General features: G+C 68.5%; 45 protein-coding genes and 1 pseudogene (2 of these 46 cut by a window edge). 21 read left to right on the forward strand and 25 right to left on the reverse strand.

The window, feature by feature from the left end; translation table 11 throughout:
- The 6 genes from cobS to CCO03_RS14285 form a co-directional block, all read right to left on the reverse strand.
- A protein-coding gene (gene cobS, locus CCO03_RS14260) for an adenosylcobinamide-GDP ribazoletransferase (protein WP_205690308.1) crosses the window boundary here: on the reverse strand, positions 1 to 237 show its 5' portion. It extends 552 nt beyond the left edge of the window; 237 of the gene's 789 nt are visible here — the first part of the coding sequence; its start codon is at positions 235 to 237; its stop codon lies beyond the left edge, outside the window.
- Between the two features lie 88 nt (positions 238 to 325).
- A complete protein-coding gene (cobT, locus tag CCO03_RS14265) occupies positions 326 to 1,444 on the reverse strand; it encodes a nicotinate-nucleotide--dimethylbenzimidazole phosphoribosyltransferase (protein WP_087282107.1) in 1,119 nt (372 codons plus the stop codon).
- A gap of 332 nt (positions 1,445 to 1,776) precedes the next feature.
- The gene (locus CCO03_RS14270) at positions 1,777 to 3,615 is read right to left on the reverse strand and encodes an ABC transporter ATP-binding protein (protein ID WP_087282109.1); all 1,839 of its coding nucleotides are present in this window, start codon (positions 3,613 to 3,615) and stop codon (positions 1,777 to 1,779) included.
- Positions 3,616 to 3,995: 380 nt separating this feature from the next.
- Positions 3,996 to 4,793, reverse strand: a complete 798-nt coding sequence (locus CCO03_RS14275; RefSeq protein ID WP_087284726.1) for an aminoglycoside adenylyltransferase family protein — start codon at positions 4,791 to 4,793, stop codon at positions 3,996 to 3,998.
- The gene (locus CCO03_RS14280) at positions 4,793 to 5,905 is read right to left on the reverse strand and encodes an S-(hydroxymethyl)glutathione dehydrogenase/class III alcohol dehydrogenase (RefSeq protein WP_087282111.1); all 1,113 of its coding nucleotides are present in this window, start codon (positions 5,903 to 5,905) and stop codon (positions 4,793 to 4,795) included. Before CCO03_RS14280 ends, CCO03_RS14275 begins: the two co-directional genes overlap by 1 nt.
- Before the next feature lie 173 nt (positions 5,906 to 6,078).
- Positions 6,079 to 6,342 carry a metal/formaldehyde-sensitive transcriptional repressor gene (locus tag CCO03_RS14285; protein ID WP_087282113.1) on the reverse strand — a complete coding sequence of 88 codons (264 nt, stop codon included), beginning with the start codon at positions 6,340 to 6,342 and terminating at the stop codon, positions 6,079 to 6,081.
- Between the two features lie 636 nt (positions 6,343 to 6,978).
- On the opposite strand from CCO03_RS14285, the gene asd reads away from it, so the two are divergent.
- The 12 genes from asd to CCO03_RS20495 all read left to right on the forward strand — a co-directional run bounded on the left by asd (position 6,979) and on the right by CCO03_RS20495 (position 23,056).
- Positions 6,979 to 8,115 carry an aspartate-semialdehyde dehydrogenase gene (asd, locus tag CCO03_RS14290; protein ID WP_087282115.1) on the forward strand — a complete coding sequence of 379 codons (1,137 nt, stop codon included), beginning with the start codon at positions 6,979 to 6,981 and terminating at the stop codon, positions 8,113 to 8,115.
- 208 nt (positions 8,116 to 8,323) lie between these two features.
- Positions 8,324 to 9,061 (forward strand): type IV pilus assembly protein FimV, encoded by a 738-nt coding sequence (locus CCO03_RS19845; protein WP_157667693.1) that lies wholly within the window; start codon positions 8,324 to 8,326, stop codon positions 9,059 to 9,061.
- Entirely contained in the window at positions 9,058 to 10,689 is a 1,632-nt protein-coding gene (locus tag CCO03_RS14295; protein ID WP_157667694.1) for a type IV pilus assembly protein FimV, read from the forward strand. The genes CCO03_RS19845 and CCO03_RS14295 overlap by 4 nt, the downstream gene beginning before the upstream one ends.
- A gap of 38 nt (positions 10,690 to 10,727) precedes the next feature.
- The gene (locus CCO03_RS14300; RefSeq protein ID WP_087282120.1) at positions 10,728 to 11,051 is read left to right on the forward strand and encodes a FimV/HubP family polar landmark protein; all 324 of its coding nucleotides are present in this window, start codon (positions 10,728 to 10,730) and stop codon (positions 11,049 to 11,051) included.
- A gap of 82 nt (positions 11,052 to 11,133) precedes the next feature.
- Positions 11,134 to 11,916 (forward strand): tRNA pseudouridine(38-40) synthase TruA, encoded by a 783-nt coding sequence (gene truA, locus CCO03_RS14305; RefSeq protein ID WP_087282122.1) that lies wholly within the window; start codon positions 11,134 to 11,136, stop codon positions 11,914 to 11,916.
- Between the two features lie 102 nt (positions 11,917 to 12,018).
- The gene (locus CCO03_RS14310; RefSeq protein ID WP_087282124.1) at positions 12,019 to 12,717 is read left to right on the forward strand and encodes a phosphoribosylanthranilate isomerase; all 699 of its coding nucleotides are present in this window, start codon (positions 12,019 to 12,021) and stop codon (positions 12,715 to 12,717) included.
- Positions 12,718 to 12,798: 81 nt separating this feature from the next.
- Positions 12,799 to 14,082: a tryptophan synthase subunit beta gene (gene trpB, locus CCO03_RS14315; protein ID WP_087282126.1), complete on the forward strand. Its 1,284-nt coding sequence runs from the start codon at positions 12,799 to 12,801 to the stop codon at positions 14,080 to 14,082.
- Positions 14,079 to 14,912: a tryptophan synthase subunit alpha gene (trpA, locus tag CCO03_RS14320; protein ID WP_087282128.1), complete on the forward strand. Its 834-nt coding sequence runs from the start codon at positions 14,079 to 14,081 to the stop codon at positions 14,910 to 14,912. The genes trpB and trpA overlap by 4 nt, the downstream gene beginning before the upstream one ends.
- 223 nt (positions 14,913 to 15,135) lie before the next feature.
- A complete protein-coding gene (gene accD, locus CCO03_RS14325) occupies positions 15,136 to 16,059 on the forward strand; it encodes an acetyl-CoA carboxylase, carboxyltransferase subunit beta (protein WP_087282130.1) in 924 nt (307 codons plus the stop codon).
- A 217-nt stretch (positions 16,060 to 16,276) separates the two neighbouring features.
- Positions 16,277 to 17,530 carry a hypothetical protein gene (locus CCO03_RS14330; protein ID WP_087282132.1) on the forward strand — a complete coding sequence of 418 codons (1,254 nt, stop codon included), beginning with the start codon at positions 16,277 to 16,279 and terminating at the stop codon, positions 17,528 to 17,530.
- A gap of 3 nt (positions 17,531 to 17,533) precedes the next feature.
- Positions 17,534 to 19,177, forward strand: a complete 1,644-nt coding sequence (locus CCO03_RS14335; RefSeq protein ID WP_236903849.1) for a Y-family DNA polymerase — start codon at positions 17,534 to 17,536, stop codon at positions 19,175 to 19,177.
- 180 nt (positions 19,178 to 19,357) lie between these two features.
- Positions 19,358 to 23,056, forward strand: coding sequence for an error-prone DNA polymerase (locus CCO03_RS20495; protein WP_236903850.1), 3,699 nt, complete (start codon positions 19,358 to 19,360; stop codon positions 23,054 to 23,056).
- Between the two features lie 346 nt (positions 23,057 to 23,402).
- Here CCO03_RS20495 and CCO03_RS14345 read toward each other — a convergent pair.
- Positions 23,403 to 23,513 (reverse strand): annotated as a pseudogene (locus tag CCO03_RS14345) (pseudouridine synthase); the annotation flags it as partial.
- A 182-nt stretch (positions 23,514 to 23,695) separates the two neighbouring features.
- On the reverse strand, positions 23,696 to 24,451 hold the full coding sequence (gene ispD / locus CCO03_RS14350; RefSeq protein ID WP_087282137.1) for a 2-C-methyl-D-erythritol 4-phosphate cytidylyltransferase: 756 nt from the start codon (positions 24,449 to 24,451) through the stop codon (positions 23,696 to 23,698).
- Positions 24,452 to 24,583: 132 nt separating this feature from the next.
- Between ispD and CCO03_RS14355 the strand changes: the two genes are divergently transcribed.
- From CCO03_RS14355 to CCO03_RS14380, 6 genes are all read left to right on the forward strand, one after another.
- Positions 24,584 to 24,931, forward strand: a complete 348-nt coding sequence (locus CCO03_RS14355; RefSeq protein ID WP_087282139.1) for a hypothetical protein — start codon at positions 24,584 to 24,586, stop codon at positions 24,929 to 24,931.
- Positions 24,932 to 25,113: 182 nt separating this feature from the next.
- Positions 25,114 to 28,665, forward strand: coding sequence for a transcription-repair coupling factor (gene mfd / locus CCO03_RS14360; protein WP_087282140.1), 3,552 nt, complete (start codon positions 25,114 to 25,116; stop codon positions 28,663 to 28,665).
- A gap of 37 nt (positions 28,666 to 28,702) precedes the next feature.
- Entirely contained in the window at positions 28,703 to 29,290 is a 588-nt protein-coding gene (locus CCO03_RS14365; protein WP_087282142.1) for a flavin reductase family protein, read from the forward strand.
- A gap of 683 nt (positions 29,291 to 29,973) precedes the next feature.
- Positions 29,974 to 30,669 carry a gluconate 2-dehydrogenase subunit 3 family protein gene (locus CCO03_RS14370; RefSeq protein ID WP_087282143.1) on the forward strand — a complete coding sequence of 232 codons (696 nt, stop codon included), beginning with the start codon at positions 29,974 to 29,976 and terminating at the stop codon, positions 30,667 to 30,669.
- A 3-nt stretch (positions 30,670 to 30,672) separates the two neighbouring features.
- Complete coding sequence (locus tag CCO03_RS14375) at positions 30,673 to 32,442, forward strand: GMC family oxidoreductase (RefSeq protein WP_087282145.1); 1,770 nt, start codon at positions 30,673 to 30,675, stop codon at positions 32,440 to 32,442.
- Between the two features lie 10 nt (positions 32,443 to 32,452).
- Complete coding sequence (locus CCO03_RS14380; protein WP_087282148.1) at positions 32,453 to 33,811, forward strand: cytochrome c; 1,359 nt, start codon at positions 32,453 to 32,455, stop codon at positions 33,809 to 33,811.
- A 336-nt stretch (positions 33,812 to 34,147) separates the two neighbouring features.
- Here CCO03_RS14380 and CCO03_RS14385 read toward each other — a convergent pair whose 3' ends face one another.
- The 13 genes from CCO03_RS14385 to CCO03_RS14440 all read right to left on the reverse strand — a co-directional run bounded on the left by CCO03_RS14385 (position 34,148) and on the right by CCO03_RS14440 (position 48,541).
- On the reverse strand, positions 34,148 to 35,887 hold the full coding sequence (locus CCO03_RS14385) for a cation acetate symporter (RefSeq protein ID WP_087282150.1): 1,740 nt from the start codon (positions 35,885 to 35,887) through the stop codon (positions 34,148 to 34,150).
- The gene (locus tag CCO03_RS14390; RefSeq protein ID WP_087282151.1) at positions 35,884 to 36,195 is read right to left on the reverse strand and encodes a DUF485 domain-containing protein; all 312 of its coding nucleotides are present in this window, start codon (positions 36,193 to 36,195) and stop codon (positions 35,884 to 35,886) included. Before CCO03_RS14390 ends, CCO03_RS14385 begins: the two co-directional genes overlap by 4 nt.
- Positions 36,196 to 36,444: 249 nt before the next feature.
- Positions 36,445 to 37,605, reverse strand: a complete 1,161-nt coding sequence (gene ada / locus CCO03_RS14395) for a bifunctional DNA-binding transcriptional regulator/O6-methylguanine-DNA methyltransferase Ada (RefSeq protein WP_087284730.1) — start codon at positions 37,603 to 37,605, stop codon at positions 36,445 to 36,447.
- Positions 37,606 to 38,220: 615 nt separating this feature from the next.
- Complete coding sequence (locus CCO03_RS14400; protein WP_087282153.1) at positions 38,221 to 39,612, reverse strand: amidase; 1,392 nt, start codon at positions 39,610 to 39,612, stop codon at positions 38,221 to 38,223.
- Positions 39,613 to 39,813: 201 nt separating this feature from the next.
- The gene (locus CCO03_RS19865; RefSeq protein ID WP_157667695.1) at positions 39,814 to 40,044 is read right to left on the reverse strand and encodes a hypothetical protein; all 231 of its coding nucleotides are present in this window, start codon (positions 40,042 to 40,044) and stop codon (positions 39,814 to 39,816) included.
- A gap of 276 nt (positions 40,045 to 40,320) precedes the next feature.
- A complete protein-coding gene (locus CCO03_RS14405; protein ID WP_087282155.1) occupies positions 40,321 to 41,310 on the reverse strand; it encodes a tripartite tricarboxylate transporter substrate binding protein BugD in 990 nt (329 codons plus the stop codon).
- 157 nt (positions 41,311 to 41,467) lie between these two features.
- Complete coding sequence (locus CCO03_RS14410) at positions 41,468 to 42,352, reverse strand: HpcH/HpaI aldolase/citrate lyase family protein (RefSeq protein ID WP_087282157.1); 885 nt, start codon at positions 42,350 to 42,352, stop codon at positions 41,468 to 41,470.
- On the reverse strand, positions 42,352 to 43,710 hold the full coding sequence (locus tag CCO03_RS14415) for an MmgE/PrpD family protein (RefSeq protein ID WP_087284732.1): 1,359 nt from the start codon (positions 43,708 to 43,710) through the stop codon (positions 42,352 to 42,354). The genes CCO03_RS14410 and CCO03_RS14415 overlap by 1 nt, the downstream gene beginning before the upstream one ends.
- A gap of 111 nt (positions 43,711 to 43,821) precedes the next feature.
- A complete protein-coding gene (locus tag CCO03_RS14420; RefSeq protein ID WP_087282159.1) occupies positions 43,822 to 44,592 on the reverse strand; it encodes an alpha/beta fold hydrolase in 771 nt (256 codons plus the stop codon).
- Positions 44,589 to 44,966, reverse strand: coding sequence for a hypothetical protein (locus tag CCO03_RS14425; protein WP_157667696.1), 378 nt, complete (start codon positions 44,964 to 44,966; stop codon positions 44,589 to 44,591). The genes CCO03_RS14420 and CCO03_RS14425 overlap by 4 nt, the downstream gene beginning before the upstream one ends.
- A 30-nt stretch (positions 44,967 to 44,996) precedes the next feature.
- A complete protein-coding gene (locus CCO03_RS14430; RefSeq protein ID WP_087282163.1) occupies positions 44,997 to 46,184 on the reverse strand; it encodes a CaiB/BaiF CoA transferase family protein in 1,188 nt (395 codons plus the stop codon).
- A 198-nt stretch (positions 46,185 to 46,382) separates the two neighbouring features.
- Positions 46,383 to 47,546, reverse strand: a complete 1,164-nt coding sequence (locus tag CCO03_RS14435; RefSeq protein ID WP_087282165.1) for an acyl-CoA dehydrogenase family protein — start codon at positions 47,544 to 47,546, stop codon at positions 46,383 to 46,385.
- A 110-nt stretch (positions 47,547 to 47,656) separates the two neighbouring features.
- Positions 47,657 to 48,541, reverse strand: coding sequence for an HTD2 family dehydratase (locus CCO03_RS14440; RefSeq protein ID WP_087282167.1), 885 nt, complete (start codon positions 48,539 to 48,541; stop codon positions 47,657 to 47,659).
- A 118-nt stretch (positions 48,542 to 48,659) separates the two neighbouring features.
- Here CCO03_RS14440 and CCO03_RS14445 point away from each other — a divergent pair, with 118 nt between their 5' ends.
- Together CCO03_RS14445 and CCO03_RS14455 are read left to right on the forward strand one after the other, a co-directional pair.
- Entirely contained in the window at positions 48,660 to 49,559 is a 900-nt protein-coding gene (locus CCO03_RS14445) for a LysR family transcriptional regulator (protein WP_087282169.1), read from the forward strand.
- Between the two features lie 375 nt (positions 49,560 to 49,934).
- On the forward strand, positions 49,935 to 50,801 hold the full coding sequence (locus CCO03_RS14455) for an inositol monophosphatase family protein (protein ID WP_087282173.1): 867 nt from the start codon (positions 49,935 to 49,937) through the stop codon (positions 50,799 to 50,801).
- A 526-nt stretch (positions 50,802 to 51,327) separates the two neighbouring features.
- Here the strand turns inward: CCO03_RS14455 and CCO03_RS14460 are convergent.
- Entirely contained in the window at positions 51,328 to 52,221 is an 894-nt protein-coding gene (locus CCO03_RS14460) for an amino acid ABC transporter substrate-binding protein (protein WP_087282175.1), read from the reverse strand.
- A gap of 623 nt (positions 52,222 to 52,844) precedes the next feature.
- On the opposite strand from CCO03_RS14460, the gene CCO03_RS14465 reads away from it, so the two are divergent.
- On the forward strand, positions 52,845 to 53,594 hold the full coding sequence (locus CCO03_RS14465) for a lipocalin family protein (protein WP_087282177.1): 750 nt from the start codon (positions 52,845 to 52,847) through the stop codon (positions 53,592 to 53,594).
- 141 nt (positions 53,595 to 53,735) lie between these two features.
- Here the strand turns inward: CCO03_RS14465 and CCO03_RS14470 are convergent, their stop codons facing one another.
- From CCO03_RS14470 to CCO03_RS14480, 3 genes are all read right to left on the reverse strand, one after another.
- Positions 53,736 to 55,022: an acyl-CoA dehydrogenase family protein gene (locus tag CCO03_RS14470; RefSeq protein WP_087282179.1), complete on the reverse strand. Its 1,287-nt coding sequence runs from the start codon at positions 55,020 to 55,022 to the stop codon at positions 53,736 to 53,738.
- A gap of 143 nt (positions 55,023 to 55,165) precedes the next feature.
- Positions 55,166 to 56,566 (reverse strand): phosphotransferase family protein, encoded by a 1,401-nt coding sequence (locus CCO03_RS14475; RefSeq protein ID WP_205690310.1) that lies wholly within the window; start codon positions 56,564 to 56,566, stop codon positions 55,166 to 55,168.
- Between the two features lie 361 nt (positions 56,567 to 56,927).
- Positions 56,928 to 57,671: the 3' portion of a multidrug effflux MFS transporter gene (locus tag CCO03_RS14480; protein WP_087282180.1), read on the reverse strand. It continues 441 nt past the right edge of the window; 744 of the gene's 1,185 nt are visible here — the last part of the coding sequence; the start codon falls outside the window, past its right edge; the stop codon is at positions 56,928 to 56,930.

A 57,671-nucleotide genomic window follows, 5' to 3' on the forward strand; every position in this document is an offset into this window, starting at 1 on the left:
CAGCCAGGCCGTGGCCCCCACGGCCAGCGTGGCCGCCACCCAGGCCGGCCAGAAGGCCGCCGCCAGCGCCAGCACCGCGGCGCCGAACGCGCCCACGAGCGCGCCCACGAGCGGAAAGTGGCGCACGCAGGTCGTCAGCCACGCGGCGTCGAAACCCACCCAGCGCGGGATGGGCACGCGCGTGAGGAACTGCAGCGCGATGCAGCACAGGGCCAGCTCGTGACGCAGCCAGCCCATCACACCCACCTGTGGCAGTACGCCATGCTGCCGTTGATGTTCACATCGGCAACGAATCCATACTGCATCAATCGATCACCTGGCACCGTCATGCGGGCGCACCCGCGGCGGCGCTCTGGGTCGACACGCCGGCCGAGGCAAAGCTCGCCATGTCGGCCAGCATGACCACGGCGGCGCGCAGCAGCGGCCAGGCCAGGGTCGCGCCCGAGCCCTCGCCCAGGCGCAGGTCCAGCTGCAGCAACGGGCGGGCGCCCAGGCGCTGCAGCCAGCGCGCGTGGCCGCTTTCGGCACTGCAGTGGGCGAACACGCAATAGCCCAGCACCTGGGGTGCCAGCGCCGCCGCCACCGCCACGGCGGCCGTGGTGATGAAGCCATCGACCACGACCACGCGGCGCTCGTGCGCGGCCTGCAGCACGGCGCCCACCAGGCTCGCCACCTCCAGCCCGCCCAGGGCCGCCAGCACGGCCAAGGCATCGCCCGAGGCCGCCGCTGCCGCATTGGCGGCCACGGCCCGCGCCAGCGTGGCCTGCTTGCGCGCCAGGCCGGCGGCATCCAGGCCCGTGCCCGCGCCCACGCAATCGGCCAGCGGTGTGCCGGTCAAGGCATGCATGAGCAGGGCCGCGGGCGAGGTGTTGCCGATGCCCATTTCGCCCAGCAGCACGGCATTGCCGGGGCTGGCCTGCACCACGGCGCGGCCCTTGGCGATGGCCTGCAGGGCCTGCGCCAGCGTCAGCGCCGGGCCCTGGGTGCTGTCGGCCGAGCCATGCGCCACGCCGGCCACCTTGGCGATGGTGAGTTCGGGGTGCGGCTCAAAGTCGGCGGCCACGCCGCAATCGACCACGCGCTGCGCCACGCCGTTGGCGCGGGCCAGCACCGACACGGCCGCACCGTGGGCCAGGAAGTTGCGCACCATCTGCGGCGTGACTTCGACCGGGTAGGCCGACACGCCCTGGCGCGCGATGCCGTGGTCGGCGGCAAACACCATGACCTGGGGCGCGTGCAGCTGCGGGCTGGACGTGCCCTGGATCAGGCCGATCTGCAGCGCCAGCCGCTCCAGCTGGCCGAGGGCGCCCAGGGGCTTGGTTTTTTCATCGAGGCGGGCCTGCAGGGCCGCGGCCAATTCGGGCTGGGCCTGGGCGTCGGCAGCAGGCAGGCTGCTGGCCCAGGTCTGCAAGTCCTGCGGACTGGCAAGGTTCAAGGGAGACATGCGGTACAGGTGCGGCGCGCCTCACGGTCGACATTGGCCAGCGCGCGCACCGCCGAATTATCGCGGTCGCCGCCCGCGCGCCGGGCCGGCCCGCATGCCGTGACGGCCGCAGGCCTTGGCAGGCCAGGGGTCAAGCGGGTGGCCCCTGCGCCAGGACACAGAAATGCAGCATGACCCCAATGTCGTTCATTTCAAAACGACGATGAGGCCATACTGCATCATCCACACCGCTATCGCTGCAAAGCTGAAGGGGCGCTCGGATCCCGCGGCGCTGAGCGCCGCGAGGTGGCAGCGGCCAGCCGGCGGCACCAGACGCCCGCCCGGTCCAGCCCTCAGGCCGCTTCGTTGCTGCCCAGGAAGCCGCCGCTCTGGTGCGTCCACAGCCGGGCGTAGACGCCGCCCAGCGCCAGCAGCTGCTGGTGCGTGCCCTCTTCCACGATGCGGCCGGCGTCGAGCACGATCAGCCGATCCATGGCCGCGATGGTGGACAGGCGGTGCGCGATGGCGATCACCGTTTTGCCGTGCATCAGCTCATCCAGGCTTTCCTGGATGGCGGCCTCGACCTCGCTGTCGAGCGCGCTGGTGGCTTCGTCGAGCAGCAGGATGGGCGAATCCTTGAGCATGACGCGCGCGATCGCCACACGCTGGCGCTGGCCGCCCGAGAGCTTGACGCCGCGCTCGCCCACCTGGGCGTCGTAGCCGCTGCGGCCCTTGAGGTCGGTCAGGTTGGCGATGAACTCGGCCGCCTGCGCGCGCTCGGCCGCGGCCTGCATGGCGGCTTCGCCGGCATCGGGCCGGCCGTAGAGGATGTTGTCGCGCATGGAGCGGTGCAGCAGCGAGGTGTCCTGCGTCACCATGCCGATGGCGCCGCGCAGGCTGTCCTGGGTGACGTGGCGGATGTCCTGGCCGTCGATGGTGATGCGCCCGGTCTGCGGCTCGTGGAAGCGCAGCAGCAGGTTGACCAGCGTGGACTTGCCCGCACCCGAGCGGCCGATGAGGCCGATGCGCTCGCCCGCGCGGATGGTGAGCTGCAGGTGGTCGATGACCTGCTTGCCGCCGTCCTTGTAGGCAAAGCTCACGTCTTCGAAGGCGATGGTGCCGCGCGTGACCTCCAGCGGCTGGGCGTTGGGCTCGTCGACGATGGTGCGCGGCTTGGTCAGCGTCTGGATGCCGTCCTGGATGGTGCCCACGTTCTCGAACAGGCCCGTCATCTGCCACATGATCCAGTGCGAATAGCCCATCAGGCGCAGCGCCATGGCGATGATGGCCGCCACCACGCCGGCGCTGGCCTGGCCCTGCGTCCACAGGTAAAGCGCCGTGCCGCCCGAGCCCAGCAGCAGCAGCGCGATCATCAGGTGGTTGGTGATCTCGAACAGGCTGACCAGCCGCATCTGCGCGTAGCCCGTGGACTTGAAGGCCTCCATGGCGTTGCGCGCGTACTCGGCCTCGCGCCGGGTGTGCGCAAACAGCTTCACGGTGGCGATGTTGGTGTAGGCGTCGGTGACGCGGCCCGTCATCATCGAGCGCGCGTCGGCCTGCTCCTTGCCGATCTTGCCCAGCCGCGGCACGAAGAAGAAGCAGGCGCCCGTGTAGGCCAGGAACCAGATCGCGAACGGGATCATCAGCCGCCACTCGAAGCTGCCCGCCAGGATCAGGATGCCCACCATGTACACGCCGACGCCCACCAGCACGTCCACCACCAGGAACACCACTTCGCGCACCGACAGCGCCGTCTGCATGATCTTGGTGGTGATGCGGCCGGCGAACTCGTCGGCATAGAAGGACATGCTCTGCCCCAGCATCAGCCGGTGGAACACCCAGCGCAGGCGCATGGGGAAGTTGATCGCCAGCACCTGGTGCATGACCTGCGTATGCAGCGCCAGCAGCGCCACGCTGCCCAGCAGGATGGCGACGATGCCGGTCAGCGTGCCGCGCTGCTCGGCCCAGAAATGCGTGGGCGACACGGTGGCCAGCCAATCGACGACGTGGCCCATGATGGCGAACAGCAGCGCCTCGTAGACCGAGAGCGCCGCGGAGGTCAGCATCAGCAGCGCGATCCAGCCGCGCATGCCCTGCGTGCAGGCCCAGATGAAGGCGAAAAAGCCCTTGGGCGGGACCAGGGGCTCTGCGGGAGGATACGGGGGAACCCGTTTTTCAAACCAGCCAAACAAAGGCGTACTCCAGGGGACGGGCGGGCGGACGGCTGCCGCCCGTCGGGTGAACGGGGTGCCCCGACGCGGTCTCGTGCGCCCTGCCGGGCGGGGTTGGGGTTGGGGACGGCCCGAAAGGAAAAAGGCTGCAAGCATAGGCCAGTCGAGCCGACCTTGCTGGCTGCCACCAGGGCCGGTAGGGCCTTTACGGCTTGGCCCTGTGATGGGTGGTTAATGGTGCGCCATGTTGAGAGCGGCAACCGCCAGACCCTCGCGAACGAAGCAGAAGTCCGCACGGATGCCGATGCTCACCCTGCTCAAGCAGGCACAGATCGAGAAGCGGGCAGCCAATGCCCAGCGGTGAGGATCGCCTCAGGCAGACCTCATCGGGAAACGAGCGGTCAAGGCGCGTTCAACAACCCGGCCAGGCTGTGCCGAACGAAGTGCACAAAGGCCGCCATCGCCTGCGCATCGGCATCGAAGTGGGCGCCTGAGCGGTAGGCGTCCCGCGCCTGGCGCAGCAGCACCTGGTGCGCCACCGGCAAGCGCGGCAGCAACCAATCGGCCGCAGCGTCCTTGGGCGCGATGGCGCCCGTCTCGGCGGTGAACGCGATGCGGGCCAGCGCCAGCACGATGTTGCGCTCGTCGCCGGCCCAGTCCGCCGGCTCTCGCCACTGGGCGATGGTCTCCGCCAGCGCACGCACGACATCCGCGCGCGGCACGGGCTCGAACAGTGCAGAGGCAGGCGGGCCCACGAGGGCCACGCTGCACCGCCTGGCCTGGGTCAGCAGAAGGGCGAGGTCCGGGTCCGGCATGGCCGGCTCGACCACCCCGGCGAGCAAGTCCTCGCGCAGCCATTCCCCAAACTGCAGCTCGCGGCGGGCGGGATGGCGCCAGGGCAGGATGGCCTCGCGGGCGAGCACGGTCACCTCCAGCGCCCGCCGGTTGGCGTCCTGGCCCGACGGCGCCGACACCGCCAGCAGCGCCTGCAACACGGCACGCCGCGTGTCCTCGTCGGGTCGCGCCGCCACGGTGACGAGCAGGTCGATGTCGCTGAGCGGCTTCAGGCCGCCGTCCAGCGCCGAGCTAAACAGATGGATCGCCACCACCTGCGCGGGCTGCAGGTGGTGCTCGATCACCGCCCTCGCCTGCGCAAGCTGCGCGGCGATGGCGGCGGGCACCACATCGCCTGCCCTGATCACGCGTAGTGCACGACCGAGCGGATCGACTTGCCTTCGTGCATCAGGTCGAACGCCTCGTTGATGCCGGTCAGCGGCATGGTGTGCGTGACGAAGGGCTCGAGCTGGATCTTGCCGGCCATGGCGTCTTCCACCATGCCCGGCAGCTCGCTGCGGCCTTTGACGCCGCCGAAGGCCGTGCCCAGCCACTTGCGGCCCGTGACCAACTGGAACGGCCGCGTGGAGATCTCCTGGCCCGCGCCCGCCACGCCGATGATCACGCTCTGGCCCCAGCCGCGGTGGGCACATTCCAGCGCCGCGCGCATCACCTGGGTGTTGCCGATGCACTCGAAGCTGTGGTCCACGCCCCAGCCCGTCATCTCGACGATGACCTGCTGGATGGGCTTGTCAAAGTCCTTGGGGTTGATGCAATCGGTGGCGCCAAAGGTCTTGGCCAGGTCGAACTTGCCGGGGTTGGTGTCCACGGCAATGATGCGGCCGGCCTTGGCCAGCTTGGCGCCCTGGATCACCGCCAGGCCGATGCCGCCCAGACCGAACACGGCGACGGTGTCGCCTTCCTGCACCTTGGCCGTGTTCTTGACGGCGCCCAGGCCCGTGGTCACGCCGCAGCCCAGCAGGCAGACCTGCTCGGGGTTGGCGTCGGGGCTGATCTTGGCCAGCGAGACCTCGGCCACCACGGTGTACTCGCTGAAGGTGGAGCAGCCCATGTAGTGGTAGATGGGCTGGCCGTTGTAGCTGAAGCGCGTGGTGCCGTTGGGCATCACGCCCTTGCCCTGGGTGGCGCGCACCGACACGCACAGGTTGGTCTTGCCGCTCTTGCAGAACAGGCATTCGCCGCATTCGGCCGTGTAGAGCGGAATCACATGGTCGCCGGGCTTGACGCTGGTCACGCCTTCGCCCACTTCCACCACGATGCCCGCGCCCTCATGGCCCAGCACGGCGGGGAAGATGCCTTCCGGATCGTCGCCGGACAAAGTGAAGGCGTCGGTGTGGCAGACGCCGGTGTGCGTGATCTTGATCAGCACCTCGCCTTTTTGCGGCGGGGCCACGTCGATCTCGACGATTTGCAGGGGTTCTCCGGCCTTGAAGGCAACGGCGGCGCGGGATTTCATGAGCAGTCTCTCGGGTGAAGGTTGACAATCGAGTGTATGCAGTATGGCCTTGCTCCCGTTGAGTATTCAACGGCAAACCCTGCATACTGCACACTGAAATGACAAACGGCGCCTGAGCGCCGCTTGCTTCCGACTTGCGCCGGGATGAATGCGCGGGCGTTCAGCCCCGCACCTTACTTCATGTACGAACGCACCAGGCGGATGACCTGTTCCACCTCGGTGGCGGCCTTGGCACCCTTGCCCAGGGTCTGGCGCATGTGATCGTCCAGCAGCTCGGCCATCAGGCCGTCGGTGGCGCCGCGCATGGCCGACACCTGCTGCAGCAGCTTCGAGCTTTCCACGTTTTCGTTCACGGCGCGCTCAAGCGCCTGGGCCTGGCCCTGGATGCGGCGCAGACGGGCAACGGCTTTCTTTTTGGCTTCAGCAGAATTGGCCATGGTGTGACTCTCCAAAGATCCTCTGGTCGATCAAGGCGTCACACACCGCCCGAGGAGCGGCAGCGCATGAGCACGAAACTCACTGAACACAAGTGGTGATTTGCACGACAACCAAGCTGAAGCGCTTATCCCAAGCGACCTCAGCCTCCGTACTGCAACCTCGCGCAGATGAATGGAGAGAGTATGCAGCAAAAACAACCTTTGTTGCGTGAGCGTGCGCGCCGATACCTATTTTTTTGACGCACAGTGGTGTACTAGCTGCATCCACACACTCTGCAAGCATGCATGTCTGCGGTGCATACCAGTAAGCTGCGCGGCCCGGGCGTGTGCCTGCCCCAGCGCATTGCCCACTCGCTCGAACGGCCTGCCCGGCGTGGCTTGGGCGCCACGATGGCACCCGCCGAATCGCCGCCATCGGACAGTGGGCGACAAGCTCTGGCAAAATCACGCCATGTCGATCTGCGCCCCGCTTGCCAACCTGTCCATGACTGCATGGGCTGGCATGGGCGTGCGCATCGCCAAAACCACGACCATTAAAGGCTGAAAACGCCTGGATACGTCGTGCGCCCCTCCTGGACTGCAAGACGTTCCAGGACAGCCGAATCGCAATTGCAATTTGTCTGAAAGGCGCTGATCATGAAATCCGGAAATTTGGTGGGCCTCGTCGGCTGGCGTGGCATGGTGGGTTCTGTGCTCATGGACCGCATGCTGGCGGAACGTGACTTCGACGTGATCGAGCCCGTGTTCTTCTCCACCTCCAACGTGGGCGGCGCTGCCCCCGCCATGGCGAAGAACGAAACGACGCTCAAGGATGCGTTCGACGTGGCCGAACTGGCCAAGTGCGACATCATCATCACCTGCCAGGGCGGCGACTACACGACCGAGGTATTCCCCAAGCTGCGCGCCGCCGGCTGGAAAGGCCACTGGATCGACGCCGCATCGACCCTGCGCATGAAGGACGACGCCGTCATCGTGCTGGACCCGGTCAACATGCCCGTGATTCAGGACGCCCTGGCCAAGGGTGGCAACAACTGGATCGGCGGCAACTGCACCGTGAGCTGCATGCTGATGGGGGTGGGCGCGCTGTACAAGGCCGGTCTGGTCGAATGGATGAGCACCCAGACCTACCAGGCGGCTTCGGGCGGTGGCGCCCAACACATGCGCGAGCTGCTGACCCAATACGGCACGCTGAACGCCGAGGTCAAGGCCCTGCTGGACGACCCCAAGAGCGCCATCCTCGAAATCGACCGCATGGTCATCGCCAAGCAGCGCGCGCTGTCCGCCGCGGAAACCGCCAACTTCCTGGTGCCGCTGGGCGGTTCGCTGATCCCGTGGATCGACAAGGACCTGGGCAACGGCATGTCCAAGGAAGAATGGAAGGGCATGGCCGAAACGAACAAGATCCTCGGCCAAGGCGAAGGCTTCAGCGCGCCGGCCACGCCCGTGGATGGCTTTTGCGTGCGCGTGGGCGCCATGCGCTGCCACAGCCAGGCCTTGACCTTCAAGCTCAAGAAGGACGTGCCCGTGGCCGACATCGAGGCCATGATCGCGGCCGACAACGAGTGGGTGAAGGTGGTGCCCAACACCAAGGATGCCACCCTGCAGGACCTGACGCCCGTGGCCGTCACCGGCACCATGACCATTCCTGTGGGCCGCATCCGCAAGCTGGCCATGGGCCCCGAGTACGTCGGCGCCTTCACCATCGGTGATCAGCTGCTGTGGGGTGCCGCCGAGCCCCTGCGCCGCATGCTGCGCATCGTTTTGACGCACTGATGCGGTGACGCAGTGCCCGTTCCTGCATGTGGAACGGGCCGGCAGCCCGGTGAGCGACGGTCAATCGTTGTGGTCGAACAACGAAAACAAGTGTTAAAACCGTAACAAACCAACTGCCCACAAACTTGATGCAGCGGCCAGCTTGTCTACCTAAGGCATTGCTGCTAACTTCAAAATTCAAGTTTCGTGTCGATTATCTGCGTCTCACATGCATAACAATTTTCAACTTCCAAAGAGGAACGGCTGGACCCTCAAGTCCAGCCTGGCGACATTGGCCGTCACGGTCGTGCTGAGCGGCGCCTCGTGGGACGCACAGGCTTTGGCACTCGGCGAGATCAATGTCTACTCTGCGCTGGGCCAGCCGTTCCGTGCCGAAGTGGATGTGACGCAGCTCTCGGCTGCCGAAGCCAATGGCCTGAAGGCGGCGATCGCCTCCCGCGCGGCCTACCAAAGCGCCGGGGTGGAATACAACCCCGTCGTCTCCAAGATTCGCGTCTCGGTGCAAAAGCGTGCGGATGGCAAGACCTTCCTGCGCCTGAGCAGCCAGGACCCCATTCACGAGCCCTACCTCGGCATCGTGGTCGACACCAACTGGGCCTCGGGCCGCGTGGTGCGCGATTTCACGGTGCTGCTCGACCCCCCCGAAACCAAGCGCGCGGCCGTGGACGTCACGCCCGCCCAAACCGCGCTGCCCGCGCCGGCGACCCGCCCGGTTGCACCGCCCCCCCTCGCCCAGCCGGCACCACCCCCCGCGGCCAGCACCGAGCCCCCCTCCGAGCGCGACGCACGGCTGGCCCGCGCCATGGCCCAGGCCGAAGGGCGCGCCGCCCCCGCGCGGCGGCGGCAGACCAGCGCAGCCGCCGCGATGCCCCCGCCTCCCGTCAGGCCCCCAGCGTCAGCGCCGCGCCTGCCCCTGCCAGCGCCAGCGGCAACCAGCTCAACGTGAACCGGGGTGACACGGCGGGCCGCCTGGCGGCCGCCAACCTGCCGGCCAACGTGTCGCTGGATCAGATGCTGGTGGCCATGCTGCGCGCCAATCCCGATGCCTTCGTCGGCGGCAACGTCAACCGCCTGCGCGCTGGCGCCGTGCTCACGCTGCCGACGGCCGAAGAAGCCAGCGCCGTGTCGACCCAGCAGGCTCGCCGCACCATCGTGGCCCAAAGCCGCGACTTCAACCAGTACCGCCAGGGCCTGGGCCGCAACGCCCCGCGCGTGAGGGCCGCCGAGGGCGGCCAATCCGCAGCCGGCTCGGTGCAGTCGGACGTGAAAGCCCCCACCGCCGCCGCATCGGATGGCAGCAAGCTGGTGGTCGATCCGTCCAGCCAGGAGACCCGCAAGGCCGCGGCTGCGGCCAAGCAGGCCGAGCGCGCCGAACTCAACCAGCGCAAAGCCGAACTCGATCGCACGCGCAAAGAGCTGGAAGCCCTGGCGACGGCCTCCAAGCCCGCCCCCAGCCCCAGCCCTGTCGCCGCCGCGCCAACCCCGGCACCTGGCATCACCGTGCCCGTGGCACCGGTGGTCACCCCCCAGGCTTCGGTGGCCGCACCGGCCACCCCCGTGGCGCCGCCTGCCGCGCCCGTGGTCGAAGCCGCTGCATCGCCGGTGCCTGCCGCGTCCGAACTGATCGCGCTGCCGGCTGTTGATGCCGCCAGCAGCACGGAACCGGCCGCCAATGCGGTGGCGCCCGAAGCCAGCGCGCCGGCCTCCGCGGCGTCGGCCGCCGCCACACCCAAGCCCAAGCGCTCCCTGCCCCCGCCCCCACCGGCCCCGGAGCCGTCGTTCCTGGATGGCGTGATGGACAACCCGCTGCCCTGGGGTGTGGGCGCACTGGCCATCCTTGGCGGCCTGGGCTTCCTGGCGTCCCGCGCACGCAAGAAGAAGGCGACCAGCGACGACGGCGCCTCCGACAGCGAATTCATCGAAAGCCGCCTGCAGCCCGATTCCTTCTTCGACGCCAGCGGCGGTCAACAGGTCAACACCCAAGAGCCCCGGGCCTCGACCGGCAACGTCACCTCCATGGCCTACTCGCCCAGCCAGCTGGATGCGGCCGGCGATGTGGACCCGGTGGCCGAAGCTGACGTCTACCTCGCCTACGGCCGCGACATGCAGGCCGAGGAAATCCTCAAGGAAGCCCTGCACACCACACCCGAGCGCGTGGCCATCTACCGCAAGCTGCTGGAAATCTACGCCAAGCGCCGCGACACCAAGGCCTTCGAAGAGCTGGCCACCCAGCTGCGCGACCGCACGCAAGGCCAGGGTGACGACTGGGCCAAGGTGGCCGAGCTGGGCAACGAGCTCGACCCCGGCAACCCCCTGTACAAGGGCAACAGCGCAGACCTGCTGTCCAAGGCCCCGGTGAATGCGCCGGTGTTCGGCTCGTCCACCCTGCCCTCGCCCGATCACCTGGGCCTGGACGACACGCGCCTGGACCTCGAACTCAACGGCGACTCGCGCCTGATGTCCGACGAGGAGGAGCGTCAGCGTCCCAAGGGGCTGGCCACCTACGCGGCACCGCCCGACACCAAGGCCCCCAGATCGAAGACGACCGCGATCAACCGCTCGCCTTCGACCTGAGCCTGGACAGCGAGCCACTGCCGAATTCGGCTCCCACCATGCCGGCCCCGATCGAGTCGCCCGAGCCGGCCACGGCCCCCGCCACCCTGCATGCCAACCTGCACAACCCCAACGAGGGCATGCTGGAGTTCGACATGGGGGCCCTGAGCATCGACCCCGACTCGCGCAGCTTCGACGCCCAGGACAGCATCGCACCCGACGACGAGGACGAGGATCCGCTGGCCACCAAGCTCTCGCTGGCACGCGAGTTCCACGCGATCGGCGACACCGACGGCGCACGCGCCCTGGTGAAGGAAGTGATTGCCGAGGCCGACGGCGCCGTCAAGGCGCGCGCCGAGCGCTTCCTGGCAGAATTGAGCTGATGCTCAAACGCCACGCCAGCCAGTACCCCCACACCGCCGTTCAGTCACTGGACGGCATGCCCCGATACCCCCGAGGTCACGCATGAGGATGGCCTTGGGAGTCGCCTACGACGGGCGAGCCTACCAAGGCTGGCAAAGCCAGCCCAGTGGGCAAACCGTCCAGGACAAGCTCGAGGCCGCACTTGCGGCCTTTTCCACGGTAGCCATCCACACCCTGTGTGCGGGTCGCACCGATGCCGGGGTGCACGGGCTCATGCAGGTCGTGCATTTCGACACCGAGATCGCGCGCGACGCGTTTTCGTGGGTGCGCGGCACCAACCGCTACCTGCCGCCCGACATCGCCGTGCAGTGGGCGCACGACGTGCCAGACAGCTTCCACGCGCGGGCCAGCGCCACGGCGCGCCGCTACGCCTACATCGTGCTCGAGTCCCCGGTGCGCCCGGCGCTGGAAACCGGCCGCGCGGGCTGGACGTTTCGCCCGCTGAACGGCGACGCCATGCGGGCCGCAGCCGCGCACCTGCTCGGTGAACACGATTTCAGCTCATTCCGCGCCAGCGCCTGCCAGGCGCTCACGCCCATCAAGACCGTGCGCCGCATCGACATCACGCAGCGCGGCGCCTACTGGCGGTTCGAGTTCGAAGCCAGCGCCTTTTTGCACCACATGGTGCGCAACATCATGGGCTGCCTCATCGCGGTGGGCCAGGGCCTGCAGCCGCCCGAGTGGCTGATCGAGGTGCTGGCGGCGCGCAGCCGCGACGCGGCCGCCCCCACCTTCGCGCCCGACGGGCTGTACTTTCTGGGCCCGGTCTACGACCCGGCCTGGCGGTTGCCGACGGCGGTCGCTGGCTATGATTGGCTACCCTGATCGCTCATCCAGGCGCGATCATTTGAGGAGTATGCCTTGATTGCCGATTTTCCTTAAACGGCAACGCCGCCATACTCCATCATTCGAACCAACCTACCCAGCATGCCCCAGCCACCGCTCGCTCCCCGCACCCGCATCAAGATGTGCGGCCTCACGCGCGAGGCCGATGTGGACGCCGCCATCGCAGCCGGGGCCGACGCCATCGGCTTCGTGCTGTATGCCGCCAGCCCGCGCGGCATCACGCCGGCCCGGGCGGGCGAGCTGGCGCACCGCTTGCCGCCGTTCGTGACCCCGGTGCTGCTGTTCGTGAACGCCAGCCTGGCCGAGGTGCGCGCCGGCTGCGCGGCCGTGCCCGGCGCTGTGCTGCAATTCCATGGCGACGAAACGCCCGAGGCCTGCGAAACCCTGGCCGCGGCCGTGCAACGCCCCTTCCTGCGGGCGGCACGCATTCCGCTCGACGCCGCGGCCGACTTCGACTTGCTAGAATTTGCTCGCAACTTTCACGCCGCCCAAGGCCTGCTGCTCGACGCCCATGTCGAGGGCTATGGCGGCGGCGGCAAGGCATTCAATTGGTCACGGCTTTCAACAAACGTCAATGCTCACCTCGTCTTGTCTGGTGGGCTCACATCGGCAAACGTGACCGATGGCATCCGCTGCCTGCGGTCACTTGGCCTCTCGCTGGCCGTTGACGTGAGTTCGGGCATCGAAGCCCTGGACAGCAACGGCCAACCCCAAAAAGGCATCAAGGATGCCCAGCGCATGCGGGATTTCGTCTCGGCCGTCCGCCAAGCCGAGGTCTGACCACCGCGCCACCGCCCTGCAAGGCGCCGACATCGGCTCCGGGGCGGACACGGACGCCTGCGCCAACCGGACCTTTTCACCATGTCGAATGCTTCCCTGCCCGATGCACGCGGGCACTTTGGCCGCTATGGCGGCGCCTTCATCAGCGAAACCCTGACCTACGCCATCCAGGAGCTGACCGAGGCCTACGCGCGCTACCAGCACGACCCCGAATTCCTCGCCGAATTCGAGGATGAGCTGGCGCACTACGTGGGCCGCCCCTCACCCATCTACCACGCGGCGCGCACCAGCCGCGAGATCGGCGGCGCGCAGATCTACCTCAAGCGCGAGGACCTCAACCACACCGGCGCGCACAAGATCAACAACGTGATCGGCCAGGCCATGCTGGCCAAGCGCATGGGCAAGCCGCGCATCATTGCCGAGACCGGCGCCGGCCAGCACGGCGTGGCCACGGCCACCATCTGCGCGCGCTACGGGCTGGAGTGCATCGTCTACATGGGCAGCGAGGACGTGAAGCGCCAAAGCCCCAACGTCTACCGCATGAACCTGCTGGGTGCCACCGTGGTGCCGGTCGAGTCGGGCAGCAAGACGCTCAAGGACGCGCTGAACGAGGCCATGCGCGACTGGGTCGCCAACGTGGACAACACCTTCTACATCATCGGCACCGTGGCCGGTCCGCACCCCTACCCCATGATGGTGCGCGACTTCCAGAGCGTGATCGGCCAGGAATGCCTGGTGCAGATGCCCGAGTTCTTGCAGGGCGGTCAGCCCGATGCCGTGGTCGCCTGCGTGGGCGGCGGCAGCAACGCCATGGGCATCTTCCACCCCTACATCCCGCATGAAAAAACGCGCCTGATCGGCGTGGAAGCCGCCGGCCAGGGCCTGGACAGCGGCAAGCACGCCGCGTCCATCCAGCGCGGTGAACCCGGCGTGCTGCACGGCAACCGCACCTACGTGCTGCAGGATGAAAACGGCCAGATCACCGAGACACACAGCGTGAGCGCCGGTCTCGACTACCCCGGCGTGGGCCCGGAACACGCTTACCTCGCCGACATCGGCCGGGCCGAGTACGTGGGCATCACCGACGACGAGGCGCTGGCCGCCTTCCACCACCTGTGCCGGCACGAGGGCATCATCCCCGCGCTCGAATCCAGCCACGCCATGGCCCACGCCATGAAGCTGGCCAAGACCATGCGGCCCGACCAGTCCATCCTGGTCAACCTGTCCGGCCGGGGCGACAAGGACATCGGCACCGTGGCCGACCTGTCGGGCGCGGATTTCTACGAACGCCCGTCCATGCGCGGCCTGGTGCTCAAAGGCGCCAAGCCCACCGCATCCGACGCCTCGCAAGGAGGTGCCGCATGAGCCGCATCCAGACCACACTCGACGCGCTGAAGGCCAAGGGCCGCAAAGCGCTCATCCCCTACGTGACGGCCGGCTTCCCCTACCCCGACATCACGCCCGCGCTCATGCACGCCATGGTCGCCGCCGGGGCAGACGTGATCGAACTCGGCGTGCCGTTCTCCGACCCCTCGGCCGATGGCCCCGTGATTCAGGCCGCGGGCGACCGGGCCCTGGCTGCCGGCATTGGCCTGGTGCAGGTGCTGGCCATGGTGCGCGAATTCCGCCAGCGGGACGCCCACACACCCGTGGTGCTGATGGGCTACGCCAACCCGGTCGAGTGCTACGACCTGCGCCACGGCACCGGCAGCACGGGCAGCGCCTTTGTGCGCGATGCCGCGGCGGCCGGGGTGGACGGCGTGCTCATCGTCGACTACCCGCCCGAAGAGTGCCAGGACTTTGCCGCCGCCCTGCGCGCCGCGAGCATGGACCTGATCTTCCTGCTCGCGCCCACCAGCACGCCCAGCCGCATGGACGAGGTGGGCCGCCTGGCCACAGGCTACGTGTACTACGTGTCGCTCAAGGGCGTGACCGGCTCGGGCGCGCTCGATGTGGCCGCCGTGCAGCAGGCCGTGCCCCGCATCCGCGCGCACGTCACCGTGCCCGTGGGCGTGGGCTTTGGCATCCGCGACGCGGCCTCGGCCCAGGCCGTGGGCCAGGTTGCCGATGCCGTGGTCATCGGCAGCAAGATCATCCAGCTCATCGACGGCCAGCCGCGCGATCAGGTCGCGCCCACCGCGGCGGCCTTCCTGCGCGAGATCCGCGCCGCGCTGGACGCGATTCAGGCCGCCTGACCTGATTGCCCCTGGATTGCCGATGAACAGCAGTATGGATTCACCTCCGTCATCTTTCCAACGACAATCCAGCCATACCCCACCCCATCAGGCCCGACGTCACATTTGCGAGAATACGCGTTTCGCGCGCCGGCAGGGGTGAACCCCTGCACCGCCTGACCGGCGCCTGCGCCAGACATCCGCCAGCGCGCTCACCCGCGCGCCCGACCGAACAGGAACCGCCATGAGTTGGCTCGAAAAAATCCTCCCGCCCAAGATCCAGCACAGCGACGCTGCCGAGCGCCGCAGCATCCCCGAAGGCCTGTGGATCAAGTGCGCCGGCTGCGAAGCCGTGCTCTACAAGACCGAGCTCGAGGGCAACCTGATGGTGTGCCCCCATTGCAGCCACCACCACCGCATCGGCTCGCGCGCGCGGCTGGACGCCTTCCTCGACCCCGAGGGCCGGTATGAAATCGGGCAGGAGGTCAGGCCCACCGACGCCCTGCAGTTCATCGACAGCCGCCCCTACCCCAAGCGCCTGGCCGAAGCCCAGGCGCAAACGGGCGAAGCCGATGCGCTGATCGTCATCGGCGGCACCTTGCTGGGCCAGCCCGTGGTGGTCGCCTGCTTCGACTTCGACTTCATGGGCGGCTCCATGGGCTCGGTCGTCGGCGAACGCTTTGTGCGCGGCGTGCAGGCCGCCATCGACCGCCAGGCCGCCTTCATCTGCTTCACCGCCACGGGCGGCGCGCGCATGCAGGAAGGCCTGCTGTCGCTGATGCAGATGGCCAAGACCAACTCGGCCCTCACGCGCATGGCGCGGCAGCGCCTGCCCTACGTCAGCGTGCTGACCGACCCCACCATGGGGGGCGTCAGCGCCGGCTTTGCCTTCCTGGGCGACCTGGTGATTGCCGAACCCAAGGCCCTGATCGGTTTTGCCGGCCCGCGCGTCATCGAGTCCACCGTGCGCGTGAAGCTGCCCGAGGGCTTCCAGCGCGCCGAGTTCCTGCAGGAAAAAGGCGCGCTCGACTTCATCTGCGACCGCCGCGAGCTGCCCCAGACCATCGCCAACGGCATCGCCATGCTGCGCCAGCAGCCCGCGCCGGCGCCGCGCCCCGAGCCCGTCAAGGCCAGCATGACCCTGGCGGACGACGAACCGGCCGCCTGATCCCACGCTGGCCTGAACCCAGGCTGACCCCAGAGCGCCCGGAGACGGGTCACCAAGCACTTCAAGGCAGTATGGCCTGATTCTCGTTCTGAGCTGAACGGGAGCCAGGCCATACTGCCTTTTTGCATCGTTCCATCGAGCGGACACCTCCAGCGCCGTGTCCGGGTTTGCAAAGCCAGGCAATGGTTATATACTGTTTATTCATACAGTATTCATCATGACCACCGCCCCTCGCATCGCCCCTGTTTCCCCGTGCCGGAACCGCCCCGCGCCCGACCTGCGCGGCCTCGGCGGCCTGGTCTGGAGCGGCGACGCGCTGGGGCCCTCCACCGCCCGCACCGTGCCCACGGGCTTCGCCGCGCTGGACGCGGCCTTGCCGGGCGCTGGCTGGCCCACCCAGGCCCTGACCGAGGTGCTGCAGCCGCAAGCCGGCGTGTGCGAATGGCGGCTGCTGGCGCCCGCCCTGTCCCGCGTGCTCCAAGACCCCGACGCGCGCCTGTACCTGGTGGCCCCGCCCTGGCCGCCGCACGCGGTGGGACTGGCCCAGTTGGGCTTGGCAGCCGAGCGCCTGGTGTGGCTGCCGGCCGATGCGGCCCCCCCGGCCCCGGCTCCTGGTGCATCAACACCCGGCCCATCGGCGCTCGGCACACCGACGCCCCGCGCCAGGGCATCCGGCGCCTCGGCGGCCGGCACGCCGACGTCCGCGCGCGCGCCTCGGGCCAACCGGTCATCGGGCACGGGCCGGGCCACCCCGGCGCGCCTGTGGGTGGCCGAGCAGCTCATCCTGGCCAACCCGGCGGGTGCCATCCTGTTGTGGCTGCCGCAGGCCCAGCCGGCCCACCTCCGGCGCCTGCAGGTGCACACCCAAGGGTGCGATGCGCCGGTGTTCGTGTTCCGCCCTGAGGCCGCCTTGCGCGAGGCCTCGGCCGCGCCATTGCGCGTGACGCTGGCGCCCGGCCCCGGCTGGCAGGTGCGGCTGCGCGTGGCCAAGCGCCGTGGCACCCCCTGCGACGAGGTCTTGCAGCTGTCGGCCATGCCCCGTCCCTGGCGGGCCGTGGTGCCGCCCCGCCTCTGGTCGCTGGGCGAAGCGGCTTTTGACGGCTCCGCCGTGCCGGCTCCCCGGCCGGCCAACGGGTCCATGGCCCAGGAGATGGGCCGTGGCAGCGAGCCAGCCAATGTGTCCGCCAACGGGCCGGTGCATCGGCCTTTGACCCAGCCGGGTGCCGGCCAGGCGGCCACCACCCGCCGCCTGGCGCGCTCCGGCGCAGTCCTTCGGCCGTGCCGCACTGACCCAGGAGGCCCTCCCATGACATCCGCAGGCGCGTTCACTCGCTGCATGCAGCAGCCCGCCCCTGGCGCCACCCGCATCTGCGCCGACGAGTCGGCCCTGGCACCGGGCCCAAGGCGGCCGAATGCCCGCCTGCTCGGCACACCCGGGCCTGGGCGTGCCCACGGCCGCGTCGGGGGATGAGCCATGTCACCGCATTGGGCCGCCCTGCTGCCGCAGCCTGACGCTGAGGCCTCGCACGCCATCCCCGCGGCCCTGGCCGCCGAGCCGGCGGACCGCCGCGTGCGCAAGGCGGCTCGCCCCTCGTCACCCGCTCGCGGGCGATCGCGCCAACCATCCCCTCGGACAGCCCCCCAGGTCTCGCCCGCGTCCCACTCGCCCGCTCCTCCCTTCCCCAGCGCGGGTGCCCACGCCGGCGAGGTCGCCCTCCATGACCCGCACGCACACGCACCCGCCGACATCGCCACGCTGGGCTACTGGGGCTTGCGGTTCAGCCCGCGCGTGGCCGTGCTCGACGACGCCGTGCTGGTGGACGTCGCCGCCAGCGCGCGCCTGTTCGGCGGGCTGCAGCCCTTGCAGCAGTTGGTGGAAGGCGGCGCCCAGGCGCTGGGCGCCCACGTCGCCTGGGCGCCCACCGGCACCGCCGCGCTGGCGCTGGCCCGCTGCGGTGTGCGCGACGGGTTCGCGGCCCCACTGGCGCAGGTGCTCGATGCCCTGCCCCTGCACGCCTTGCCCGCCGTTGCCCTGCAGCACCCCACGCTCGCCCGCCTGGGGTGCCGCACGCTGGGCGATGTACGCCGCTTGCCCCGCGCCGGCCTGGCCCGCCGCGTGGGCGCCGAGCTGCTGCTCGCGCTGGACCAGGCCCATGGCCTGGCGCCCGAGGTCTACGCCTGGCTGCGGCTGCCCGAGGCCTTCGAGGCCCAGCTGTCGCTGCTGCACACCGTGGACAGCGCGCCCGCCCTGCTGTTTGGCGCCACACGGCTGCTGCGCCAGCTGGTCGCCTGGCTGCAGGCGCGGCACCTGGGGGCGCTGGCGATCGAGCTGCAGTGGGTGCACGAAGGCTGGCGCAGCCACGATGCCGACACCCGCGGCCGCCTTTGCGTGCGCAGTGGTCAGCCCACCCAGCACCTGGCGCACCTGACACGCCTGCTGGGCGAGCACCTGGCCCAGGTGCAGCTGCAGGCCCCGGTCGACCAGTTGACGCTGACGGCGCCCGAGGTGGCCCCCGTGGTTCACGACAGCCACACGCTGGTGCCCGATGGCGGGCAACGCAGCCGCTCGGTGGCCGAGGCGCTGGAGCGCATCCAGGCCCGCTTGGGGCCAGACAGCGTGCGCCACGCCACGGTGCTGGCCGACCACCGCCTGGAATGGATGCAGCGCTGGCAGCCCCCTCTCGCCTCGCCAGCGGCCTCGTCTCCCGCTGTCTGGCGCCGCGCGGCCACATCAGTGGGCTCGGCGCCTGCCGGGGCATCACCGGCCCCGGGTCCCGCTGACCTGGCCAACCTGGCGGGCTTCAGCCTGCCCGTGCCCAGCTGGCTGCTGCCCCAGCCGCTGCGCCTGGTTGTGCGCCACCACCGGCCTCACCACCAGGGGCCGTTGCAGCTGCTGCTGGGCCCCGACCGCGTGGAAGGCGGCTGGTGGCATCGCGTGCCCGCGTCGCACCACCTGGCCGACTCGACCGTGGCCTGCCCGCCAGGGGATGGCCACAGCCTGAACGTGCAGCGCGACTACTGGCTCGCGCTCAGCCCGCGCGCGGGGCTGTTGTCGGTGTTTCAACAGCGGCTGGCCGGCGACGAAATCGGCTGGTTCCTGCATGGGCACTACGCCTGAGCGTCCGGCCAGGACAGGACAGGACAGGACAGGCCCGGCCAGGACAGGCACAGCCAGGGGCCTGGCCACGAACGCGGTCCAGAAAGCCCGTTCGGGAAGGTCAGGTTCCAGAGCCCACAGACATCCACCCAGTGAAAGCCAATCGACCCTCCCCTCAACCACCTCACGCCCACAACCCCCGTGACCACCCCTGCCCCCGATCCGCTGCCCGCTTATGCCGAGCTGCGCTGCCTCTCCAACTTCAGCTTTCTGCGGGGCGCCAGCCACCCGGACGAGCTGGTTCAGCGCGCCCAGGCCCTGGGCTACCGCGCCTTGGCGCTGACCGACGACGGCTCGCTCGCCGGCGTGGTGCGCGCGCACGTCGCGGCCAAGGCGGCGGGCCTGCCGCTGATCGTGGGCGCGCAGTTTCGCGTGCAGGCCCGCGCGCCCGGCGAAACCCCGTTCACCCTGGTGCTGCTGGCCCAGACCCTGTTCGGCTACGGCAACCTGTGCGCCTTCATCACCCAGCTGCGTCGGGCCGCGCCCAAGGGGCACTACCAGCTCACGCGCGACCAGGTGCAGGGCCACGCGCTGCGCGACTGCCTGGCCCTGCTGTGCCCCGACCGCCAACCGCCTGCCGCGCCCGACACACCAGGCCACGCCAACCGCCATAGCTCCGGCGCTGCCCAGGCCTGGGCCAGGTCGCCCGGTCCGGCGGCGGAACCGACCTCACCGGCAGACACCGCCCAGGCCATCGAGTCCATCGACCCCATGGGCCCCAGTCCGGCAACCGCGCCGCCAGACGCAGCTGCCCCAGCCTCCCCCCTGGGCCGCCAGGCTGTGCAGGCGGCCGATGCGCTGGCCGAACTGGGCCACTGGGCGCTCAGCCAGTTCATGGGCCGCTGCTGGATCGGCGTGGACCTGCCGCGCCGCATGGACGACGCGCTGTGGCTGCACCGCCTGCGCGAGATGGGCATGCGCACCGCCTTGCCGCTGGTCGCCGTGGGCGATGTGCACCTGCACGTGCGTTCGCGCAAGCCCTTGCACGACGTGCTCACCGCCATCCGCATCGGCCAGCCGCTCACCCACTGCGGCCACGCCCTGCAGCGCAGCGCCGAGCTGCACCTGCGCAGCCGCCTGCGCCTGGCCCAGACCTTCCCGCCCGAGCTGCTGGCCGAAACCCTGGTCGTGGCCTCGCGCTGCCATTTCAGCCTTGATGAAATCCGCTACCAGTATCCGGCCGAAGTCGTTCCTACCGGAACGACAGCCCTGGCATACCTCGAGGCGCTCACCCAGAAAGGCGCCGCTGAACGCTGGCCGGACGGCGTGCCCGCCCAGGTGCAGGCCCAGCTGACGCGCGAGTTAGGCCTGATCGGCGAGCTGGGCTACGAGCACTATTTCCTGACCGTCCACGACATCGTGGCGCACGCGCGCAGCGTGCACATCCTGTGCCAGGGCCGGGGGTCGGCCGCCAACAGCGCGGTCTGCTACTGCCTGGGCATCACCGCGGTCAACCCGGCGCAGTCGGAGTTGCTGTTCGAGCGCTTCATCAGCAAGGAGCGCAACGAGCCGCCCGACATCGACGTCGACTTCGAGCACGAGCGGCGCGAAGAGGTCATCCAGTACCTCTACACCAAGTACGGCCGCGACCGCTGCGCCCTGACGGCCACCGTCATCTCGTACCACGAGCGCTCGGCCATTCGCGACGTGGGCAAGGCGCTGGGCTTCGACGAGGCCACGCTGGACGCCATCGCGCGCCAGCACCGCCGCCTGGAAGGCCAGGGCGTGCAGGCCGAGCTGCTGCGCGAGCTGGGCCTGGACGTGGACGCCCTGGCGGTGCAGCAGCTCATGCAGCTGGTGGCGCAGATCCTGGGCTTCCCGCGCCACCTGTCGCAGCACACGGGCGGCTTCGTGCTCACCCAGGGCCCGCTGTCGCGCCTGGTGCCGATCGAAAACGCCGCCATGCGCGATCGCACCGTCATCCAGTGGGACAAGGACGACCTCGACGCCGCCGGCCTGCTCAAGGTGGACGTGCTGGCCCTGGGCATGCTCACGGCCCTGCGGCGCACCTTCGATTTCGTGGCCCAGCGACGCGGCGTGCGCCCCACGCTGGCCACCCTGCCTCCGGACGACCCGGCCACCTACGACATGATCTGCCGCGCCGACACCGTGGGCGTGTTCCAGATCGAAAGCCGCGCGCAGATGAGCATGCTGCCGCGCCTGCAGCCGCGCAACTTCTACGACCTGGTGATCGAGGTCGCCATCGTGCGGCCCGGCCCCATCCAGGGCGGCATGGTTCACCCCTACCTGCGGCGGCGCCAGGGGCTGGAAAAGGTGACCTACGAAAAGCCCGTGCTCCAGCAAGCGCTGGCCCGCACGCTGGGCGTGCCCATCTTCCAGGAGCAGGTCATGCAGATCGCCATCCTGGCCGCAGGCTTTTCACCCGGCGAGGCCGATGCGCTGCGGCGCGCCATGGCCGCCTGGCGCCGCACCGGGACCTTGAGCAAGTACCAACAAAAAATCATTGATGGCATGACGGCAAACGGCTATACCCCCGAGTTCGCCGAATCCATCTTCCGGCAGATCCAGGGCTTCTCCGAATACGGCTTCCCGGAAAGCCACGCCGCCAGCTTCGCGCAGCTGGTCTATGCCTCCAGCTGGCTCAAATGCCACGAGCCCGCGGCCTTCCTCGCCGCGCTGCTCAACAGCCAGCCCATGGGCTTTTACACGCCCAGCCAACTGGTGCAGGACGCCCGCCGCCATGGCGTGCGCGTGCGTCCCGTCGACGTCCTGCACAGCGACTGGGACTGCAGCCTGGAAGACCTGCGCCACCCCGACGGCCCCGCCGTCCGCCTGGGCCTGTGCCAGGTCAGCGGCCTGTCGCAGGCCAGCGGCCAGCGCATCGTTCAGGCGCGGCTGGCCGCGGGCCCCACCGCGCCAACCGGTCACGCAGGCCATGGCCCCGGCAGTGCGTCCGCCACAGCCCCTCTCGACGCCGGTGTCCACGGCCTCGCGACCCAGGCCACCTCCAGCTCGAGCGACGCGGAGGCTTGGCGTGATGGCCAGGCGCCTGAACCGCTTGCCTCACCCGCCGGTCAGTCCGCTGAAGTCTGTTTGGCCCAGCCACAGCAGGTGTTTGTCGGTCACCCACCCGCCGATCCACCTGAACCCGGCGGTCCTCCACCACATCAGGCCGGCCGCCTCCACGCATCTGACGCCACCACCACCGACATCACCCATCAAGCCAGCCAAGCCGACGACCTGCCGACCCCATCGCCCTGGCCCGATGTCGAAGCCCTGGCCCGCAGCGCCGGGCTCGACCGCCGCGAGGTGCAGCTGCTGGCCGCGGCCGATGCCTTGCGCGGTCTGGCCGGCCACCGCCGCCAGCAGATGTGGGCCGCCGCCGGCTGGCACGCCGAGCCGGCGCTGCTGCACGAGGCCCCCACCCACGAACCGCCCCTGGTCCTGCCCCAAGCCCCCGAAACCGAGGCCGTGGCCTGGGACCTGGCGGCCACCCACCTGAGCCTGCGCACCCACCCCATGGCCCTGCTGCGTCCACGCCTGGCGCGCTGGCGCCTGCGCAGCTCGCAAGACCTGCACACCGCCGTCGATGGTGACTGGGTGCGCACGGCCGGCATCGTCACCGTGCGCCAGCAGCCGCCCACGGCCAAGGGCACCACCTTCGTGTCGCTTGAAGACGAGTTCGGCAGCCTGCAGGTCATCGTCTGGCGCCATGTGCGCGATGCCCAACGCCCCATCCTGCAAGGCGCGCGGCTCATGGCCGTGCAAGGCCGCTGGCAGCGCGAGGGCCTGGTCTGCAACCTGATTGCCCACCGCCTGGCCGACCTGTCGGCCCTGCTGGCCCCGTTCGCCACCGGCAGCAGCCGCGACTTCCACTGAGGCTGGCGGGATGGTGCGCCCGCGCATGAACCGGTGAGCGATTGCGGCGTTGCGCGCGGTCAGCGGCAGGCTGGTGGCCGCACTGTTGGGCGTTGGGCATCGCTTCGGGTGCCTTTCGACGCGTGCTCACGGCTTCGTCTGCACAAGGGGTATGGCCGTGATTGCGATTTCAATCCATCGAACTCTGCTGAATACTGCCCATTCATTCTTGCAACACGCATGAACGGCAACGCTTTGCTGGGCTGACCGGCGCCGTGGGCGATGAGGTCAAGTTGGATGAGCTGGGCGTCAGCCCACGGCCCCGCACCGCTGCGATCACCGCACCCAAGCTCGCCGTGTTCCGCGGCACGCCGTCGCGCAGCGCCTGCAGCGCGGTCTCGCTGGGCACGCCCTCCACCTGCACCCCGTAGGTCTTGGCCATCTTGTGGCGCGGGTCGGCGATGCGCGCCTGCAGTGCACGAAAACCCCACGGCCCTGATCGGCCTGCCGCTGATCCGCACCTGCCGCCTGCTGCGTGCCGTCGGTGGCCAGCACGGTCAACGCCATCACCGCGCCCGCAACGGCACGGCACGCCACACCAACACCACCAGGTATACCCACCTCACCGTTTTTCAACAACGAAGCTGAATGGATACTGGCTCAACCACCCGCAGCCAACGCACGCGCCTGCAGCAGCGCCTCGGCCAGCGCGAAATCGTCGGGGTAGGTCAGCTTCAGGTTCTGCGCGCTGCCGACGACCAGCTGCGGCCGCGCACCCAGGGCCTCCATGGCGCTGGCCTCGTCGGTCACGCCGGGGTAGTCGTCGCCATCGAAGGCCCGTGCCAATGCCGCCTGCAGCTCGGCCAGGCGGAACATCTGCGGCGTCTGCGCCAGCCATTTGTCGACCCGCGCCACGGTGGCGGCCACCCGGTCCTGGGCATCGGCCTGTTTGAGCGTGTCGGGCAGCGGCAGCGCCAGCAAGGCGCCGGGCCAGGCATCGCCGCGCGCGGCGGCAGCGCGCCCCGCCGCGATCAGCGCCGTCACCTGGGCGGGCTGCAGCAGGCAGCGCGCGGCATCGTGCACCAGCACCCAGGCGTGATCGGCCACGCCAGCCTGCCGCATGGCAGCCAGCCCGTTGGCGACCGAGGCCGCGCGGCTGGCGCCCCCGCAGCGCAGCACCCGCGCGTGCGCGTCGACATCGGGCAAGGCGCCATCCAGCCAGCCATCCTGCGGCGCCACCACCAGCCACACCTGCGCCAGTTGGCCCTGCGCCCGCAGCGGCGCAAACACGCGCAACGTGTGCGCCAGCACCGGCGCCCCAGCCACAGGCTGGTACTGCTTGGGGCACGGCGTGCCAGCGCGCTGGCCCACGCCGGCGGCGGGGATGAGGACGTGGATGGGGGAATCGGTAGGCATACGGCACCAGACAACGACGGCGGCACCCGCCGCATGGCAGGCGCCCAAGGCGGGCATTGTGACGTCATGACGTCATGCCGGCTCCACCCGGAGTTCACGCGCCGAGCACACGCGCCGTCTAGATTCACGGGCATGCCTGTGCCCCTGTGCCGCTCCGCCTCGCTGACGCCCTCGGCATCGTCTGCGCCCTGGTTTGCCAACGCTGCCCTGGGCTGGGTCATGAGCCGGAACGTGGCCGCGGGCGCTGACGCCCTCGAAGCCGACCTGCTGGTGTTCGCCTTCGTGCATTCGCAGCCCATCTGGCTGCCGGGGGTCACGGGTGCCTTGCTGCCACGCCACCCCCTTGCCTGGCGGCTGATCCGTCGCGCGCTGTTGCTGCTCGCAGGCCTGCATGGCGTGGCCTTGGCCCTCTCGTGGTGGTACCCGCCCTACCACCTGGTGGGCGTGGCGTTGTTGCTCGCGCCAGTGGCCTGCGGCTGACCGCCCGGTGAAGCCATCGCCGGCAGCGGGGCCGGCACCCGCGCCGTAAAATCGTTGCCTCACACCCCGCGCCACCCGCAGCGGGGTGTTGTCGTTGGCGCGGCTTGCGCATCAGGCCGACCCGCGCACCCATTTCAACAACAGCATCACGGTACAGCCGTTGATCCACCCTGGCGTAGACGATGGAACTCCCCAAACTTCAACCTGGCAAGCGGCTGGCGCTGCCGCGCCCCTCCACCTCGGCCGATGCCTTGCTGCTGGCCGAGCTGGCCCAGCGCGAGAAGGCCGCGGGGCGGCTGGTGGCCATCGTCTGCGCCGATGCCGGCGATGCCCATCGCCTGCAGGATGAGCTGAAGTTCTTCGCGCCCGAGCTGCGGCTGACGCTGTTCCCCGACTGGGAGACCCTGCCTTACGACAGCTTCTCGCCGCACCAGGACCTGATCAGCGAACGGTTGGCCACGCTCTGGGCCATTCGGCAGGGCCAGGCTGATGTGGTGCTGCTGCCGGCCACCACGGCGCTGTACCGCCTGGCGCCGCCCGCCTTCCTGGCTGGCTACACCTTCCACTTCAAGGCCGGGCAGACGCTGGACGAAGCCGCGCTCAAAAGCCAGCTGACGCTGGCCGGCTACACCCACGTCAACCAGGTGGTGAGTCCGGGCGAGTACGCCGTGCGCGGCAGCCTGATCGACCTGTTCCCCATGGGCAGCCCGCTGCCCTACCGCGTGGACCTGTTCGACGACGAGATCGACACCATCCGGGCGTTCGACCCCGACACGCAGCGCAGCCTGTACCCGGTGCCCGAAGTGCGCCTGCTGCCGGGCCGCGAGTTCCCCATGGACGACGCGGCGCGCGCGCGCTTTCGCAGCCGCTGGCGCGAGCTGCTCGAGGGCGACCCCACACGCAGCCGCATCTACAAGGACATGGGCAACGGCGTCGCCACCGCCGGCATCGAGTACTACCTGCCGCTGTTCTTTGACGACACGGCCACGGTGTTCGACTACCTGAGCGGTGCCACCGCCGGGTCGACCCCGAGGGAGGCAGCGTCCGCCGAGCCGTCCTCGCTGGTGCTGGTGCTGCACGGCGACCTGGAAGCCGCCTTCCAGCAGTTCTGGCAGGACACGCAGGAGCGCCACCGCCTGGTGCAGGGCGACCCCGACCACCCGGTGCTGCCCCCCGCGGCGCTGTTCCTGAACGCCGAGCAGTTCTATGTGGCCGCCAAGCCGCATGCACAACTCGCACTGCGCCGGGCCGACCAGGTCAGCGACGAGCAGCAGGCCACGGCCTATGCCGAGTTCGCCCCCCTGCCCGACCTCTCGGTCGTGCGCGGCGCCGACGACCCGCTGCAGCGCCTGCAGGCCTTTGTGCAGGCCGCGCCCCGGCAGGGTCTTCGCGTGCTGGTGCTGGCCGAGAGCGAGGGCCGGCGCGAAAGCCTGCTGGACTTCCTGCGCGCCTCGCACCTGAACCCGCCCGCCTTCGACCACCTGGCCGAGTTCCGCGCCAGCGACGAGCCCCTCGGCATCGCCACCGCTGCGCTGGCCGCCGGATTCGGCTGGCCCGAGGGCGGCGTGGCCTTGGTCACCGAGACCGAGCTGTTCGCGGGCGGCACGGGCGTGCGCCGACGGCGCCGGCAGGAGCAGCAGAGCGACCTGGACACGCTGATCAAGGACCTGTCCGAGCTGAAGGTGGGGGACCCCGTCGTCCACAGTGCCCACGGCATCGGCCGCTACCACGGCCTGGTCAACATGGACGTGGGCCAGCTGAACCCCGACGGCAGCCCCGCGCTGCAGGAATTCCTGCACCTGGAGTACGCGGGCAACGCCACGCTCTACGTGCCCGTGAGCCAGCTGCACCTGATCGGCCGCTATTCGGGCGTGGCGCCCGAGCAGGCGCCGCTGCACAAGCTGGGCGGCAGCCAGTGGGAGAAGGCCAAGCGCAAGGCCGCCGAGCAGGTGCGCGACGCGGCAGCCGAGCTGCTCAACATCTACGCGCGTCGCGCCGCGCGCGAGGGCCATGCCTTCCGCTTTGCCGAGAACGACTACGCGCAGTTCGCGCAGGACTTCGGCTTCGAGGAGACGGCCGATCAGCACGCCGCCATCACGGCGGTCATCAACGACATGATCTCGCCCCAGCCCATGGACCGGCTGGTCTGCGGCGACGTGGGCTTCGGCAAGACCGAGGTGGCGCTGCGCGCGGCCTTCGTGGCCGTGACGGGCGGCAAACAGGTCGCGTTTTTGGCACCCACCACCTTGCTGGCCGAGCAGCATTACCAAACGCTGGTCGACCGCTTTTCGCGCTGGCCGATCAAGATCGCCGAGATGAGCCGCTTTCGCTCGGCCAAGGAGATCAAGGCGGCCGCCACGGGCATCGCCGAAGGCACGGTCGACATCGTGGTCGGCACGCACAAGCTGCTGTCGGAAAGCGTGCAGTTCAAGAACCTGGGCCTGCTGATCATCGACGAGGAGCACCGCTTTGGCGTGCGCCACAAGGAGGCCATGAAAGCCCTGCGCGCCGAGGTCGACGTGCTGACGCTGACGGCCACGCCCATCCCGCGCACCATGGGCATGGCGCTGGAAGGCCTGCGCGACCTCTCGGTCATCGCCACCGCGCCGCAGCGCCGCCTGGCCATCAAGACCTTTGTGCGCAGCGAAAGCAATGGCGTGATCCGCGAGGCCGTGCTGCGCGAGCTCAAGCGCGGCGGCCAGGTCTACTTCCTGCACAACGAGGTCGAGACCATCGAGAACCGCCGCCAGGCCCTGGAGGAGCTGCTGCCCGAGGCACGCATCGCCGTCGCCCATGGCCAGATGCCCGAGCGCGAGCTGGAAAAGGTGATGCGCGACTTCGTCGCCCAGCGCCACAACATCTTGCTGTGCTCGACCATCATCGAGACCGGCATCGACGTGCCCACGGCCAACACCATCGTCATCAGCCGCGCCGACAAGTTCGGCCTGGCGCAGCTGCACCAGCTGCGCGGCCGCGTCGGGCGCTCGCACCACCAAGCCTATGCCTACCTGATGGTGCCGGACATCGACAGCCTGACCAAGCAGGCCGAGCAGCGCCTGGACGCCATCCAGCAGATGGAAGAGCTGGGCTCGGGCTTCTACCTGGCCATGCACGACCTGGAGATCCGCGGCGCCGGCGAGGTGCTGGGCGAGAACCAGAGCGGCAACATGATGGAGGTGGGCTTCCAGCTCTACAACGAGATGCTGGCCGACGCCGTGAAGGCGCTGAAGGCCGGCAAGGAGCCCGACCTGCTCAGCCCCATGCAGGCCACCACCGAGATCAACCTGCACGTGCCCGCCCTGCTGCCCACCGATTACTGCGGCGACGTGCAGCTGCGCCTGTCCCTCTACAAGCGCCTGGCCACGGCCAAGACCAACGACCAGGTCGACCGCATCGTCGAAGAGCTGGTCGACCGCTTTGGCAAGCTGCCGCCGCAGGCGCAGGCGCTGATCGACGTGCACCGGCTGCGCGTGCTGTCGCAGCCCTATGGCGTGCAAAAGGTGGACGCCGCACCCGGCGTGATCCACATCACCTTCAAGCAGGGCGCCTCGGTCGAGCCGCTGGCCATCATCCACCTCATCCAGAAGAACAAGCACATCAAGCTCGCCGGCAACGACAAGCTGCGCATCGAACGCGCCCTGCCCGAGGCCAAGGACCGCGCGCAGATGGTGCGCGACGTGTTGCGCAGCCTGGGCAAGCCGGCCGAAGCCGTGGCCGCGCCCGCGCAGGCCTGAACCCGCTTGAGCCCCTCCACCCCAGACACCCCCCACCATGACCCAACCGATTGCCCCCGTGCCGCTGGACAAGGCCTACCAGCTGCTGAACCACGGGCCCACCGTCCTGGTGTCGGCCCGCCACCAGGGTGTGGACGACGTCATGGCCGCGGCCTGGGCCTGCGCGCTGGACTTCAGCCCGCCCAAACTCACCGTGGTGCTCGACAAGATGACCCGCACGCGCGAGCTGGTGCAGCACAGCGGCCACTTCGTGATCCAGGTGCCCACGGTGGCGCAGCTGGACCTGACCTACCAGGTGGGGCAACGCAGCCTGCACCAGCAACCCGACAAGCTGGCGCGCGGCGGGGTCGAGCTGTTCGACCTCGACGGGCGTGACCTGCCGCTGGTCGCGGGGTGCGCGGCCTGGCTGGCGTGCCGGCTCATCCCCGAGCCCCACAACCAGCAGGCCTACGACCTGTTCATCGGCGAGGTCGTCGCCGCCTGGTCGGACACGCGGGTCTTCCGCGACGGGCGCTGGCGCTTCGAAACCGCCGACGCTGCCCTGCGCACCCTGCATTACGTGGCCGGCGGGCGCTTCTACGCCATTGGCGACGCGCTGGACGCCGACCAGGACGTGAAGGACTGATCCCCACCCACCCAGGTGCCGCCCCGCGGCGCAAAGGGCTGCCACACGGCTGCAGACGTGGCCACCAACCACCGGTTCCAGCGCTTGAGCCACGCCAGCAGGCCTGCATGTCATCGGCATGACTTATGCCCACAGCCTGTGGGCTGACCTGTGGAAAACCCTAGGAATATCCTCGGCAAGCCTTGCCAGGCCTGGCTTTCGTCGGGGGTGCCCAATCTTTGGGCACGTTCAGCCCAGGCCGTGGGCCCGCCGGTGACGGAGCTCAGGACCGCCCTGCTGCGCCCAGGCTCATGCGCGCCGCAGCCATTTTCAGATTGGAGTATGATCGGCTTTCCGTTCAATTTGCAACGGAAACACATGCATACTGCATTGTCAAGCGACCCACACGCCCCTCATCCAGCGGTCTTCTGGCCGCCTTCTGGCTGAGCGCGCCCGGCCCCTGCCCGGCCTCTGGCTTTCGCACACCCCTGCCGACCTGTTTCCGCCGCGTGCACCACGCCGCGGGCTGCGGCAGCCATGGGTCGCGAAACGACCTGACGCATGCGCGACATGTGGATTTGTCCTACAGCGATCCCCCTGCCGGGGCGTTCAGTCTGTCGAGACATCCGGCCCCCTGCACCCACACCACCACGCCGATCCGCGCCGCAGGATCGGCTCGCATTTCCCCCACGAAGGAGCCCCTGATGCCTGACTCGCATCCCCCCAGCCGCCGACATTTCCTGCTGGCATCCAGTGCCGGTGTGGCACTCACCGGCATGGCCATGACCTTCCATGCCAACTCCAAAGAGTCCATCTCACTCGACCAGTACAAGCCCGAGTACTTCACGCCCGAAGAGTGGGCGTTCGTGCTCGCGGCCACCGCGCGCCTGATTCCGTCGGATGGCGAAGGCCCCGGTGCGCTGGAAACCCACGTGCCGGTCTTCATCGACCGCCAACTGAAGGGCGAGTACGGCAGCGCCGTGGACTGGTACATGACGGGGCCGCACGACCCCACAGCCCCGCCCGAGCGCGGCTGGCAAACGCCGCTGAACCCGGCCCAGCTCTACCGCAAGGCCATTCCGGTCTTCAACGCCTGGTGCCAGTCGCGCTGGCGCAAGGGCTTCCAGGACCTGACGCCTGAGCAGCAGGATGAAGCCCTGGTCGCGCTGCAGAAAGGCGAGGTCCAGCTGGAGCCCGAACTCAGCCTCTTCTTCACCACCCTGCTGGCCAACACCAAGGAAGGCTACTTCGCCGACCCCATGCATGGCGGCAACCACGGCATGCAGGCCTGGACCTACATCGGCTTTCCCGGTGCGCGGGCCAGCTTCAAGGAATGGGTGGACCAGCACAACGTCAAGTACCCGCTGGGTCCGGTGTCCATCAAAGGCGAGAGGGCTTGAGCCATGGCACGCACCGAACACAAAAAAGACGTGGTGATCGTCGGCCTGGGCTGGACGGGCGCCATCGCCGGCATTGAACTGGCGGCCGAAGGGCTGGACATCGTGGCGCTGGAACGCGGGCGCGACCAGAACACCGTGCCCGAATTCAAATACCCCAACCAGATCGACGAGCTGACCTACGGCGTGCGCCTGAAGAACATGCAGCACCCCAGCCAGCAGACGGTGACCATCCGCCGCACCGAGGCGGAAACCGCTTTGCCCTACCGCTCCATGGGCTCCTTCCTGCCGGCCAACGGCGTGGGCGGTGCGGGCACGCACTGGAACGGCCTGCTGTGGCGGCCGCAGCCCGAAGAAATCCAGCTGCGCAGCTACGTGAAGGAGAAATGGGGCGAGTCCATCATCCCGGCTGGCATGAACCTCATGGACTACCCGGTCAGCTATGACGAGCTGGAGCCGCACTTCACGCGCTTCGACCAGGTCGCGGGCATTTCGGGCAAGGCTGGCAACATCAAGGGCGCGATCCAGCCCGGCGGCAACCCCTTCGAAGGCTGGCGCTCGACCGAATACCCCATGCCGCCGCTGCCGGCCACCTACGACGCCACCAAGTTCGGCGACGCCTGCAAGGCCCTGGGCTACCACCCCTTCCCGGCGCCGGCCGGCATCGCGTCCACCGCCTACGTCAACCCCTACGGCATGCAGATGGCGCCGTGCAACTTCTGCGGCTTCTGCGAACGCTTCGGCTGCTATCAGTACTCCAAGTCATCGCCGCAGACGGCCATCCTCGACGCGCTCAAGCGCAAGCCCAACTTCAGCTACCGCACGCACGCCGAGGTGCTGCGCATCGAAAGCTCGCCCGACGGCAAAACGGCCACGGGCGTCACCTACTTCGACGCCATCAAGCAAGAAGAGGTGTTCCAGCCCGCCGACCTGGTGATCCTCTCGGCCTTTCAGCTGAACAACGTCCACCTGCTGCTGCTGTCTGGCATTGGCGAGCCCTACAACCCCGCCACCAACGAGGGCGTGACCGGCAAGAACTACGCCTACCAGATGAACGGCGGCGTGACCATGTTCTTCAAGGACGCCAACTTCAACCCCTTCATCGGCCACGGCTCGAACGGCATCTGCATCGATGACTTCAGCGTCAACCAAAACGACTTTGGCGCACTGGGCTTCATCGGCGGGGCCTACTGGCGCGCCGGCACCTTCAACGGGCAACCGATCCGCTCCATGACGCTGCCGGCCGGCACGCCCAGCTGGGGCTCCGGCTGGAAGAAGGCCATCAAGACGTGGTATGGCCACTCCATGTCCATCGGCACGCACGGCTCGCACATGGCCTACCGCGCCAACCACCTGGACCTGGACCCGACCTACAAGGATCCACACGGCCGGCCCTTGATGCGCATGACCTTCAACTGGCAGGACAACGACCTCAAGATGAACCAGTACATGAAGCTCAAGGCCGGCGAGGTGGGCAACGCCATGAAGCCCGACCTGATCCAGCTGGGCTTCAAGGACAAGGGCGCCATGTTCGACGTGCGGCCCTATCAGACCACGCACACCACGGGCGGGCACATCATGTCCACCAACCCGCGCGAAGGCGTGGTGAACCGCTACTGCCAGGCCTGGGACAAGCACAACGTGTTCGTCATGGGCGCGGGCAACTTCGTGCAGAACACCCAGTACAACCCCACCGGCATGATCGGTGGCCTGGCGTACTGGATGGTGCATGCGATCCGCACGCAATACCTGCGCAACCCGCGCCCCCTGGTCTGAGGAGCACGCCATGAACAAAGCCCTCCGAATCCTGGGTGTGCTGGTGCTGCTGGCCATCCTGGCGACGCTCGCCCTGCGCTACGTGCCCGTCAGGCTCACGCCCCCCAACGAAGCGCTGGCGGCCGACTGGAAAGCCGAGCCCGGCCGCGGCGAATACGTGATGCGCGCCGGCGACTGCATGGCCTGCCACACCGCCGACGGCGGCTCGCCCATGGCCGGCGGCCGCGGCATCGCCAGCCCCATGGGCACCATCTGGTCGTCCAACATCACGCCGGACAAGGACACCGGCATCGGCAACTGGACCCTGGACCAGTTCCGCGCCGCCATGGTCGACGGCGTGAGCGCCAGCGGCGCCCACCTGTACCCGGCCATGCCGTACGAAAACTACCGCTTCATGAGCGAGAGCGACATCCGCGCCCTGTACGGCTACCTGATGACCGAGGTCAAGCCGGTCAAGAACGAGGTGCAGGCCACGCAGCTGAGCTTCCCGTTCAACCTGCGCTTCGGCATCCGCGCCTGGAACTGGCTGGCCCTGTCGGGCGATTCGGCGTTCAAGGCCGCCAGCAGCGATGCGCTGCAAAGCCGCGGCCAGTACCTGGTCGAAGGCGCCGGCCACTGCGCCGCCTGCCACAGCCCGCGCACGGCCTTCATGGCGCAGGACGGCACCCGCGTGGGCGACGCCAACTTCCTGACCGGCGGCGTGCTCGACGGCTGGGACGTGCCTGCACTGCGTGGCGCCAATGCGCCGATCCAGAAATGGTCCACGGCCGAGCTGGCGGCCTACCTGGCCACGGGACGCAATGCCCACGCCATCGCCAACGGCGAAATGGCGCTGGCCATCGAGCACTCGCTGCAGTACCTGAGCGACCACGACCTGAGCGCCATGGCCACCTTCCTCAAAGGCCTGGATGGCCAGGCCGTGCAGGACGTGCCCACGCAGGTCGCCATGCCCGGCCCGCGCGCCACGCCCGCAGCCGATGCCGACCAAGCCGGGCAGGCCACCGCCAAGCTGCTGACCGCGGCCTCGCCCGACATGCCCCTGGGCGCGCGCCTGTACCTCGACAACTGCGCCGCCTGCCACTTCGTCACCGGCAAGGGCGCGGCCGAGATCTTCCCGGAGCTGCAGGGCAACACCATGGCACTGGGCAAAGACCCCGGGCCGCTGGTGTCGGTGATCCTCAACGGCACGGCCGTGCCATCGACGGACCGCCGCCCCATGCGCCTCGTCATGCAAGGCTATGCCGATCGCCTGAACGACGAGGAAGTCGCCGCGCTGGCGAGCTTTGTGCGCTCGGCTTGGGGCAACCAAGCCAGCGCGGTCACCCCGCAGCAGGTGGCCAAGGCCAGGTCGGCCAAGCACGGCGAGTGACTGGCACCATGCAGTATGCAGGCAAAGCCGTTTCAAAACAAACGACAATGTCTGCATACTGCATTCCTGCATCCGCCAGACGGGGCACTCCGATGGGCAGGCCTCGTTCACCCCTCCGCTGCGCCCTGAACCACGGCACAGCCACGCTGCCCTCGGTCTGAGTCCGAGGACTTGCCCCCAGGCGCATGACCCGACGCGGCGTGCCGCGTGCCGCATGCCCCCAAGCCGGGCGATGCGGATGCCCCACGAACAACCGGCCGCCAGGCAAGCCTGGCGGCCGGTTGCTGCATCTGCGGTTCGGGCCGGGCAGCGCAAGGCCAGCCCGGCACCTCACCCTCAGTGCGCCGATGCGCTGGAGGCGCCGAGGCCGGTTTCCGACCGCACCTGTTGCGCCTCGAACGCCTGCTGCTCGCGCTTGGCGCGGGCGCTGGAATCGGTGGCAGAGAACAGCCAGATGCCCAGGAAGCCGATGGTCATGGAGAACAGCGCGGGCGAGGCGTAGGGGAACGGCGCCGAGCCGGCCGCGTTGCCCAGCGTGGTCTCCCACACCGAGGGCGACAGCACGGTGAGCACCACCGACGAGATCAGACCCAGGAAGCCCCCGATGACGGCGCCGCGCGTGGTGCACCCCTTCCAGAGGATGGACAGGAACAGCACCGGGAAGTTGGCCGAGGCCGCCACGGCGAAGGCCAGCGACACCATGAAGGCGATGTTCTGCTTCTCGAACGCGATGCCCAGCAGCACGGCCACCACACCCAGGCAGATCGTGGTGATGCGCGACACGCGCAGCTCGGCATGGGTGTCGGCCTTGCCCTTCTTCAGGATGGTGGCGTAGATGTCGTGCGACACGGCCGAGGCACCCGACAGCGTCAGCCCGGCGACCACGGCCAGGATGGTGGCGAAGGCCACGGCCGAGATGAAGCCGTAAAAGACGTTGCCGCCCACGGCCTTGGCCACCAGCACCGCGGCCATGTTCGAGGCCCCCGCGCCGCCGTTGATCACGCCTTTGACGGTGTCCGAGAACTCGGGGTTGGTCAGCACCAGCGTGATGGCGCCAAAGCCGATGATGAAGATCAGCAGGTAGAAGTAGCCGATCCAGACCGTGGCCCAGCCGACCGACTTGCGGGCTTCCTTGGCATCGGGCACCGTGAAGAAGCGCATCAGGATGTGCGGCAGACCGGCGGTGCCGAACATCAGCGCCATGCCGAAGGAAATGGCCGAGATCGGGTCTTTCACGAAACCGCCCGGGCCCATGATGGCCAGGCCGGCCGCGGCGGCCTCTTCCGGCGACTTGCCGGTGTTGCTGGCGATCTGCGTGCGCACCTCGACCGACTTGGCGAACAGCGCCTCAAATGAGAAGCCGAACTTCTGCATGACCATGAAGGCCATGAAGCTCACGCCGGCCAGCAGCAGCACGGCCTTGATGATCTGCACCCAGGTGGTGGCCGTCATGCCGCCGAACAGCACGTAGATCATCATCAGCACGCCCACGAGCACCACGGCCACCCAGTAGTCCAGGCCAAACAGCAGCTTGATGAGCTGCCCCGCGCCCACCATCTGCGCGATCAGGTAGAACGCCACCACCACCAGCGTGCCCGCGGCCGCGAACGCGCGGATCGGACCTTGCTCGAAGCGGTAGCCGGCCACGTCGGCAAAGGTGAACTTGCCCAGGTTGCGCAGGCGCTCGGCCAGCAGGAAGGTGAGGATGGGCCAGCCCACCAGGAAGCCGATGGAGTAGATCAGGCCGTCATAGCCCGTCATCATCACCGCGGCCGAAATGCCCAGGAAGGACGCGGCCGACATGTAGTCACCGGCAATGGCCAGGCCATTCTGAAAGCCCGTGATGCCGCCGCCGGCGGTGTAGAAATCGGCCGCCGACTTGGTGCGGCCGGCCGCCCACTTGGTGATGTAGAGCGTGGCCGCCACGAAGGCGACGAACATGCCGATGGCGATCCAGTTGGTGGGTTGCTTGGCCACCTGGCCGACATCGCCACCGGCGGCCCAGGCCGTCGGTGCCCATGCCGCCAGCGCCAGCGCCGAGACCAGCCAGGTCGAAGACGTGCGGTTCGTGTTCATCGTTGCGCCTCCTCGAGGATCTCGCGCGTCAGGCGGTCGTACTCGCCGTTGGCCTTGCGGATGTACAGCGCGGTGATGACGATGGTGAACAGGATCAGGCCCAGGCCCATGGGGATGCCCAGCGTGCTCACGCCGTCGCCCAGCGGCTTGGCCAGAAAGGCCTTGTCGAACGCGATCAACGCGATGTAGCCGTAGTAGACGACCAGCATCACGACGGTCAGCGACCAGCCCAGCCGCCCCCGTTTTCGCCGCAGCTCCTGGTACTTGGGATTCGCCTGAATCCGTTGGACGATGACCTCGTCTTGCATGCTTGTCTCCTGTTGTGGCCTGCGATGCGCCCACGGCATCGCGCGGGCAGATCATTGAGGCAATCGAGACACACCATGTGACGGTGAAAAGATTCGTCACATTGGCGCTGCAATGTGATGAACAGGTGGTATTCGCCCTGTGCGTTGGTCATTCAATCGCTGTGCACCGGTACTGCAGGCAGCCTGTGCTCAGGTGCCCGGGCGCGCGGGCGGCTGAATGTTGCCGGCGCCCGCCGGCGCCTGGTCACGTCAGGCCAGCGCGCCCTCGCGCTGCAACAGCAGGCGCTTGCGCGCCACCCCCCAGCGGTAGCCGGACAGGGCGCCGTCGCGCCGCACCACGCGGTGACACGGGATGGCCACGGCCAGGCGGTTGGCCGCGCAGGCCTGGGCCACGGCGCGCACGGCCTGCGGTGAGCCGATGCGCGCCGCGATCTCGGCATAGCTCACCGTGCTGCCCGGCGGCACCTCGCGCAAGGCCTGCCACACGCGCTCCTGAAACGCCGTGCCGCGCACATCCAGCGGCAGGTTCAGGCCCAGCTGCGGCGCCTCCACAAAGCCCACGACCTGGGCCACCAGGCGCTCGTAGTGGGCGTCGCCGCCCACCAGCTGGGCACGCGGGAACTGGTCCTGCAGCTCGCGCAGCAGCAGCTCGGGGTCATCGCCCAGTGCAATCGCGCAAATGCCCTGCGCACTCTGCGCCACCAGGATGGCCCCCAGGGCGCACTGCCCTAGCGCAAAGTGGATCTGCACGCCCGTGCCACCGGCCTGGAAGGCCCGTGCCCCCATGCCCAGGCGCTGGCCCACGGTGTCGTAGAACCGGCTGTTCGACTGGAACCCGGCGTCGTAGATCGCATCGGTGACGCGCGCGTCGTCGAGCAAGGCCTGCCGCAGGCGGCGCGCGCGGTGGGCAGCCGCATAGGCTTTGGGCGTGAGCCCGGTCTCGGCCCGGAACACGCGGTGGAAGTGGTGCGCGCTCAAGCCGGCCTGTGCAGCCAGCTCGGCCAACGACGGCAGTGTGTCGGTCGGCCCCGTCTGCTCGATGAGGCGGCAGGCTTGCGCCACCCACGCGGCGCGATCGGCGGCACGCGCGCTCTGGTCGGCCTGGTGGCGCCGGCTGGCGCGGTAGCCCGCGGCCTCGGCCGCCTGTGCCGAGTCGAAGAAGACCACGTTCTCGCGCCGGGGCCGGCGCGCCAAGGCACTGGGCCGCGCATAGACACGCGTGGTGCGCACGCCATAGACGAAGTGCGCGTCGGCCCCGGCGTCGCGTTCGCAGACGGCCTGCCAGCGCGCGGCCTCGCTGGCGTAAGGCGCACGCTGGTGGGCGTCGGCGGCACGGTCGGTGTCATCGGGTTGTTGCGGGCGCACCGCCAGGGCCGGCGGCGACAAGGGCTGAGGTGAACGTGGGGTCATGGTCAGGACCAGGCAAAGCATGAACGTGGCCACAGCTTAGGCCGGAGCGGGCACCGGCAACATCGGTTTCTTGCGCTTGAATTCGAGGCGGTCGATTCCGGGGCGGATGCTCGTCACCCTCTGGAACTCGGCCGGTGGCACGTGGCCTGCTCGACCTGCCAAGCCGCAGCCGGCTGAACGCGGGCCTGGGCCGCTGCACCGAGCCCCAGGCTGGAGCCAGGCTGCGAGCCGCGCCGAACACGCAGGCGGTGTCACACGAGCGGCAGCGCATGAGCACCCTCACCCGCCGCGCGTGGCGCTCGCCGTGCGAACTGCAGTTCATGGGTGGCCGCTGTTGCAGACCAGGATCTTCCCGGTGGACGGACGCACGTCACAGGACAGAGGGGCGTTCGAATCACAGTGAGATGGGACGACGGCGCCCCCGAATCCGACTCGATGCGTCAGGCGTCAGGCGTCAGGCGTCAGGACAGTATGCAGCCGCGCTCGTTTCAACATGAACGGCAACCTCACCATACTGCCATTCGATCAACGTTGAAGCCCATCACCAGACGCCCAAGCCGCCGACACCCAGGCCCAGCCGCGCAACGCGGCGCAGCCCGCTGCACGGGGCTGGCATCAGGCCGCAGGCGGCTCGGGCCAGCGCGTGGGCACCGGCGAGGCCTGCTCCCAGAAGCGCGCCATGCGCAGCACACCCACGTCGTCGAACCGACGCCCGGCAATCTGCAGGCCGATGGGCAGGCCTTCGGGCGAGTAGCCGCAGTTGATGGACACGGCGGGCTGGCCCGACTGGTTGAACACGCTGGTGAAGTGCGGGTCGCGGCCCGGGTGTGCCTTGTCGCTGCGGATGGCATCGGCGGCAAACGGCAGGCCGGCGGACACCGGCGACAGCACGAAGTCGTAGGGCTGCGTGGCCTTGACCGTGCTTTCGGCCATGGCCTGGCACAGCGTGAAGGCGCGGAAGCTGTCTTCGGGCGTCATGCGGGCCGCGTACTCGGCGGCCTGCTGGTAGTAGCGTGCGGCCTTGGCGGCCCGCTCGGGCGGCATGGCCGCCAGCTCGACGCGCGCGCGCATGCAGAAAAAGCCCGTCATGCCCTGGCGCACCTCGGGCGCCACCCATTCGGCCAAGGGCTCGACGATGGCACCGGCCTGCTCGAACACGCGTGCGGCCGCCAGCACCGCCTGCAGCACGGGCTCGTCCACGGACCAGGCCGCGCCGGGGTCGGTCCACAGCCCGATGCGCAGGCCCTTCACCGACAGGTCCAGGTTCAGCCAGGGCAAGTCGGCGGACGGCAGGCTCAGGTAATCGCGGGCGTCGGGCTGGGCAATTTCGCGCATCAGCAGCGCGGCGTCGCGCACGGTGCGCGTCAGTGGGCCGATGCAGCGGGCGTTGGCCGGCGGGTCCACGGGCACGCGGCCCTGGCTGGGCTTGAGCCCCACCGCTCCGCAGAACGCCGCCGGGATGCGCACCGAGCCGCCGATGTCCGTCCCCAGGTGCAGCGGCCCATAGCCGGCCGCGACGGCCGCGCCCGCGCCCGAGCTGGAGCCCCCGGTGTTGCGCGAGAGGTCCCACGGGTTGCGCGTGAGGGGGTGGAAGCTGGACGCCGCCGCCGGCAGGAAGCCGAAGTCTGGCATGGTGGTTTTGCTGACAATGACGGCGCCTGCCTCGCGCAGGCGGGCCGCGGCGGGCGCGTCGTCGGGAGACGGCGACAGCACCGTGGCCGCGCTGCCCATGGGCGTGGGCACGCCACGGGTGCGGATGTTTTCCTTGAGCGTGACGGGCACGCCATCGAGCCGGCCCTGCGGCGCCTTCGCCCGCCAGCGCGCCTCCGAGGCCCGCGCCTGCGCCAGCGCGGCATCGGCGTCGAGCGCATAGGTGGCCTGCACGTGCGGCTCCCACTGCGCGATGCGGTCGAGCACGGCGCGCGTCACCTCGACGGGCGACAGCGCGCCCTGCGCGTACTGCGTCAACAGATCCTGGGCGCTCAGGGCGTACAAAGGCTGGGTCATGCAAGTCTCCTGTTGGCGTTGAAACGGGGCACTGTGCAGGCGCGGGCCGGTGCGCGCTGCGCCGCAGGTGACGCGCAGGCGTCAGCGCGGCGGAGCAAGGGAGATCGCCGCCCCATGCGCCTGGTCGGTCATGCAGGGCAATGCCGATCACCTGAACGACGAGAAAGTCGCATGAACAAACTCAGCTGTTCACTTAGATCGTCAATTGGCTCTGGAAATCAAATTCAGGTCTATATCAGGCTCCGGATAATGAATTACGCCAAGTTGCCTTGACTCAACCAAAACGCCACCCCCCAAACCAGACCAGTCTTCAAACCCAGGGAGAAATTCTCCATTTTCATAATCAAAAACCACAACTCCAACCGCCTCCCCGCCAAGGCTGACAACATCACCCACTTGTATTTTCTCACCAGATAAGTATTTCATTTTCAAAAATGACTCTCATATTTATGCAGCAATCAATCCTCTCCCGCATTGGCACTTACACTCGTTGCTGAAAATTCATTCGCTTCAGGATTTCAGGCAGCACCGGGTAACAGTCTGAGCAGGCGTTCATCCGTTTCAAACGCGAGGGAACCGAGACAAAAGACCCATGCTGTTCTGTTTGAGCAAGGCGATTGCGGATTCACGGCACGCCCCGCCCTTCGTCATGGGCCATGGCCAGGCCCCGCCACACCGCACCTGGGCGCCCGGCTGACCCGCCTGGCCTCAATCGGCGTAGATGCCGGCCTTCTTGATGATGGGGCCCCACTTGCTGATTTCAGCCTGCAGATGGCTGCGCAGGCCTTCGGGCGTCACCTTGTCGGGCGACGGAATCTCGGCATTCAGCTCACCCAGCTTTTTCTGGACCATGGGGTCGGCCAGCGCCACCTTGAGCGCCTGGTTCAACCGGTCGACCACCGCCTTGGGCGTGCCCTTGGGCGCGTACAGCCCGTGCCAGACCTTGACTTCGAAGCCCTTCATGCCCTGCTCGTCCAGCGTGGGCACACTGGGGATGGCCGGCAGGCGCTTGAGCGTGGTGACGCCGTAGGCCTTGAAGCGCTTGTCCTGGATGTAGGGCACGGTCTGCGTGGTCTGGTCGCACAGCAGATCGACCTGGCCGCCCAGCAAGTCGTTCAGCGCCGGGCCCGTGCCCTTGTACGGCACGGTGGTCAGCTCGGTGCCCAGGGCGCTCATGAACATCAGGCCGCACAGGTGCGACACGGCGCCCAGGCCGGCGTTGGCCAGCGTGATCGCCTTGCCCTGGGCTTTGGCATGGGCCTGCAGCTCGGCCAGCGTGTTGGGCCCGAAGTCTTTGCGGCCCAGCACCGTCATGGGCACATCCAGCACCTGGCCGATGTACTCGAAGTCTTTCAGGGGGTCGAAGCTGAGCTTGCGGTAGAGCGCCGGCGCCGTGGCCATGCCCATGTGGTGCAGCAGCACGGTGTAGCCGTCGGGCTGGGCGCGGGCCACCTTGGCCGAGGCGATGGTGCCGCCGGCGCCCACCGCGTTGTCGACCAGCACGGTCTGGCCCAGTTCGCGGCTCATGGGCACGGCCAGCAGCCGGGCCACCACATCGGTCGGACCACCGGCCGAGAACGGCACCGACACCGTCACCGCCCGCGAGGGGAAGGTGTCGGCCCACGCCGGGTTCAAGGCCATCAGGCCCCACACACCGGCCAGCACCGCGCCTTGAAGTTGGAACGTCTTGCGCTTCATCACGTCTCCTGAAAACGGGGCCGCGCAAGGTTCTCACGAAGCCCGCAGACACAAAAAAGGCCAGGGTCACTGGCCAGTCGGCCGGGTCATTGTGCCCAGCCCAGGAGGGATTGAAACGCGGGACAAACCCGCGTTCAGAGGCGCTGCGCCCCGGCCATCACAGGCCCAGTCCGCGTGCGCGCTGCACGATCTGTTCGGCCAGCTTGGCGACGGGTGCGTCCACCATCTTGCCGTTCAGGTTGAACACGCCGCCCTTGTGCTTGGCGAAGCCGTCCAGCACGGCGTGCGCCCAGGCCAGCTTCTCGGGCGTGGGTGCAAACGCCGTGTGCACGGCAGCGACCTGCGCGGGGTGGATGCACAGCTTGCCGCCAAAGCCGCCGCGCAGCGCGCGCTCTGCCTGGGCCTGCACCACCGCCATGTCCTTGGTTTCGGACGACACGCCGTCGAACGGCGCCGGCAGGCCGGCCAGGCGCGCGGCCAGCACCACGGCCATGCGCGGCGCATACAGCTCGGGGCCGTCAGGGCCGCAGGACAGGCCCAGATCGGCCTGGAAATCCAGGTCGCCGAACAGCAGGCGCAGCACCTGCGGCGACTCGGCCACAGCCTTGGCGTTGTCCAGGCCCGCAGCCGACTCGATGATGGGCCAGATGGCGCCGGCCGGCCCCATGGCCTTGGCCACGCGGTCGATGTCGGCGGGGTCTTCGGCCTTGGGCAGCACCACCGAGGTGATCCCCAGCTTCACGAGGTCGGGCAGCACCGCCACGTCGTCGTCGTGCCAGGGCGTGCCGGGCGCGTTGATGCGCACCATCAGGCGGGCGCGATCGGCGGGCGGCAAGGCCTCGACGGCCTGGACGAAGTGACCGCGCACCAGGACCTTGTCGTCAGGCGCGACCGCGTCTTCCCAGTCGACGATGACGGCGCCCGCGCCCGCGCCCAGGGCCTTGGCAAAGCGCTCGGGCCGGTTGCCCGGCACGAACAGCAGCGAGGCGATGGCCGCCAGCGGGTGACCGGCGGCGCGCTGGATGGGGGTGACCGCGCTCATCACGCACCCCCGCCGATCAGCTTGCCGACGCGGGGCCAGCTGGCGATGTTCCACAGCGCGGCCACGGCGGCGGTCGCTTCGGCTTCGGTGGCGCCCTGGCTGTAGGTCGCCAGACGAATCGCCTTCTGCGTGATCTCGTCGCGGCTCAGCGTGTTGCCGGGGTCGCCCTTGGGCTCGTCGACGCGGCCGTCCAGCGTGCGGCCGTCCGCCGTCTGCACCGTGACCTTGCCGATCCAGCGCGCGGGGTAAGCGCCATCGACTTCGGGGTCCAGCACCATCTCGACCTTGTCGCGCAAGGCCACCGTGGGCGCGGCCTGGAAATGGTCGTCGAACTCGGCCAGGCCGGCGTGCTCGTACTGCGCCACCAGCGCCAGCACGGTGCCCATGCTGAACTTGGACTGGTGCACGGTGCTGGGGTTGACCACCGGGCCCAGCACGTCGATGGCACCCTGGTGCACGCGCGTGGTGACCTTGACGATGTCGTCGATCTTGAGGGCGTTGTCCTTCATCACCTTGAGCAGCGCGTCGGCCGCGGGGTGGGTGTGGCGGCAGCTGGCGTGGTACTTGAACGAGGTTTCCACCGTGGCCCAGCGCGTGCCCAGGCGGTCGTTCAGCTTGCTCACGTCGGAGTCGGTCGACATGCCCTTGGCCATGCCCTGCAGGCCGTCCAGGATGTCGGCCGCGCCGGTGAAGCCGTCTTTGGCCAGGTAGGCCGCCATCAGGCCCGCGCCGCTGGCGTGCGCCGTGTGCAGCTGCTTGCTGTCGGCGGCGGTGCGCAGGAATTCCCACAGGCCGGCGGCCGTGGTGCCGGCCGAGCCCAGGGCGTGGTTCATCTGCTCGGGCGACAGGCCCAGCAGGTTGCCGACCGCCGCGGCCGACGCCAGCGTGCCGGCCGTGCCCGTGGTGTGGAAGATGCGGTAGTGCGAGCGGCCCAGGAATTCGCCCACGCGGATGCCGACCTCGTAGCCGGCCACGCTGGCGGCCAGCAACTGCTTGCCGCTGGCCCCGATGGCCTGCGCCACGGCCACGGCAGGCGAGAACACCACGGTGGCCGGGTGGAACACCGAGCCGTTGTGCACGTCGTCCTGCTCGGCCACGTGCGAGGCGGCGCCGTTGCACATGGCGGCCACGTAGGGGCTGGTGCTGCCGCGGGTGGTCATCACCTCGGACGGACCGTCGGCCGGGCCCTGGCTCAGCGCAAACTTCGTGATGCTGGCCACCGGGCGCGAGCCATGGCCCGCCAGCGCCGAGCCAAACCAGTCGACCAGCAGGTCTTCGATCTTGGCCACCACGTCGGCCGGAATGGCCTCGAATTTCAGTTCGGCGGCAAAGCGCGCCAGGTCTTGGGTTGCGGTCATGGTGTTCAATCCATCAACAAACATCAAAGGCAGTATGGTGGCATTCTCGTTTTTCAATCAACGGGAACAGGGTCATACTGGGTTAACTTTCAATCCGGCAGGCTGTCGCGCTCAGGTGCCCTGAGCCACGTTCAGCAGCAGCGCGCTCAACTCGGCCGGGTGCGTGACCATGGCATCGTGCCCGGCCGCCATCTCGACATAGTGCCAGCGCGACTGCCCCGCGGCCGGCGCGGCCTGCGCGTGTTGCTCGGCCCAGGCCCGGGCCTGGTCGCGCGACACGCTGGTGGGCGCGAAATGCGGCGTGACGGCGATGTAGGTGCAGGGCACGCCATGGCCCACCGGGTGGTTCAGCGTGATCGGCGTGTCGTAGGTCGACAAGGGGTGCGGCGTGCAGCGGGCGCTGACCCAGGCGGCCTGGGCCTCGTCGCTGATGCCGAAGAACTTGACGGCCGGCACGGCCATGGACACGCCGCCCGAGCTGGCCTGCGCGGCATCGCGCACCTTGGCGGCCACGTGCGCGGGCATGGTGCTCAGCACCGATTGGCCGGCCACCGGAATCATCGCGTCCAGGTAGACCACGTGGCGCAGGCGCTCAGGCATGCGGTCGGCCACGCCGGTAATGGCGTTGCCGCCAAAGCTGTGCCCCACCAGCACCACGTCGTGCAGGTCTTCAAAGTGCAGCACGTTGGCCAGGTCGTCGACGAAGGTGTCGATGGCGATGTCGCGGCTCAGCAGGTGCGCGCGCTCGCCCACGCCAGTCTGCGTGGGCGTGAACACCGCATGGCCGGCGGCGCGCAGGCGTGCGGCCACGTCGCGCCAGCACCAGCCCCCGTGGTAGGCGCCGTGCAGCAGCACAAAGGTCGGCTTGGCCGAGGTGGTCATCGCGGGTCTCCTTCTGCGCGGGCGAGCGCAGGCAACGCGAACACAGGGTCTTGCTGGAGGACCAGGTCGCCTGCATTCAAATGCAGCTCGGTGCCGTCCGTCGCGGCCACGGGCGTGTCAAGCGGCTGATCGGCTTCGTCCACCTCGGTCAGCACAACACCGCCGAAGTGCGTGCCCGGCCAAGGCAGCACGTGCACGCGGGCGTCGGGGTGGATCTGGTGCTGTTCGCACAGGCGCAAGCAGGCCACGGCGTGATCCAGCTGGCGCTTCATCGTCAGCTCGCGCTCGGCCGGGTCCGGGTGCACGGCATGCAATGGATCGACCCGCGCGACCTGCTGCGTGTGCAGCAGCGTCAGCACGGCGTCAGAACGCATGCGGTGCTCCATGGTCCGGCGGGTGCGGCGTCAGATGGCCTGGCTGGCCTTCAGCGCCTCGATCTGCGCATCACTGCGGCCCAGCTCGCGCAGGATGGCGGCGCTGTGCTCGCCCACGGCCGGCACGGCGTCCATGCGGTAGTCGAAGGCCTTGTTGCGGCCCGGCGGCAGCAGCGCGGGGATGGTGCCGGCGGGCGAGCCCACCTCGGTCCAGCGGCCGCGCGCCTGCAGCTGCGGGTGCGCCCACAGGCCGGCCATGTCGTTCATGCGGGCGTTGGCAATCTTGGCCTCGTCCAGCCGCGCCTCGACCTGGGCCGTTGTCAGCTTGGCAAAGCGCTCGTCGATGAGGGCCTTGAGCTCGGCGCGGTTGGCGTTGCGCTTGGCGTTGGCGTCGAAGCGCGGGTCGGTGGCCAGCGCCGGGTCCTGCAGCGTCACGTCGCAGAACGCCTTCCATTCGCGCTCGTTCTGCAGGCCCAGCATCACGAAACCGCCGTCGCCGGCCGGGAACGGGCCGTAGGGATAGATGGACGCGTGCGAGGCGCCGGTGCGCGGCGGCGGCGTCTGGCCCTCGAAGGCGTAGTACATGGGGTACTGCATCCACTCACCGAGCGACTCGAGCATGGAGACGTCGATGTGGCTGCCCTCGCCCGTCTTGGCGCGCAGCAGCAGCGCCGACTGGATGCTGGTGAAGGCGTACATGCCAGCGGCGATGTCGGCGATGGAGTTGCCGGCCTTGCTCGGCGTGTCGGGCGTGCCGGTGATGGACAGGAAGCCCGCTTCCGACTGGATCAGCAGGTCATAGGCCTTTTTGTCGCGGTACGGACCGTCTTCGCCATAGCCCGAGATGTCGCAGACGATGAGCTGCGGGTTCTTGGCGTGCAGCGCATCGAACGACAGGCCCATGCGGGCCGCGGCGCCGGGTGCCAGGTTCTGCACCAGCACGTCGGCGCCGGCCAGCAGCTCGTTCAGCACGGCCATGGCGTCGGGGTTCTTCAGGTCCAGCGTCAGGCTTTCCTTGCTGCGGTTGGTCCACACGAAGTGCGAGGCCTCGCCGTTCACGCGCGTGTCGTAGGCGCGGGCGAAGTCGCCCACGCCCGGACGTTCCACCTTGATGACGCGCGCGCCGAGGTCGGCCAGCTGACGCGTACAGAACGGCGCGGCGATCGCGTGTTCCAGGGAAACGACGGTGATGCCGTCAAGGGGACGAGGTTTGGTCATGATGCCAGTATCCGTCTGTCAAACACAAAATATCATCGGCAACCCGTGCATACCCCTTTGGGCCAACAGGCTGACTGCTTGATGGGCCCCAAGGTCACGGCCTGGTCGCCCGCAGGCGGCGGCCGCACAGCGGCCCACCTTGCTGCGCGCCGCCCACGCCTGCCGCGCGCGGATCAGGCCGGGGGCGCGCACGCCGGCTCAGAACGAGCGCGGCAGGCCCAGCACGTGCTCGGCCACGAAGCTCAGGATCAGGTTGGTCGAAATCGGGGCCACCTGGTACAGGCGCGTTTCACGGAACTTGCGCTCCACGTCGTATTCGCAGGCGAAACCGAAGCCGCCGTGGAACTGGATGCAGGCGTTGGCCGCCTCCCAGCTGGCCTTGGCGGCCAGGTACTTGGCCATGTTGGCCTCGGCGCCCATGGGCTGGTGCGCGTCGAACAGCTCACAGGCCTTCCAGCGCATCAGGCTGGCGGCTTCCACCTCGATGTAGCTTTCGGCGATGGGGAACTGCACGCCCTGGTTCTGGCCAATGGGGCGGCCGAACACGATGCGGTCCTTCACGTACTTGCTCACGCGGTCGATGAACCAGTAGCCGTCGCCGATGCACTCGGCGGCGATCAGCGTGCGTTCGGCGTTCAGGCCGTCGAGGATGTACTTGAAGCCCTTGCCTTCTTCACCGATCAGGTTCTCTTCGGGAATCTCGAGGTTCTCGAAGAACAGCTCGTTGGTCTCGTGGTTCACCATGTTGAGGATGGGGCGCACGGTCATGCCCTTCTTCTCGGCTTCGCGCAGGTCCACCATGAAGATCGACAGGCCGTCGCTCTTCTTCTTGACCTCGGCCAGCGGCGTGGTGCGGGCCAGCAGGATCATGAAGTCGCTGTGCTGGATGCGGCTGATCCACACCTTCTGGCCGTTGATGACGTACTTGTCGCCCTTCTTCACGGCCGTGGTCTTGATCTTGGTGGTGTCCGTGCCCGTGGTCGGTTCGGTCACGCCCATGGACTGCAGCCGCCATTCGCCGGTGGCGATCTTGGGCAGGTAGAACTCTTTTTGCGCCTTGGAGCCATGGCGCAGCAGCGTGTTCATGTTGTACATCTGGCCGTGGCAGGCGCCCGAGTTGCCGCCCGCACGGTTGATTTCTTCCATGATGACCGAGGCTTCGGTCAGGCCCAGACCCGAGCCGCCGTACTCCTGCGGAATCAGCGCGGCCATCCAGCCGGCCTTGGTCAGGGCGTCGACGAACTGCTCGGGGTAGGCACGGGCTTCGTCCACCTTGCGGAAGTACTCGTCAGGGAACTCGGCGCACAGGCCGCGCACGGCATCGCGAATGTCTTGGTATTTGTCGGCAACAGCAGCGCACATGGTGAATCCGGAAGTCTTGTATCAAAAGTAAGTGCAAGGCAGTATGCACGGCATTCCGCCGTCAATCAGACGATCAACGCCCGATACTGCCCTGGAATAAGGTCAGCTTGTCAGGCCAGCTCGATGGTGGCCTGCATGGTCAACGCGCCTTCGTGGTCATTGCCCCAGACCTTGACGGCCTTGCCATCGGGTTGACCGTTGACCCAGAAGCGGTTGATGTCCAGCGTCGGGCGAACGGCCTTGAACGCGAAGCGCTTGATGAAGGCATCGGGCGCATGGCGGCGCACCAGGTCGGTCAGCAGCGTGGCAATCAGCGGACCGTGCACGACCAGGCCGGCATAGCCTTCTTCCTGCGTGGTGTAGGGACGGTCGTAGTGGATGCGGTGGCCATTGAAGGTCAAGGCCGAGTAGCGGAACAGCATGACCGGGTCGGGCACGATCTCGCGGCGCCACGGTGCGCCGGTCTCGGCCATGGTGGGCGCGGGCGCCTTGTCACCCGGCTGAGCCGCAGCACGGTAGACGATGTCCTGCTCCTCGGTCACACACACGCCTTGCGCGTTGGACACCACGTGCTTGACCACGACAAACAGCAGATCGCCCGTGCGGCCGGCCTTGTGCGTGACCGATTCGATGGTGGAGGTGCGCGTGATCGCATCGCCTACTTTCAGGCGGTTGCCCTCTTCCCAGCTCAGGCGGCCGCCGGCCCACATGCGGCGCGGCAGCGGCACGGGCGGCATGAAGCCGCCCCGGTTCGGGTGGCCATCGGGCCCGATTTCACGCTGCAGCGCCTGCGGCAGAAAGTACAGCCAGTGGCCCAGTGGCGCGACTTCGGTGCCCGTGGTGGGCGCCGGGTCATCGCGATCCAGCGTGGCCGACAGGCCGGACACGGCCGGAGCCGCAGCGGTGTCGTGCTGGGTTTGAGACTTGCCCACCCATTGCTGCAAATGCGCAAGGGTGTCGGCATCGAGGTTGCGAACGTCGGCGGTGGTGTTCATGGGCGTGCATGGTGACGACTTTTTCACGCTTGCACAATGGCGGAATTTGGAACGCAGGTTTCGAAATTTCCTAAACCTCAGTCGATTTTCATTCGGGTTTGCCCTAGGATCACACGCCATGCAATTCGATCTGACCGACTTGCGCCTGTTCGTGCGCGTGGCCGAAGAAGGCCAGCTGAGCCGCGCCAGCGCCAAACAACACCTGTCGCTCGCCGCGGCCAGCGCGCGCATGCGCGCCCTGGAGGCGCACGCTGGATTGCCCCTGCTGTACCGCGAAGCACGTGGCGTTCGCATGACGCCTGCGGGACAAAGCTTTCTGCACCATGCGCGAGCCGTGCTGCTGCAAGTCGAGCAATTGCGCCGCGACCTGGGTGAGTTTCAAGCGGGCTTGCGCGGCCAGCTGCGCATCTGGGCCAACACCACGGCCACCACCGACATCCTGCCCGAGGTGCTGCCCGAGCTGCTGTCCCAGCACCCGCACATCAACGTGGACCTTCAGGAGAAACCGAACGCAGACATCGCCAAGGGCGTGCTTGAGGGGCGCGCCGACCTCGGCGTGGTGTCGGGCGAGGTGGACCTGCGCGGCCTCACGGCCATCCACTTCAGCACCGATCGCCTGGTGCTGCTGGTGCCGGCACGGCACGCCCTGGCCAGCCATGACGAGGTCGCCTTCGTGCAAACCCTGGGCGAAGACCACGTGGGCATGCACGAGGGCAGCACCCTGCTGGCCCACCTGCAGATGGTGACCGAGCGCCTGGGCCGCAGCCTGCGCCTGCGCATCCAGGTGTCCAGCTTCGACACCCTGTGCCGCATGGTGGCCGCCGGCGTCGGCATCGGCGTCGTGCCCGAATCGGCTGCGCGGCGCAACCTGCCGCTGTACCCCCTCAAACAGGTCGAGCTGAGCGACGACTGGCGCACCCGCGAACGCTGCGTGCTGGTGCGCGAAGGCGAGGCCCTACCGGCCTATGCGCAGGATTTGATTGGCTTGCTGAAGGGGCGACGCCACGACGCGCCTTAGCCCTGCGCCGCCGCCACGCTGGCCGTCAGCAAAGCCGGCAAACCCAAGCCCGCACAGCCCAACGAGGGGATCGGTCGCGCACTTGCGGGCGGCACCTCGGGCACCGTCAGCCGCACCCAGCCGTGCCGTCGATCGGCGCGGACTCATTGCACTCCCCCAAAGCACCATGGGATCTGGATCGGCCGCCTGCGCCCCTGCAGGTCTGCGCTGACGCCGTCCAGGTGATCCATGCTGAAGGCATGAATGCTGCAAAGCAACATCTGCATGGGCCCAGCCGACACCGCCATGCAGGGATTCGCACCGCGTGCGACAATCGCGCCACTTTCCAGGCCCGTCATCGCACGGGCCTTTGTCCGGCTCCTTGCTCACAATCCAATGTCATCCAATCTGCATCCCATGCTCAACGTGGCGATTCGCGCCGCGCGTGCTGCTGGCTCGATCATCAACCGCGCGGCGCTCGACATCGAGGCCGTTCGCGTGTCGCAAAAGAACATGAACGACTTCGTGACCGAAGTCGATCACGCCAGCGAGGCCACCATCATCGAGCAGCTGCTCACCGCCTACCCGAACCACGGCATCCTGGCCGAGGAATCGGGCACGCAGCATGGCAACCCGAATGCAGATCATGTGTGGATCATCGATCCTCTGGATGGCACGACGAACTTCATCCACGGTTTCCCGGTTTACTGCGTGTCCATCGCCTTGCAGGTGCAGGGCCGCATCGAACAAGCCGTCATCTACGACCCCTCGCGCAACGACTTGTTCACGGCCACCAAGGGCCGCGGCGCCTACATGAACGAGCGCCGCATCCGCGTGTCCAAGCGCACGCGCCTGTCCGAAACGCTGCTGTCCACGGGCTTCCCCTACCGCAAGACCGACCACTTCAACCGCACGCTGCGCATCATCGGCGAGGTGATGCAGCAAGCCGCCGGCGTTCGCCGCCCCGGCGCAGCCGCGCTGGACCTGGCCTACGTGGCGGCTGGCTTCACCGACGGCTTCTTTGAAACCGGCCTGCAACCATGGGACACCGCCGCCGGCAGCCTGCTGGTGACCGAGGCCGGCGGCCTGATCGGCAACTACTCGGGCGAGGCCGATTTCCTGCACCGCGGCGAATGCGTGGCCGCCAACCCGCGCATCTACGGCCAACTGGTGCAGATCCTGCAAAAGCACAGCCGCGTGAACGCCCAAGCCAGCGCCCCTGCTGACGAGGGTGACGTGCCCGCGGGCGGCGAGCCTGCATAAGACGCATGGCTTGAGGCAGTATCACGCCATGCTCGTTTCAAATTGAACGGCGATGCATTGATACTGCCGTCCCTCAGCAAAAAACGCCGCATCGCGGCGTTTGTGCGTTCTGGTCCACGCAGGGCGCGCAAGGGTGCGCTGCGCCGGCCTCCGGGCCTGGCCATCCCCCGCCATGACGCACGCTGGGCTGCGAGATCCAGGCAGCCCGTGTCGGGTGGCCTTCACGGGCTTTGGGCTTCACGTCACTTGAGGATGCCCGGCAGCGAGGACGATGGCCCCGAAGCGCTTCCTCTGCGAGGCCGCCCGACCTGGGACTTGAAGGCCGTGCCAATGCAGCCGCAGCCCGCACCTGTTCAACCTCGAGGTGACGCTGCGCCAAGTCCAGCTCCGTGCACCTTGAACGTCACCGGCGCTGCCCTTTTCGGCCACCGAACGACGTGGCCCTGTGGCCCGTTCGCTGCAATCCTGTTCAGGCTGCCATTCCAGGAACCATCCATCGCTTCGCCTCGACGACGGAGGCCAGCAGTCACTGCGCCGGCTTGTCGCTGAGCTCGCTCAGGTTCTTTTTCAGCTCAGCCGCCATGGGCAGGTTCAGCGCCGTGTTGCGCGGCGGGATCGGGCCCATGAACCAGCGGTTGTAGGCCTGCTCGAAGGCGCCCGACTTCATCATGTCGCCGATGGTGGCATCGACCAGCTGCTTGAACTCGGGGTCGTTCTTGCGCAGCATGCAGGCATAGGGCTCGACCTGCAGCGCGTCGCCCACCACCTCGAAATCGGCCGGGCTCTTGGCGTTGGCGATCAGGCCAAACAGCAGCACGTCGTCCATGGCGAAGGCGGCCACGCGATCGGCCTGCACCAGCAGGAAGGCATCGGCATGGTCCTTGGCCGAGTCGATCTGGATGTCCAGCCCCTGGTCGGCCGAGTACTTGCGCACCACCTGCTGGTTGGTCGTGCCCGTGGTGATGGCGATGGTCTTGCCCTTCAGGTCGGCGTAGTTCTTGATGCCCGAGCTCTTCTTCACGAGCAGGCGCGTGCCGGTGTAGAAGTGGTTGATGGCGAAATCGACCTCTTTGCCGCGCGCGCTGTTGTTGGTGGTCGAGCCGCACTCCAGGTCGGTCGTGCCATTGGACAAGAGCGGGATGCGGTTGGCCGAGGTGACGGACACCCACTCCACCTTCAGGTTGGGCTTGTTGAGCTTGCGCTTCACGGCTTCGGCCACGGCCTTGGAGATGTCGACCGCCATGCCCACGGGTTTGCCGGCGGCCTCCAGGTAGCTCAAGGGGACCGACGACTCGCGGTACGACAGCACGATCTTCCCGGAGTCGTTGATCTTCTGCAGCGTGCTGGCGGCCTGCGCAGCGGCGGGCACCGCCAGCGCCGCGCTGCACAGCAGGCCCAGGACAGCGAGTTTCGGGGCCATGCGGGGGGTTCTCTTCATGATGTGCGCTCCTGAGGTCAAGGCGAAAAATCCGTGCCTGGGCACCTTACGGCATGCACCCAGGCGGGCAATGGGGAAATCCGCATGCGGGTATGTGCGCGGTTGCCCCATCGCCGGGCCAAGGGTGGACGAAGCCAACGCGCGCCCACGTCACGCCGGAGAAGCAACAGGCGTGCCACGCTGTGCACTGCCGCTGTGCGGCTTCATCCACCACCGAGCTGCCCGACACGTCGATGGCGGCCACCTGGTCGCCCTGCTCGGCGGGATACCCGTGCCCCATGGGCATCCCGGCGGGCGGAAGCTGGGGCAAAGCCAAGCATGCCCAGCGCAGGCGCTGGCGCCTCCATGTGGGCGCTTGCCCAACGATGCAGCAGACAAGCTCAGGGGCCTGCGCCTCCACATGAGGGAACAGCTCCAAGGCGGCGCACACGGGCCCTTCCCACCGCGCGTGCACTCTGCAACATCCGCGCGCTTGCACCCGGCCGCATCATCCCCACGTGTCCAAGGGGCCCGCCAACTGGCGTTAAGCTTGCCCCATCGGCCCCCGTCTGCTTGCGTCCCGCCGGGTCGCCGCGGGAGATGGAACACCTGTTGGAACGTTTGCCATGGACCTGAACGATTTGCCACGCTGGAAAGACCGACTGCACGACCTGCCGCATCCTGATCTGGCGGCCTGGCGCGACGACCTGCGCGCCCGCTGGCCCGAGCTGCGCCAGCGTCTGCCCGACCTGCGCACCCGGCTGCCCGAATGGCGCGAGCGCCTGCCCGAGCTGCGCGATCGCCTGCCGGCCCTGCGCCGCCCCGAGCCGCAGACCGAAACCCTGCTGGTGGTCGCCGGCGCCACCATCCTGGCCACGGCCCTCACGGCCGCGCTGACCTGGGGCTGGCGCAAGCGCGTGGCCAAGCGCCTGCATGACGTGGTGCCGGTGTACGACTTCGACGCCGAGCGCTTCGGCGGCAGCTGGCAGGAGTACGCCCACATCACCCAGCGCGGCCACGAGCCGGCGACCGAAGCCGCGGTGTTCGTGTCGGCGCAAGAGGACGGCAGCCTGCAGCTGGCGCGCCGCCGCTATTGCCCGCTGCACATGCGCTGGCACACCGAGGCGCACACGCTGCACCCGGTGCGCACGCCCGACATCGCCGCCTTCGAGTCCGACCACAAGGGCAAGCAATTCGGCATCGTGATGCTGGACCCGCATTACCGCTGGGCGCTGCTGGTCGGCGAAACGGTGGATCAGCTGTGGATGCTGGTGCGCCCCGACACCAAGCTGCCCTCGCGCATCTACAACCAGATGCTCGATGAGGCCCGCGTGCTGGGCTTCGACACCAGCCGCATCCACGTGCTCAATCCCTGACCAGGCACCAACCAAAAGCAGTATGGGGCTGTTGCCGATCAAGCTTGATCGGCAACAGCCCCATACTGCTTCTGGCGGCTCACAGGCCGGGCAGACAATCGCCCAGGCCCGGCCAAGGCGCCGCCATGCGGCGCCTGTGCCTCAGCTGAACATGGCCTTGCGCGGGCCCAGGTAGCCGAACAGGTAGGCCGCCACCTTGCGCATTTGAATCTCTTCCGCGCCCTCGGTGATGCGGTAACGGCGGTGGTGGCGGTAGATGTGCTCGAACGGCTTGTGGCGCGAGTAGCCGATGCCGCCGTGCGTCTGCATGGCCTGGTCGGCCGCCTGGCACACCAGGCGGTTGGCCCAGTAGTTGCACATGCTGATCTTGTCCGACAGCTCGTGCTCGATGCGCTTGTGCTCGATCTGGTCCATCTCCCAGGCCGTCTTGTAGATCAGCGTGCGCAGCATGTGGCACTGCGTGGCGATCTCGACCAGCGGGAACTGGATGCCCTGGTTGCGCGCCAGCTCCTGGCCAAAGGGTTTGCGCTCGCGCGCGTACTTGACCGACTCCTCCAGGCAGTACGTCGCCGCACCCAGCGAGCTGGCGGCCTGGCGGATGCGGTTCTGGTGCACAAAACTTTGCGCGATGGACAGGCCCCCGCCCTCGGCGCCCAGGCGCACCGAGTCCGGCACCCACACGTCCTTGATGGTCATGCGCGGGTGGTCGGTGGGCATGTTGAAGGTCCACATGTACTCGTCCACCGTCATGCCGGGCGTGCCCGTGGGCACCAGGAAAGCGGTGATGCCCTTGGCGTCGCCATCCTGGCCGCTGGTGCGCGCGAACACCGTGCAGTGCGTGGCCGTGTGCATGCCGGTGATCCACATCTTGCGGCCGTTGATCAGCCAGCCGTCCACGCCATCGCGGGTCTCGCGCACGGCGCGCGTTTCCATGAAGGTGGCGTCCGAGCCATGGTCCGGCTCGGTCAGACCAAAGGCGGCGCGGCGCTTGCCGGCAAAGCCGCCCAGGATGAACTCCTGCTGCTGCGCCTCGGTGCCGAAGTGCTCGAACATGGCCACGAAGGGGAAATTGCCGACGATGGAATGCTCGTTCTGCAGGTCGTTGTGCAGGCCCAGGCCCTGCTGGGCGAAATGGTCGCGGATCACCGCCATCCAGAGGTTGGAGCCGTCCTTGCCGCCGTACTTCTTGGGCGCGGAAAAACGCCAGTGGCCGGCCTTGTCGGCCCGCATCTTGGCTTCCCACAGCAGGGCTTCCCACTCCTCGCGCGGCAGCCCCTGGTCTTCGAAATTGGTGCGGGCGTACTCGCGGCGGTGGTCGAAGAAACGGATGTTGTCGTTCTCGTTCTCCAGCGGCTTGATCTCGCGCGCGATGAAATCGTCCAATTCGGCCAGATAGGCCTTCAGGTCCTCGGGCAGGGCAAAGTCCATGGTGTCTCCTGTTGCGGTGGTCGGCCAGGTCGGTGCCAGACCGTCGGGTTGCGGACGGGGGGCATACCCCTCGCCTCATCGGTGATTGAGTATCCCCACGTTGCCGTCAATTTGACAACGGCAACTGGGTGATACTGCATCGATCAATGCAAGGCTTTGCCCATCTGGCCCAGCAGGGCCTGGGTGGGGCACATGGCGCCGGGCCAGCGGGCCTGGGCGCGCTTGAGGGCGGCGTACTTGGGCACATCGTTGCTGAGCTTGTCGAGCACGGTGCGGCGCAGGTGGGCCAGCAGGCCGGGCGTGGCCAGCGTGGCCTTGCCCGACAGCAGGTCCTGCGCCAGCGCATGGTCTTCGACCACGGCCGGCCTTGCCAGCTCGCGGCGCACCATGCCCAGGGCATTCAGCGCCACCACGGTCTGGAACTTGTCGTGCCCGCTCATGCGCGGCTTGATCTCGGCCTCCAGCCATTCGGCCACGGCCGTGACGATCTCGGCCGCCGAGGGCTCGCCCTGCGGCGAGGCCTTGTCGGGTGCGGCCGGTGGCAGCTGCAGCTCGCGCTCGACCTCGGGGGCCTCGTCCTCGAGCAGCGTCAGCAGGTCCAGCTCGTTCTCGGCCGTGCGCCGGCCGATGACCACGCGCTCCAGGCTGCGGTCGGCGCCGCTGCGCCAGCGCGTGCCCATGCGGATGCAGCCCAGCGCCCACCACAGGGTGCGCAGCACCAGCCAATAGTGAAAGCGCTGCCGGTCGACGGAGCGGCCGCTGGCGGCCTCGTAGGCGGCGAAGTACTCCTCGAACTGGCCCAGGCCATACGCGGGCTTGTCGATGTGGCCAAAGCGCCAGACCGTCATGCAGCCAAAAGCCAAGTCCTCGTGCGGGTCGCCGATGTGCGACAGCTCCCAATCGAGCACGGCGGCCAGGCCCTCGCCATCGGCCATCACGTTGCCCATGCGGAAATCGCCGTGCACCAGCGTGGGCTCGCACGGCTCGGGCAGGTGGGCATGCAGCCAGTGCAGCGCCAGCGCCAGGATGGGGCGATCGGCGCCGAACTCCTCGAACTGCAGCTGCAGCTGCGCCAGCATGGTGGCAGCGTCGCTGCGCGGCACGCCATCGACGGCGTCGAGCGGCACGCGGTGGATGCCCGCCAGCTCGCGGGCCAGGTCGGCCAGCAGGCTGGGCGCGGGCGCCGCCAGGATGGTGGCGGGGTTCACCTCGGCCTCGACCCGGCGCATGACGAAGCCGGTGCCCAGGCCGTCCTCGGGCTGCAGCTCGGCCACCACCTCGGGCGCCCGCACGCCGGCGGCGCGGGCCGCACGGATCAGGCGGGCCTCCACGTCGTGGCTGTAACTGCGCCCCTGCATGAAGGCCTCGGACGGCGCGCGGCGCAACACAAAGCCCTGGCCGTCGCAGTCGAACGACCAGCTTTCCATGTTGGCGCCGCCACTCAGGCGACGCAGGGATTCGATGGCACCGGAGGTGCCCAGGTCTCGCACCAGCGGCGCTCGCAGGCGCTCGGCGATGTCGGTGTGGCTCAGGCTGGCGGTCACGGCGTCAGCTCCCAAAAAATGAAGATGGGGGCGATGATTGGACAGGCCCGCCCAAAGCGCTGTAACCCCGGCTACAGGGCCGTGGCGGCTCGGGTCGCGCGGGCGTCAGCACAGCGCCTGCGCAGCCTGCTGGTGCACCGTCGATGCGGCAACCATCAAACCAGTATCAGGTCATTTCCGATTGCTATATATGAATTGATGAATGATACCTAGACGCAACTCATCCTGGACAGATTGCATCGCGGCCAACCCGCTGCGGCATGGGGGCCCATGTGTTTTTCTGTCGCGCAGGCGGCATCGCCGAGCCGCAACGCTGCATCGCACCGGGTGCTTGCGCACCCATGTCGGCACTGGGCAGTGTTCAGTTGTGCAGCGCGGCGCGATCGGCGCCAGCGCCACCCAGGGTCAACCAGGTGAGCGCCACACCGCACAGCGCGCCGGCCGCCATGCCGATCACCATGGGCAGCGGTTTGCCGGTGGAAAACAGCCCCACGACCTGCATGGCGATGGCGCCACTCAGCATCTGCAGCGTGCCGAGCAAGGCCGCCGCCGTGCCGGCGATCTCGCCATGCGCCTCCAGCGCCAGCACCGAGGTGGTCGGAATCACCAGGCCCATCAGCGCGCTGGCGATGAAATACAGGCCGATCAGCACCGCCAGCTGATCGCCGCCCAGCAGGTAATAGGCCAGCAGGCTGCACATGACCACGCCACACAGGCTGGCCGCCCACTTGACCACGGGCACCAGGCCGAAGCGCTGGCCCAGCGGCCCGGTGAACTGCGCCACACCGATGAAGGCGATGGCGTTCAGCGCAAACGCCATGCTGTATTGCGTGGTGGACAGGCCATAGTGGTTGATCAGCACAAAGGGCGAGCCCGCCAGGTAGACGAAAAAGCCCGACATGGCGCAGCCGCCGATGAAGACCAGCCCCAGGTAATGCCAGTCGCGCAGCAGCCAGGCGTAGGCCGACAGTGCGTCGCGCCAGGTGCTGCCCGCACGTGCGGCGGCATCGCGCGTTTCGGGCAGGCCGCGCACCATGGCGGCCAGGCCCAGCACGGCCGACAGCGTGACCGACCAGAACACCCAGCGCCAGCCGCCCAGTGCGAT

The organism is Comamonas serinivorans (genome assembly GCF_002158865.1).
Classification (GTDB): domain Bacteria; phylum Pseudomonadota; class Gammaproteobacteria; order Burkholderiales; family Burkholderiaceae_C; genus Comamonas_E; species Comamonas_E serinivorans.

What these genes read in the sequence shown, in the direction of transcription:
- cobT (WP_087282107.1), bottom strand. Translation starts at nt 1,444, where the DNA reads ATGTCTCCCTTGAACCTTGCCAGTCCGCAGGACTTGCAGACCTGGGCC.
- CCO03_RS14280 (WP_087282111.1), bottom strand. Translation starts at nt 5,905, where the DNA reads ATGAAATCCCGCGCCGCCGTTGCCTTCAAGGCCGGAGAACCCCTGCAA.
- CCO03_RS14285 (WP_087282113.1), bottom strand. Translation starts at nt 6,342, where the DNA reads ATGGCCAATTCTGCTGAAGCCAAAAAGAAAGCCGTTGCCCGTCTGCGC.
- asd (WP_087282115.1), top strand. Translation starts at nt 6,979, where the DNA reads ATGAAATCCGGAAATTTGGTGGGCCTCGTCGGCTGGCGTGGCATGGTG.
- CCO03_RS19845 (WP_157667693.1), top strand. Translation starts at nt 8,324, where the DNA reads ATGCATAACAATTTTCAACTTCCAAAGAGGAACGGCTGGACCCTCAAG.
- CCO03_RS14300 (WP_087282120.1), top strand. Translation starts at nt 10,728, where the DNA reads ATGCCGGCCCCGATCGAGTCGCCCGAGCCGGCCACGGCCCCCGCCACC.
- truA (WP_087282122.1), top strand. Translation starts at nt 11,134, where the DNA reads ATGAGGATGGCCTTGGGAGTCGCCTACGACGGGCGAGCCTACCAAGGC.
- CCO03_RS14310 (WP_087282124.1), top strand. Translation starts at nt 12,019, where the DNA reads ATGCCCCAGCCACCGCTCGCTCCCCGCACCCGCATCAAGATGTGCGGC.
- trpB (WP_087282126.1), top strand. Translation starts at nt 12,799, where the DNA reads ATGTCGAATGCTTCCCTGCCCGATGCACGCGGGCACTTTGGCCGCTAT.
- trpA (WP_087282128.1), top strand. Translation starts at nt 14,079, where the DNA reads ATGAGCCGCATCCAGACCACACTCGACGCGCTGAAGGCCAAGGGCCGC.
- accD (WP_087282130.1), top strand. Translation starts at nt 15,136, where the DNA reads ATGAGTTGGCTCGAAAAAATCCTCCCGCCCAAGATCCAGCACAGCGAC.
- CCO03_RS14330 (WP_087282132.1), top strand. Translation starts at nt 16,277, where the DNA reads ATGACCACCGCCCCTCGCATCGCCCCTGTTTCCCCGTGCCGGAACCGC.
- CCO03_RS14335 (WP_236903849.1), top strand. Translation starts at nt 17,534, where the DNA reads ATGTCACCGCATTGGGCCGCCCTGCTGCCGCAGCCTGACGCTGAGGCC.
- ispD (WP_087282137.1), bottom strand. Translation starts at nt 24,451, where the DNA reads ATGCCTACCGATTCCCCCATCCACGTCCTCATCCCCGCCGCCGGCGTG.
- CCO03_RS14355 (WP_087282139.1), top strand. Translation starts at nt 24,584, where the DNA reads ATGCCTGTGCCCCTGTGCCGCTCCGCCTCGCTGACGCCCTCGGCATCG.
- mfd (WP_087282140.1), top strand. Translation starts at nt 25,114, where the DNA reads ATGGAACTCCCCAAACTTCAACCTGGCAAGCGGCTGGCGCTGCCGCGC.
- CCO03_RS14365 (WP_087282142.1), top strand. Translation starts at nt 28,703, where the DNA reads ATGACCCAACCGATTGCCCCCGTGCCGCTGGACAAGGCCTACCAGCTG.
- CCO03_RS14370 (WP_087282143.1), top strand. Translation starts at nt 29,974, where the DNA reads ATGCCTGACTCGCATCCCCCCAGCCGCCGACATTTCCTGCTGGCATCC.
- CCO03_RS14375 (WP_087282145.1), top strand. Translation starts at nt 30,673, where the DNA reads ATGGCACGCACCGAACACAAAAAAGACGTGGTGATCGTCGGCCTGGGC.
- CCO03_RS14380 (WP_087282148.1), top strand. Translation starts at nt 32,453, where the DNA reads ATGAACAAAGCCCTCCGAATCCTGGGTGTGCTGGTGCTGCTGGCCATC.
- CCO03_RS14385 (WP_087282150.1), bottom strand. Translation starts at nt 35,887, where the DNA reads ATGAACACGAACCGCACGTCTTCGACCTGGCTGGTCTCGGCGCTGGCG.
- CCO03_RS14390 (WP_087282151.1), bottom strand. Translation starts at nt 36,195, where the DNA reads ATGCAAGACGAGGTCATCGTCCAACGGATTCAGGCGAATCCCAAGTAC.
- ada (WP_087284730.1), bottom strand. Translation starts at nt 37,605, where the DNA reads ATGACCCCACGTTCACCTCAGCCCTTGTCGCCGCCGGCCCTGGCGGTG.
- CCO03_RS14400 (WP_087282153.1), bottom strand. Translation starts at nt 39,612, where the DNA reads ATGACCCAGCCTTTGTACGCCCTGAGCGCCCAGGATCTGTTGACGCAG.
- CCO03_RS14405 (WP_087282155.1), bottom strand. Translation starts at nt 41,310, where the DNA reads ATGAAGCGCAAGACGTTCCAACTTCAAGGCGCGGTGCTGGCCGGTGTG.
- CCO03_RS14410 (WP_087282157.1), bottom strand. Translation starts at nt 42,352, where the DNA reads ATGAGCGCGGTCACCCCCATCCAGCGCGCCGCCGGTCACCCGCTGGCG.
- CCO03_RS14415 (WP_087284732.1), bottom strand. Translation starts at nt 43,710, where the DNA reads ATGACCGCAACCCAAGACCTGGCGCGCTTTGCCGCCGAACTGAAATTC.
- CCO03_RS14420 (WP_087282159.1), bottom strand. Translation starts at nt 44,592, where the DNA reads ATGACCACCTCGGCCAAGCCGACCTTTGTGCTGCTGCACGGCGCCTAC.
- CCO03_RS14425 (WP_157667696.1), bottom strand. Translation starts at nt 44,966, where the DNA reads ATGCGTTCTGACGCCGTGCTGACGCTGCTGCACACGCAGCAGGTCGCG.
- CCO03_RS14430 (WP_087282163.1), bottom strand. Translation starts at nt 46,184, where the DNA reads ATGACCAAACCTCGTCCCCTTGACGGCATCACCGTCGTTTCCCTGGAA.
- CCO03_RS14435 (WP_087282165.1), bottom strand. Translation starts at nt 47,546, where the DNA reads ATGTGCGCTGCTGTTGCCGACAAATACCAAGACATTCGCGATGCCGTG.
- CCO03_RS14440 (WP_087282167.1), bottom strand. Translation starts at nt 48,541, where the DNA reads ATGAACACCACCGCCGACGTTCGCAACCTCGATGCCGACACCCTTGCG.
- CCO03_RS14445 (WP_087282169.1), top strand. Translation starts at nt 48,660, where the DNA reads ATGCAATTCGATCTGACCGACTTGCGCCTGTTCGTGCGCGTGGCCGAA.
- CCO03_RS14455 (WP_087282173.1), top strand. Translation starts at nt 49,935, where the DNA reads ATGTCATCCAATCTGCATCCCATGCTCAACGTGGCGATTCGCGCCGCG.
- CCO03_RS14460 (WP_087282175.1), bottom strand. Translation starts at nt 52,221, where the DNA reads ATGGCCCCGAAACTCGCTGTCCTGGGCCTGCTGTGCAGCGCGGCGCTG.
- CCO03_RS14465 (WP_087282177.1), top strand. Translation starts at nt 52,845, where the DNA reads ATGGACCTGAACGATTTGCCACGCTGGAAAGACCGACTGCACGACCTG.
- CCO03_RS14470 (WP_087282179.1), bottom strand. Translation starts at nt 55,022, where the DNA reads ATGGACTTTGCCCTGCCCGAGGACCTGAAGGCCTATCTGGCCGAATTG.